This is a genomic window from Streptomyces sp. NBC_01233 (assembly GCF_035989305.1).
In the GTDB taxonomy this organism is placed as follows: domain Bacteria; phylum Actinomycetota; class Actinomycetes; order Streptomycetales; family Streptomycetaceae; genus Streptomyces.
The window spans coordinates 7,079,816-7,137,486 of the sequence record NZ_CP108514.1 but is presented as its reverse complement, the minus strand read 5'-3'; the positions used below and the strand labels follow the sequence as shown (position 1 = coordinate 7,137,486).

37 protein-coding genes (2 of these 37 running past the window's edge) are annotated in these 57,671 nt (G+C 72.8%); 15 read left to right on the top strand and 22 right to left on the bottom strand.

All coding sequences use genetic code 11. From position 1 onward, the window contains the following. The 10 genes from OG332_RS33505 to OG332_RS33460 form a co-directional block, all read right to left on the bottom strand. Window positions 1-1,931: the 5' portion of a bifunctional salicylyl-CoA 5-hydroxylase/oxidoreductase gene (locus OG332_RS33505; protein ID WP_327419464.1), read on the bottom strand. Its footprint begins 307 nt before the window's first position; only the first 1,931 of its 2,238 coding nucleotides appear in the window; it begins with the start codon at window positions 1,929-1,931; its stop codon lies beyond the left edge, outside the window. 19 nt (window positions 1,932-1,950) lie between these two features. Beyond that, the gene (locus OG332_RS33500; RefSeq protein WP_327416945.1) at window positions 1,951-2,778 is read right to left on the bottom strand and encodes an enoyl-CoA hydratase family protein; all 828 of its coding nucleotides are present in this window, start codon (window positions 2,776-2,778) and stop codon (window positions 1,951-1,953) included. A gap of 33 nt (window positions 2,779-2,811) precedes the next feature. Then, window positions 2,812-3,075, bottom strand: a complete 264-nt coding sequence (locus OG332_RS33495) for a hypothetical protein (RefSeq protein ID WP_327416944.1) — start codon at window positions 3,073-3,075, stop codon at window positions 2,812-2,814. A gap of 556 nt (window positions 3,076-3,631) precedes the next feature. Further along, window positions 3,632-4,651, bottom strand: a complete 1,020-nt coding sequence (gene argF, locus OG332_RS33490) for an ornithine carbamoyltransferase (RefSeq protein WP_327416943.1) — start codon at window positions 4,649-4,651, stop codon at window positions 3,632-3,634. A 129-nt stretch (window positions 4,652-4,780) separates the two neighbouring features. Continuing rightward, entirely contained in the window at window positions 4,781-6,007 is a 1,227-nt protein-coding gene (locus OG332_RS33485) for an arginine deiminase (protein ID WP_327416942.1), read from the bottom strand. 46 nt (window positions 6,008-6,053) lie between these two features. Further along, on the bottom strand, window positions 6,054-6,560 hold the full coding sequence (locus OG332_RS33480) for a hypothetical protein (RefSeq protein ID WP_327416941.1): 507 nt from the start codon (window positions 6,558-6,560) through the stop codon (window positions 6,054-6,056). A gap of 177 nt (window positions 6,561-6,737) precedes the next feature. Then, a complete protein-coding gene (locus OG332_RS33475; protein ID WP_327416940.1) occupies window positions 6,738-9,308 on the bottom strand; it encodes a polynucleotide kinase-phosphatase in 2,571 nt (856 codons plus the stop codon). After that, window positions 9,305-10,819 (bottom strand): 3' terminal RNA ribose 2'-O-methyltransferase Hen1, encoded by a 1,515-nt coding sequence (locus OG332_RS33470; RefSeq protein WP_327416939.1) that lies wholly within the window; start codon window positions 10,817-10,819, stop codon window positions 9,305-9,307. Before OG332_RS33470 ends, OG332_RS33475 begins: the two co-directional genes overlap by 4 nt. Before the next feature lie 53 nt (window positions 10,820-10,872). After that, a complete protein-coding gene (gene mmuM / locus OG332_RS33465; protein WP_327416938.1) occupies window positions 10,873-11,814 on the bottom strand; it encodes a homocysteine S-methyltransferase in 942 nt (313 codons plus the stop codon). A gap of 13 nt (window positions 11,815-11,827) precedes the next feature. Further along, the gene (locus OG332_RS33460) at window positions 11,828-12,751 is read right to left on the bottom strand and encodes an LLM class F420-dependent oxidoreductase (protein WP_327416937.1); all 924 of its coding nucleotides are present in this window, start codon (window positions 12,749-12,751) and stop codon (window positions 11,828-11,830) included. A gap of 202 nt (window positions 12,752-12,953) precedes the next feature. On the opposite strand from OG332_RS33460, the gene OG332_RS33455 reads away from it, so the two are divergent. After that, on the top strand, window positions 12,954-13,199 hold the full coding sequence (locus OG332_RS33455) for a hypothetical protein (RefSeq protein WP_327416936.1): 246 nt from the start codon (window positions 12,954-12,956) through the stop codon (window positions 13,197-13,199). Window positions 13,200-13,248: 49 nt separating this feature from the next. Here OG332_RS33455 and OG332_RS33450 read toward each other — a convergent pair whose 3' ends face one another. From OG332_RS33450 to OG332_RS33435, 4 genes are all read right to left on the bottom strand, one after another. Beyond that, the gene (locus tag OG332_RS33450) at window positions 13,249-13,734 is read right to left on the bottom strand and encodes a DUF6099 family protein (RefSeq protein ID WP_327416935.1); all 486 of its coding nucleotides are present in this window, start codon (window positions 13,732-13,734) and stop codon (window positions 13,249-13,251) included. Between the two features lie 123 nt (window positions 13,735-13,857). Next, window positions 13,858-14,199: a nucleotide pyrophosphohydrolase gene (locus OG332_RS33445; protein ID WP_327419463.1), complete on the bottom strand. Its 342-nt coding sequence runs from the start codon at window positions 14,197-14,199 to the stop codon at window positions 13,858-13,860. Window positions 14,200-14,279: 80 nt separating this feature from the next. After that, the gene (locus OG332_RS33440) at window positions 14,280-15,743 is read right to left on the bottom strand and encodes an ATP-binding protein (protein WP_327416934.1); all 1,464 of its coding nucleotides are present in this window, start codon (window positions 15,741-15,743) and stop codon (window positions 14,280-14,282) included. Between the two features lie 67 nt (window positions 15,744-15,810). Continuing rightward, window positions 15,811-16,206: a cell division protein SepF gene (locus tag OG332_RS33435; RefSeq protein ID WP_030721444.1), complete on the bottom strand. Its 396-nt coding sequence runs from the start codon at window positions 16,204-16,206 to the stop codon at window positions 15,811-15,813. Window positions 16,207-16,363: 157 nt separating this feature from the next. Here OG332_RS33435 and OG332_RS33430 point away from each other — a divergent pair, with 157 nt between their 5' ends. Further along, window positions 16,364-17,071 carry a DUF2470 domain-containing protein gene (locus OG332_RS33430; protein WP_327416933.1) on the top strand — a complete coding sequence of 236 codons (708 nt, stop codon included), beginning with the start codon at window positions 16,364-16,366 and terminating at the stop codon, window positions 17,069-17,071. A 115-nt stretch (window positions 17,072-17,186) separates the two neighbouring features. Here OG332_RS33430 and OG332_RS33425 read toward each other — a convergent pair whose 3' ends face one another. Next, window positions 17,187-17,309 carry a hypothetical protein gene (locus OG332_RS33425; RefSeq protein WP_327416932.1) on the bottom strand — a complete coding sequence of 41 codons (123 nt, stop codon included), beginning with the start codon at window positions 17,307-17,309 and terminating at the stop codon, window positions 17,187-17,189. Between the two features lie 200 nt (window positions 17,310-17,509). Here OG332_RS33425 and OG332_RS33420 point away from each other — a divergent pair, with 200 nt between their 5' ends. Then, window positions 17,510-18,631 carry a DNA polymerase III subunit beta family protein gene (locus OG332_RS33420; RefSeq protein ID WP_327416931.1) on the top strand — a complete coding sequence of 374 codons (1,122 nt, stop codon included), beginning with the start codon at window positions 17,510-17,512 and terminating at the stop codon, window positions 18,629-18,631. Between the two features lie 14 nt (window positions 18,632-18,645). On the opposite strand, the gene OG332_RS33415 is transcribed toward OG332_RS33420, so the two are convergent. Then, window positions 18,646-18,837 carry a hypothetical protein gene (locus OG332_RS33415; protein ID WP_327416930.1) on the bottom strand — a complete coding sequence of 64 codons (192 nt, stop codon included), beginning with the start codon at window positions 18,835-18,837 and terminating at the stop codon, window positions 18,646-18,648. After that, window positions 18,834-19,142, bottom strand: coding sequence for a hypothetical protein (locus tag OG332_RS33410; protein WP_327416929.1), 309 nt, complete (start codon window positions 19,140-19,142; stop codon window positions 18,834-18,836). The genes OG332_RS33415 and OG332_RS33410 overlap by 4 nt, the downstream gene beginning before the upstream one ends. Before the next feature lie 217 nt (window positions 19,143-19,359). Between OG332_RS33410 and OG332_RS33405 the strand changes: the two genes are divergently transcribed. The 4 genes from OG332_RS33405 (at window position 19,360) to meaB (ending at window position 25,338) form a co-directional block, all read left to right on the top strand. Then, window positions 19,360-19,965: a hypothetical protein gene (locus OG332_RS33405; RefSeq protein WP_327416928.1), complete on the top strand. Its 606-nt coding sequence runs from the start codon at window positions 19,360-19,362 to the stop codon at window positions 19,963-19,965. A 333-nt stretch (window positions 19,966-20,298) separates the two neighbouring features. Next, the gene (locus OG332_RS33400) at window positions 20,299-22,164 is read left to right on the top strand and encodes a methylmalonyl-CoA mutase family protein (RefSeq protein WP_327416927.1); all 1,866 of its coding nucleotides are present in this window, start codon (window positions 20,299-20,301) and stop codon (window positions 22,162-22,164) included. Continuing rightward, on the top strand, window positions 22,161-24,344 hold the full coding sequence (gene scpA, locus OG332_RS33395) for a methylmalonyl-CoA mutase (RefSeq protein ID WP_327416926.1): 2,184 nt from the start codon (window positions 22,161-22,163) through the stop codon (window positions 24,342-24,344). The genes OG332_RS33400 and scpA overlap by 4 nt, the downstream gene beginning before the upstream one ends. Before the next feature lie 10 nt (window positions 24,345-24,354). After that, a complete protein-coding gene (meaB, locus tag OG332_RS33390; RefSeq protein ID WP_327416925.1) occupies window positions 24,355-25,338 on the top strand; it encodes a methylmalonyl Co-A mutase-associated GTPase MeaB in 984 nt (327 codons plus the stop codon). Between the two features lie 168 nt (window positions 25,339-25,506). Here meaB and OG332_RS33385 read toward each other — a convergent pair whose 3' ends face one another. Beyond that, a complete protein-coding gene (locus tag OG332_RS33385) occupies window positions 25,507-26,508 on the bottom strand; it encodes an asparaginase (protein WP_327416924.1) in 1,002 nt (333 codons plus the stop codon). Between the two features lie 139 nt (window positions 26,509-26,647). Between OG332_RS33385 and OG332_RS33380 the strand changes: the two genes are divergently transcribed. From OG332_RS33380 to OG332_RS33365, 4 genes are all read left to right on the top strand, one after another. Further along, on the top strand, window positions 26,648-27,106 hold the full coding sequence (locus OG332_RS33380) for an Lrp/AsnC family transcriptional regulator (protein WP_327416923.1): 459 nt from the start codon (window positions 26,648-26,650) through the stop codon (window positions 27,104-27,106). Between the two features lie 5 nt (window positions 27,107-27,111). Then, a complete protein-coding gene (locus OG332_RS33375) occupies window positions 27,112-29,238 on the top strand; it encodes a serine/threonine-protein kinase (protein ID WP_327416922.1) in 2,127 nt (708 codons plus the stop codon). 88 nt (window positions 29,239-29,326) lie between these two features. Further along, the gene (locus OG332_RS33370; protein WP_327416921.1) at window positions 29,327-30,262 is read left to right on the top strand and encodes a serine/threonine protein kinase; all 936 of its coding nucleotides are present in this window, start codon (window positions 29,327-29,329) and stop codon (window positions 30,260-30,262) included. 4 nt (window positions 30,263-30,266) lie between these two features. Beyond that, a complete protein-coding gene (locus OG332_RS33365; RefSeq protein ID WP_327416920.1) occupies window positions 30,267-32,525 on the top strand; it encodes a protein kinase domain-containing protein in 2,259 nt (752 codons plus the stop codon). Between the two features lie 90 nt (window positions 32,526-32,615). Here OG332_RS33365 and OG332_RS33360 read toward each other — a convergent pair whose 3' ends face one another. Together OG332_RS33360 and argB are read right to left on the bottom strand one after the other, a co-directional pair. Further along, window positions 32,616-34,865, bottom strand: coding sequence for an MMPL family transporter (locus OG332_RS33360; RefSeq protein WP_327416919.1), 2,250 nt, complete (start codon window positions 34,863-34,865; stop codon window positions 32,616-32,618). A 484-nt stretch (window positions 34,866-35,349) separates the two neighbouring features. Beyond that, window positions 35,350-36,258 carry an acetylglutamate kinase gene (gene argB / locus OG332_RS33355; RefSeq protein ID WP_327416918.1) on the bottom strand — a complete coding sequence of 303 codons (909 nt, stop codon included), beginning with the start codon at window positions 36,256-36,258 and terminating at the stop codon, window positions 35,350-35,352. A 416-nt stretch (window positions 36,259-36,674) separates the two neighbouring features. Between argB and OG332_RS33350 the strand changes: the two genes are divergently transcribed. Further along, window positions 36,675-36,911: an MbtH family protein gene (locus OG332_RS33350; RefSeq protein WP_327416917.1), complete on the top strand. Its 237-nt coding sequence runs from the start codon at window positions 36,675-36,677 to the stop codon at window positions 36,909-36,911. Window positions 36,912-37,019: 108 nt separating this feature from the next. Here the strand turns inward: OG332_RS33350 and OG332_RS33345 are convergent, their stop codons facing one another. After that, window positions 37,020-38,378, bottom strand: a complete 1,359-nt coding sequence (locus tag OG332_RS33345; RefSeq protein WP_327416916.1) for a lysine N(6)-hydroxylase/L-ornithine N(5)-oxygenase family protein — start codon at window positions 38,376-38,378, stop codon at window positions 37,020-37,022. 193 nt (window positions 38,379-38,571) lie between these two features. Between OG332_RS33345 and OG332_RS33340 the strand changes: the two genes are divergently transcribed. Next, a complete protein-coding gene (locus OG332_RS33340; RefSeq protein ID WP_327416915.1) occupies window positions 38,572-39,261 on the top strand; it encodes an FMN-binding negative transcriptional regulator in 690 nt (229 codons plus the stop codon). A gap of 78 nt (window positions 39,262-39,339) precedes the next feature. Here the strand turns inward: OG332_RS33340 and OG332_RS33335 are convergent, their stop codons facing one another. Next, window positions 39,340-40,161 carry an LmbU family transcriptional regulator gene (locus OG332_RS33335; RefSeq protein WP_327416914.1) on the bottom strand — a complete coding sequence of 274 codons (822 nt, stop codon included), beginning with the start codon at window positions 40,159-40,161 and terminating at the stop codon, window positions 39,340-39,342. A 468-nt stretch (window positions 40,162-40,629) separates the two neighbouring features. Here OG332_RS33335 and OG332_RS33330 point away from each other — a divergent pair, with 468 nt between their 5' ends. Next, entirely contained in the window at window positions 40,630-41,820 is a 1,191-nt protein-coding gene (locus OG332_RS33330; RefSeq protein ID WP_327416913.1) for a cytochrome P450, read from the top strand. A gap of 110 nt (window positions 41,821-41,930) precedes the next feature. After that, window positions 41,931-57,671: the 5' portion of an SDR family NAD(P)-dependent oxidoreductase gene (locus OG332_RS33325; protein WP_327416912.1), read on the top strand. Its footprint extends 2,715 nt past the window's final position; only the first 15,741 of its 18,456 coding nucleotides appear in the window; it begins with the start codon at window positions 41,931-41,933; the stop codon falls past the right edge of the window.

Here is a 57,671-nt window from a genome sequence, read left to right as displayed (position 1 = left end):
GAGACGTCGATGGCGTCGGCGCCGTGCGCGGCGAAGGCGGCGGCGATCCGCACCGCCTCCTCGGGCGTGGTGCCGCCGGGCGCCCACTCGGTGGCCGAGAGGCGGACGGTCATCGGGCGGTCCTCCGGCCAGACCGCGCGGACCGCGTCGAAGACCTCCAGCGGGAAGCGCAGCCGGTTCTCCAGGGAGCCCCCGTAGCCGTCCGTGCGGTGGTTGGTCAGGGGGGACAGGAAGCCTGAGAGCAGGTAGCCGTGGGCGCAGTGCAGTTCCAGCAGGTCGAAGCCGCAGTCGGCGGCGCGTACGGCGGCGGCCGCGAACTCGGAGCGCAGCGCCACCAGGTCCGCCTGTCCGAGGGCGCGCGGGAGCGCCGAGACGCCCGGCCTGTAGGGCAGCTCCGAGGCGGCCACCAGCGGCCAGTTGCCCTCCGGGAGGGGGTCGTCCATGCCCTCCCACATCACCCGCGTCGAGCCCTTGCGGCCCGCGTGCCCGAGCTGGACGCCGAGCGCGGTCCCGGGTGCGGAGGTGTGGACGAAATCGGCGATCCGCCGCCAGGCCGCCGCCTGCTCCTGGGTGTAGAGGCCGGCGCAGCCGGGGGTGATCCGCCCCTCGGCGCAGATGCAGACCATCTCCGTCATCACCAGGGCGGCCCCGCCGAGGGCCCGGGCGCCCAGGTGCACGAGGTGGAAGTCCCCCGGGACTCCGTCCACGGCCGAGTACATGTCCATCGGGGAGACGACGACCCGGTTGCGCAGGGTCAGGCCGCGCAGGGTGAGGGGGGTGAACATCGGCGGGGTGTGCTCGTCCGGGCAGCCGAAGTCCCGTTCCACCGCGCGCGCGAACCGCTCGTCGCGCAGCCGCAGGTTGTCGTGCGTGACCCGGCGGCTGCGGGTGAGGAGGTTGAAGGCGAACTGCCGGGCGGGCTGGTCGACGTATCCGGCGATCTCCTCGAACCAGGCCCGGCTCGCGGCCGCGGCCCGCTGGGTGCTGGCGACCGCCGGGCGGCGCGCCGCCTCGTACGCGGCGAGGGCGGCCGGTACGTCGCCCTCCGCGCCGGCCACCGCTTCGGCGAGCGCGAGCGCGTCCTCGACGGCCAGCTTGGTGCCGGACCCGATGGAGAAGTGGGCGGTGTGCGCCGCGTCGCCGAGCAGGGCCACGTTGCCGTGTGACCAACGCTCGTTCACGAGGGTGTCGAACCGCGTCCAGGCCGAGCGGTTGCCGCGCAGCGGCCGTCCGCGCAGGGCCTCGCTGAAGATCTTGGCGCAGCGCGCCGCGGACTCGTCCTCGTCGCACAGGTCGAGGCCGGCCGCCCGCCAGACCTCCTCCCGCATCTCGACGATCACCGTGGAGGCGTCCGCCGAGTAGGGGTACGCGTGCAGTTGCATGACCCCGTGCTCGGTCTCGGCGATCTCGAAGCGGAAGGCCTCGAAGGCGAAGTCGGCGGCGAGCCAGATGTAGCGGCAGCGCCCGGGCGTCAGCGTCGGCCCGTAGTGCGCGGCCCCGGCCTCCCGGATCGCGCTGTGCACCCCGTCCGCCGCGACCACCAGGTCGTACGCGGCGGCGAGGTCCCGCGCGTCCGGGGCCGCGGTGCGGAAGCGGAGCCGGACGCCGAGCCCGGCGCAGCGCTCGTGCAGGATCTGCAGCAGCCGGCGCCGTCCGATGGCGGCGAAGCCGTGGCCGCCGGAGGTCAGCATCCGGCCGCGGTGCACGATGTCCACGTCGTCCCAGCGCACGAACTCGGCGCTCAGGGCCGCGTAGACGACGGTGTCGGCCCGCTCGATGCCGCCGAGGGTCTCGTCCGAGAGGACCACGCCGAAGCCGAAGGTGTCGTCCGGGGCGCCCCGCTCCCAGACCTCCACGGCATGGCCCTGGCGGGCCAGCAGCGCGGCGGCGTACAGCCCGCCCGGTCCCCCGCCGACGACGGCGACCCGCATGGCGCCCGGAGACACGCGGCTACCTGCCCTTCCAGGCGGGCGGCCGCTTCCCGGTGAAGGCCGCGTGGAACTCCGCGTAGTCCTGGCCGTTCATCAGCAGGGCCTGGGTGGCGGCGTCCAGCTCCACCGACGCGGCCAGCGGCATGTCGAGTTCGGCGGTGAGCAGCGCCTTGGTCTGCGCGTAGGCGAGGGCGGGCCCCGAGGCCAGGTGCGCGGCGAGTTCGGCGGCCCGTACGTGGGCCTTGCCCTCCTCGGTGAGCTCGCTGAGCAGGCCGATCCGCTCGGCTTCGGGGGCGCGTACGGGCTCTCCGAGCATCAGCAGCCGGGTGGCGTGGCCGAGGCCGACGACCCGGGGCAGCAGGTAGGCGGCGCCCATGTCGCCGCCGGAGAGGCCGACGCGGGTGAAGAGGAAGGCGAAGCGGGCGGTGGGGTCGGCGATGCGGAAGTCGGCGGCGAGGGCGAGGACGGCGCCGGCCCCGGCGGCCACCCCGTGCATGGCGGCGATCACCGGAAAGGGGCATTCGCGGATGGCGCGCACCACCTGGCCGGTCATCCGGTTGAAGTCGAGGAGCTGGGCGGTGTCCATGGCGAGGGTGGCGCCGATGATCTCGTCCACGTCCCCGCCGGAGCAGAAGCCGCGGCCCTCGCCGCCCAGGACGAGGGCCCGCACGGAACGCTCGCGGGACAGTTCGGCGAGCAGATCGCGCAGGTCGGCGTAGGCGCCGAAGGTGAGCGCGTTCAGCTTCTCGGGGCGGTCGAAGGTGACGGTGGCTACGCCGTCCTGCCGGGTGACCCGGAGGTGGTGCCACCGTTCGGTCGCTGCTGTGGAACCGGTGAAGGGGCTCACACGATCGACGGTATCACCAGATCGTGACTGCCGTCAGAGAAGCGCGACATCGCGTCGGTGTTCGCGGCGGCCTTCGTGGTGCCCGTGGGCACCCCGGCTCCGCGTGGAGCCCTCCACCGGGCCGGTGGAGGGCTCCACGTGCGCGGACGGGGCCTCGTTCATGACCTGGACCTTGCTGTCGTCCGAGAGGGCGCGGACGCGAGAGCTGACGAGTGCCCTCGACTCTGCGGCCCTGTATGCCTCGCGAAGAATCTCGCGTGGCGGAGGTCCGCCTCGCTGGGCAGGAATCTCGGTCACCAGTTGCCTCCACGCACGTGCCGACTCGGGGGGGGACCGCCTTGCGGGTGGTCCTGCCCATGCGGAAATCGGCGGCAAAGTCGCCCGAGGCATCCATGGGAGAGGCAGGCGGCCCCGGGGCACGCGGGAGGGAAGTGACATGACGGGGCGGAAGAAGGCCGGCGGGAACCGGGGGCGCCCGTCGGGGCGGAGACTGCGGGGCGGCGGAGCTCGCGGCGTTCCTGCGGGCGCGGGTCGCCGCCGGCGGCAAGACGCCGGATGCGCTGCAGCGCGGGATGCACATGACCGGGCACATGACCGGACACATGACCGGGCGCACGGCCGGCGACCGCCTGAACGGCAGTCCCCCGCTCAGGACTTCGTCACCGTCCGATCCGCGCGACGGCTGCCGAACCACGGCTGGGTGAGCGGTTCCTGGCGCAGGCGGAGCGGCTCCTGCGGGCGGGCGACGGTTCCCAGCCCTGCCGCAGGTGCAGTCAAGCTTGCCGAGGCCGGGGCCCAGCAGGTGGAAACAGTGGAACGGCGGATCAGCGAGCCAGTGCCACGCGGCGTATGACTATGCGTCACTCCGGCCGGGCCGGCCGAGCGTGGCCACGAGGACGGCCTTGATGGTGTGCAGCCGGTTCTCGGCCTCGTCGAAGACGACGGAGTGCGCCGACTCGAACACCTCGTCGGTCACCTCCAGGGATTCCAGCCCGTGCCGCTCGTGGATCTCCCGGGCCACCTTGGTACCCAGGTCGTGGAAGGCCGGCAGGCAGTGCATGAACTTCACGTCCGGGTTCCCGGTGGCCCGCAGCACGTCCATGGTCACGGCGTACGGGGACAGGGCCGCGATCCGCTCGTCCCAGACCTCCTTGGGCTCACCCATGGACACCCAGATGTCGGTGACCACGAAGTCCGCCTGCGCGACCCCCTCGGCGACCTCCTCGGTCAGGGTGATCCGGGCGCCGCTCCCCTCCGCGAGCTCCCGCGCCGCGGCCACCACGGACTCGGCCGGCCAGTAGGCCCTGGGCGCCACGATCCGTACGTCCATGCCCAGCAGCGCACCGGTCACCAGGTACGAGTTGCCCATGTTGAAGCGGGCGTCGCCGAGGTAGGCGAAGGCGATCCGGTCCAGCGGCTTGGCGGTGTGCTCGGTCATGGTGAGGACGTCGGCCAGCATCTGGGTGGGGTGCCAGTCGTCGGTGAGACCGTTGAAGACGGGCACGCCGGAGTGGACGGCGAGCTCCTCGACGGCCTCCTGGCTGTCGCCGCGGTACTCGATCCCGTCGAACATCCGGCCGAGCACCCGCGCGGTGTCGCGGATGGACTCCTTGTGGCCCATCTGGGAGCCCGCGGGGTCGAGGTAGGTGGTGTGGGCGCCCTGGTCCGCGGCGGCGACCTCGAAGGCGCAGCGGGTCCGCGTCGAGGTCTTCTCGAAGATCAGCGCGATGTTCCTGCCCTGGAGCAGGCGCTGCTCGACCCCGGCCTTCTTGGCCGCCTTCAGTTCGGCGGCGAGCTCGACCAGGCCGCGGAACTCGGCGGCCGTGAAGTCGAGCTCCTTGAGAAAACTGCGGCCTGCGAGGTCGGTGGCCATGGGGTCGCTCCAGCGTCACGGTGACAGGGGATGCTGGAAGTCTATACGATCCTCCGTATTGATATACAGTACCCTCTTCCCGCCCTCCCCTGCCCCCTCCACTGGACCGGCGGCCGCCCGGGGGTGGCCTCAGACCGCGTCCCGCTCGACCGGACAGCTCATGCAGCGCGGGCCGCCCCGGCCCCGGCCCAGCTCGCTGCCCGGGATCTCGATCACCTCGATGCCCTGCTTGCGCAGGTGTGTGTTGGTCGTCACGTTCCGCTCGTACGCGACCACCACCCCCGGCTCCACGGCCAGCACGTTGCACCCGTCGTCCCACTGCTCGCGTTCCGCCGAGTGCACGTCCTGCGTCGCGGTCAGCACCCGGATCGAGTCCAGACCGAGCGCCGCCGCGATGGCCCGGTGCATGTGCTCCGCCGGGTGGTCGGTCACCTTCAGCTCCTGCGGCCCGGCGCCCGGCTCGATCGTGTAGGAGCGGAGCATGCCGAGCCCCGCGTACTGAGTGAACGTATCTGCATCGACCATCGTCATCACCGTGTCCAGGTGCATGAAGGCCCGGCTCTTCGGCATGTCCAGCGCCACGATGGTGGTGGCCGAGCCGGCGGCGAACAGGCCCCGCGCCAGCATCTCCACCGCCTGCGGCGTGGTGCGCTCGCTCATCCCGATCAGCACCGCGCCGTTGCCGATGACCAGCACGTCCCCGCCCTCGATGGTCGAGGGGTAGTCCGCCTGTCCCTGCGACCAGTAGTGGAAGGCGCCGGAGGTGGTGAAGAGCGGGTGGTGCTTGTAGATCGCCTCGAAGTGGACGGTCTCGCGCTGCCGGGCCGGCCAGCGCATCGCGTTGATGGACACCCCGTCGTAGATCCAGGCGGAGGTGTCGCGGGTGAAGAGGTGGTTCGGCAGCGGACCCAGCAGGAAGCCGTCGGTGTCCAGGGCGTGGAAGCGCACGGACACCGGCTCGGCGTGCCGCTCCAGGAACTCCCGCTTGGTCATCCCGCCGACCAGCGCCTCCGCCAGCTCGGCCGAGGACAGCCCGTCGAAGACCGACCGCAGGTGATCAGTGGCGAGCGGCCCGTACTCCTTCTCGTCGAACACCCGGTCCAGTACGAGGTGTCTCGCCTCCGGGATCTCGAGGGCCTCGCACAGCAGGTCCCCGAAGAGGTGGACCTCCACGCCCCTGTCCCGCAGCACGTCCGCGAAGCCGTCGTGCTCCTGGCGGGCCCGGCGCACCCACAGCACGTCGTCGAAGAGGAGCGCGTCCTTGTTGCTCGGTGTGAGCCGCTTCAGCTCCAGGTCGGGCCGGTGGAGGATGACGCGGCGAAGCCGCCCGGTCTCGGAGTCGACATGGAATCCCATGCCGTACACATTCCCAGACCGGGCGGCCTTTTGACGTGGCGTCCGCTCAGCGGGGGGTGCCGAGGCCGAGAAGCGCCGAAGGGGCGCCGGTGAGTTCCGGGGCGGTCAGGCCCAGTTCGGGCGCGGTCAGGTTCGGGATCCCGGAGTTGGAGGCGTCCGGCATCTTCAGCAGACCGCCGGCGACCAGCCCGGGGGTCCGGGCGAGCAGATCGGTGGCCGGGGCCTCCACGGAGCCCTCGCCGTCCGTCTCCGGCTCGCCCAGCAGGTTCGGCACCGGGGAGGTGACGAGGGTGCTGCCGAGCCCGGTGCCGATCGGGACCACCGGGAGCAGTGGGCTCGGGAGCATGTCCCCCTTGTGGAAGCGGGGCGCCTCGGGCGCTCCCACGACCGGCACCGGCACGCCGGTGCCCACGCGCGGGGTGTCCACGCCCAGCGTGGTCTTCCCGGCGTCCAGCGGTACACCGACCGGCACCGAGTTCGCCACGGCCGGGGTGGCCGCGCCGGCCGCGGCCATACAGGTCATGAGCGCCGCAATGCTTCCGCGCGCGGTCATCTTCATAAGTGACGTTCCGTCCTTCCAGGATCGCGGACATTCCGCTGCCCTGGTTGAACGATCCCGCCGGTGGATTTCCCGGAGTTCACCGCGAAAGTTCCCCCATACGACCTAATTGGCGGCCGTACGGGGGCCACCCCTTTACGGGTCGTGCTGACGCGGCCCGGCCCGGTCCCCTCAGAGCCGGGGGTCTACCGGCTCCGACTCCAGGGCGAGCACCGCGAAGACGGCCTCGTGGACCCGCCACAGCGGCTCCCCGTCCGCCAGCCTGTCCAGCGCCTCCAGGCCGAGCGCGTACTCGCGCAGGGCGAGCGAGCGCTTGTGCCCGAGGAACCGCTCGCGCAGCCGCTCCAGGTGGTCCGGACGGGTGTACTCCGGACCGTAGATGATCCGCAGGTACTCGCGTCCGCGCACCTTCACCCCGGGCTGGACCAGGCGGCCCTTCCCGTCCCGGGCGTAGGCCTGGAGCGGCTTGACGACCATGCCCTCGCCGCCGGCGGCCGTCAGCTCCAGCCACCAGTCGGTGCCCGCCCGTACGGAGTCCTCGTCCGCGGTGTCCACCAGGATCCGTCCGGTGCGTCGCAGCAGCCCGGTGCCGGCCGCCTCGTCCGCGGCGACGAGCCGGTCCAGCCAGAACAGCTGCTCGTCGTGGGGTACGGCGGCCAGCGACCGCCCGGCCGCCGCCAGCAGCTGGAAGGGCGCGAAGCGTACGCCGTCCAGTCCGTCGGTGGTCCAGCAGTAGCGCCGGTACGCGTCGGTGAAGGCGGCCGCGTCGGTGGCCCGGCCGCGCTGCCGCTCCAGCAGTTCACCGGTGTCGACGCCCCGGGCGGCCGCCGCCTCCAGGGCGGCGATGGCGCCCGGGAAGACGGCGCCCGAGGCCGCGCCCACCGCCGCGTACTGGTTGCGCAGCAGGCCGCCGGACTTCAGGGACCAGGGCAGCAGTTCCCCGTCGAGCAGCAGCCAGTCCGTGCCGAGCTCATCCCAGAGCCCGGCGTCGGTGACCGCCGAGCGGAGCCGCGTGAGGACCTCCTCGGTGACCTCCGGATCCTTGAAGAAGGGCCGCCCGGTGCGGGTGTAGACGGAGCCGGTCGGCCCGTCGACGCCGAAGCGCTCGCGGGCCGCGTCGGCGTCCTTGCAGACCAGGACGGTGGCCCGGGAGCCCATGTGCTTCTCCTCGCACACGACCTGGGCGATGCCGTCCTTGCGGTACTGGGCGAAGGCCTCGGCGGGGTGCTCCAAGTAGCCCTCCTCCCGCGAGGTCGCCGTCGGCGCCATGGTCGGCGGCAGGTACGGAACCAGCCGCGGGTCGACCGCGAAGCGGCTCATGACCTCCAGGGCCGCCGCCGCGTTCTCCTCGCGCACGTTGACGTTGCCCAGGTGCCGGGTCTCCACGACCCGGCGGCCGTGGACGTCGGCGAGGTCGAGCGGACGGACGCCCCGCGACGAATCCGATGCAGCGCCGCCCGGCGCCTCGGCGGCGAGCGGGCGCGTCGGCTCGTACCAGACCTTCTCGGCCGGTACGTCGACCAGTTCGCGCTCGGGCCAGCGCAGTGCGGTCATCTTCCCGCCGAAGACGGCGCCGGTGTCGAGGCAGATGGTGTTGTTGATCCAGGCCGTGTTGGGGACCGGTGTGTGGCCGTAGACCACGACGGCCTTGCCGCGGTAGTCCTCGGCCCACGGGTAGCGCACGGGCAGGCCGAACTCGTCCGTCTCGCCGGTGGTGTCCCCGTACAGGGCGTGCGAGCGGACCCGGCCGGAGGTGCGGCCGTGGTACTTCTCGGGCAGGCCCGCGTGGCAGACCACCAGCTTGCCGCCGTCGAGGACGTAGTGGCTGACGAGACCGCGGATGAACGCGCGCACCTCCTCGACGAACTCCTCCGGCTCCTTCTCCAGCTGCTCGATGGTCTCGGCGAGGCCGTGGGTCCGCTGGACCTTGGAGCCCTTCAGGTAACGGCCGAGCTTGTTCTCGTGGTTGCCGGGCACGCACAGGGCGTTGCCGGACTTCACCATGCCCATGACGCGGCGCAGCACGCCCGGGCTGTCCGGGCCCCGGTCGACGAGGTCGCCGACGAAGACGGCCGTGCGGCCCTCGGGGTGGACCCCGTCCTCGTAGCCGAGCTTGGCGAGGAGGGTCTCCAGCTCGGAGGCGCAGCCGTGGATGTCTCCGACGATGTCGAAGGGGCCGGTGAGGTGGGTGAGGTCGTTGAACCGCTTCTCCAGGACCACCTCGGCGGTCTCGGCCTCCTCGACGGTGCGCAGGACGTGGACCTTGCGGAAGCCCTCGCGCTCCAGGCCGCGCAGCGAGCGCCGCAGGTCGCGGCGGTGCCGCTGGATGACGGCGCGGGGCAGTCCGGCCCGGTCGGGGCGGGCCGCGTTGCGGTCGGCGCATACCTGTTCGGGCATGTCCAGGACGATGGCGATGGGCAGGACGTCGTGCTCGCGGGCGAGCTGGACCAGCTGACGGCGGGCGTCGGCCTGGACGCTGGTGGCGTCGACGACGGTGAGGCGGCCGGCGGCGAGGCGCTTGCCCGCGATGTAGTGCAGGACGTCGAAGGCGTCGCGGCTCGCGCTCTGGTCGTTCTCGTCGTCGCAGACCAGGCCCCGGCAGTAGTCGGAGGAGACGACCTCGGTCGGCTTGAAGTGCTTGCGGGCGAAGGTGGACTTGCCCGATCCGGTGGCCCCGATCAGGACGACGAGGGACAGGTCGGTGACGGGAAGTACGCGGGTGCGGTGGGTCTCGGTGGTCATGCTGCCTCGCCCTCCTTCGGGGTGTCGGTGGTGGTGGTCGTGCCGGTGCTCGTGGTCGTGTCGGCGGTGGTGTCGGCCTGTGTGAAGACGGCCATCTGCGTCGGCGGCCCGACCTCGGGGTCGTCGTCGCCGACGGGGACGTACGCGACCTCGTACCCGTGGCGCGCCGCCACGGCGTCGGCCCAGGCGCGGAACTCCTCGCGGGTCCACTCGAAGCGGTGGTCGCCGTGCCGGACGTGCCCGGCGGGCAGGGTCTCCCAGCGGACGTTGTACTCGACGTTCGGGGTGGTCACGAGGACCGTGCGGGGGCGGGCCGAGCCGAACACCACGTACTCCAGCGCGGGCAGCCGCTCCAGGTCCAGGTGCTCGATGACCTCGCTGAGCACGGCCGCGTCGTAGCCGGCCAGTCGCTTGTCGGTGTAGGCGAGCGAGCCCTGCAGGAGCGTGACGCGCGAGCTCTGCCGCTCGCCCAGCCGATCCAGGCGCAGCCGCCGGGCCGCCGTGTTCAGGGCCCGTACGGACACGTCCATGCCGATGATCTCGGTGTACGCCGGGTCCTTGAGCAGGGCCTGCACCAGCTGGCCCTGACCGCAGCCGAGGTCCAGCACCCGCTGGGCACCCGCGGCCCGCAGCGCGGCGAGGATCGCCTCGCGCCGCTGGACCGCGAGCGGCACGGGCCGCTCCTCGGTGTCGCGCGTCTCGTCCACGGCGTTGTCGAGCTCCTCGACCTCGCTGCCGTCGGCCTCGGCGAGGCGGACCAGTTCCAGGCGCTCGACGGCGTCCTGGGTCAGCCGCTTGTGGCGGGCCAGGTAGCGGGAGCTGATCAGCCCGTTCTGGGGGTGGGCGGCGAGCCAGCCGTCTCCGGCGCGCAGCAGCTTGTCGACCTCGTCGGGGGCGATCCAGTAGTGCTTGGCGTCGTCGAGCACCGGCAGCAGCACGTAGAGCTGGCGCAGGGCGTCCGCCAGACGCAGCTCTCCCTCCAGGACGAGCCGTACGTAGCGCGAGTCCCCCCACTCGGGGAACTGCTCGTCGAGCGGTACGGCCTCGGCCTGTACGAGGTCCCAGCCGAGCGGGTCGAACAGCCGGTGCACGAGCCCCGCCCCGCCGCGTGCGGGCAGCACCGGGATCTCGATGCGCAGCGGCAGCGCCTGCTCCGGGAGTTCCGGGCGGAGGGCGCACTGGCCCTTGAGCGCGGTGCGGAACACCCCGCTGAGCGCGACGGCGAGCAGCGAGGAGGCGGCGTACGGGCGGTCGTTGACGTACTGGGCGAGCGCGGCGTCGGGCGTCCCGCCACGGCCCTTGCCCTGACCGCGCCGCACGAGCGCGACGGGATCCACCTCCAGCAACAGGGCCGCCGTGCACCGCTCGGCCGTGGCCTCGGGGTAGAACACGTGGGCGGTGCCGTGGGAGGTGGAGAACGCCTGCGTCTTCCCGGGATGCTTGTGCAGCAGGTAGCCCAGGTCGGTGGCGGGACGTTCAGGGGAGCCGGTGGTGGAGATCGTCAGGAACACACGACCGATTGTTGCTGGTCACCGCACCTGAGCGCCTCTCGTTTTCCGGGGGGTCAGGCCGACTCCCCGCCGGGGGCGCCCCGGCCTTCTGGGGTGTGTACGGCGGCGGCCAGGGCGGCGATCCGGTCGGGGCCGATGCGGCAGCAGCCGCCGATGAGGCGGGCGCCGGCGCGGTGCCAGGCCCGGGTGGGCCACGGGGCGAGGGTCTGGGGGGTGTGCCAGGTGCGGGTGGCGGCGTCCCAGACGGAGCCGTCGTTGGGGTAGGCCAGGAGCGGCTTGCGGGTGGTGGTGGCGGCCGCTTCGAGGGCGGGGAGGACCTCGGCCGGATCGCAGCAGTTGACGCCGAGCGCGATGATCTCCGGGGCCTGCGCGGCGAGGGCGAAGGCCTCGGGGAGGGCCGCGCCGGAGCGGGTGCGGCCGTCGGCCACGGTGTAACTCAGCCAGGCGGGGGCTCCCGTTTCCACGAGGACGGTGAGCACGGCCTCGGCCTCGTCCGGGTCGGGCAGGGTCTCCACGGCGAGGACGTCGGGGCCGGCGTCGAGCAGGGCCTCGATGCGGGGGCGGTGGAAGGCGGCGAGCTCGCGCACGCTCAGGCCGTACCGGCCGCGGTACTCGGAGCCGTCCGCGAGCACCGCCCCGTACGGGCCCACCGAGGCTGCCACCCACACCTCGTGGTCTGCGGCCCCGGCCGCACGGGCGGCGAGGGCGACGCTGCGGTGCAACAGGGCGGTGGTCGCGGCGCGGTCGTGGCCGTGGGCGGCGAAGGCCTCGTAGCCGACCTGGTAGCTGGCGGTGATCAGCACCTCGGCGCCGGCCCGCGCGTACGCCGCGTGGGCGGCCTCCACCTGGTCCGGCCGCTCGGCGAGGACCCGGCCCGACCAGAGGTCGCCGGAGAGGTCGCAGCCCTGGGCGGCGAGCTGGTTGCTCAGTCCGCCGTCCAGGAGCACGGTCCTGCGGCCGAGGGCCTCGGCGAGCGGGCCGGACGCGCGTGGCACGGGGCGGTTCCTCCTATCCGAGCTGGGAGAGCACCTGGGCGGAGATCAGCTCCAGGTGGTCCAGGTCGTCGAGGTCGAGCAGCTGGAGGTAGACGCGCGAGGAGCCGGTGGCCTCGTAGGCGCCGATCTTCTCCACGACCTCGGACGGGGAGCCGGCCAGGCCGTTGGCCTTGAGCTCGTCCACGTCCCGGCCGATGGCGGCGGCCCGGCGGGCCACTTCGGCATCGTCCTTGCCCACGCACACGACGAGGGCATTGGAGTAGATCAGGTCGTCGGGCTTGCGGCCGGCCTCCTCGGCCGCCTCCCGGACGCGGCCGAACTGCCGCTCGCTGTCGGCGATCGACGCGAACGGCACGTTGAACTCGGACGCGTAGCGCGCGGCGAGCCGCGGGGTGCGCTTGGCTCCGTGGCCGCCGATGAGGACGGGGACCTTGGCCTGGGCGGGCTTGGGCAGCGCGGGCGAGTTCTCCACCTGGTAGTGGCGGCCCGCGAAGTCGAAGGTGGCGCCCGCCTCGGTGGCCCACATGCCGGTGACGATGGCCAGCTGTTCCTCCAGCCGGGACATCCGGTCCGCCGGGAAGGGGATCCCGTACGCCTTGTGCTCCTGCGCGAACCAGCCCGCGCCCAGGCCCAGTTCGATGCGGCCACCGGACATCTGGTCCACCTGCGCCACCTGGATGGCGAGGACGCCGGGCAGCCGGAAGGTGCCGGCCGTCATCAGCGTGCCCAGCCGGATCCGCTTGGTCTCGCGGGCCAGGCCGGCGAGGGTGATCCAGGCGTCCGTGGGACCCGGCAGGCCGTCGGCGGATCCCATCTTCAGGTAGTGGTCGGAGCGGAAGAAGGCGTCAAAACCCAGTTCCTCGGTGGCCTTGGCGACGCTCAGGAGGGTGTCGTAGCTCGCACCCTGCTGGGGCTCGGTGAAAATGCGCAGATCCATGAACCCATCCTGCCCGTCCCGCCCCGGCCGGGTGAATCTGCGTCAACCGGATGGTCCACCGGGGAGGCCGCCAGTGACCAGCCCGGATGGGGATCGTTTCCTCGGACGGAGCCGGACCGCCCGGCCCGCGCGCCGGCGGACTCCCGCCAGTGCGTCCACCGCCCCCTTCCGCCTTGGAAGGGCCAGGGCCGAGGAGGCCGCCATGTCCCACGAGGCCGTGCCGGAGACCCCGCGACAGACCGGACCGACCGGACAGGCAGCACACGAGCACGCACACCAGGAGTCCGCGGCACCCGCCCAGGGCGGCGGCGCGCCGAAGGGCCTGCTGCAGCAGATGGAAGAGCTGATGGCGGCGCTGAACGCCGACCTCTCGCAGCTCGACGCCGATCTCCAGTCCTCCACGGACCGCACCCTCCAGGGCGAGCACCCGTCCTACCGGTCGTCCTGACCGTGCGGGTCCCGCCGCGCACGGCGGGACCCCACTCGATTCACCCGCATCAGGCCACGCCCGAGGCGGATCCCCGCTCGCGGACCACCATGCGGCGCAGGATCCCCCGTACCCGGTCGCTCGACTCGTCAGCCGCGTCGATCGACTCTATGCACTGCCAGTACAGGGTCTCGTCGTCCGTGCCGCAGGCCACCCCGACCAGGGCTATCCCCACTTCGCCCAGCAGCGCCTGCAGCCCGAGCAGCGCCTGGCGGACATCCGAGACCTCGCTCAGCTGTGCCGCCCGCGGCGGATACTCGGGCGCGCTGCCCTCGCCGCGCAGGGCGGCTCTGTCGAGCACCCCGCACCCTCTGCCTCCCGCTTCCCCCAGTCCCCGTGCCTCCGATCTCAGCTCCGGCGGCCCGGTGACCGCCAGATAGCTCCCGATCCCCTGCGCGAGCGCCTGGGCCTGCCAGGCCTCGCCCACGATGTCCCACGCAGCCCTGCTCTGTGCCAGCGCGTGCCGGCCGGCCGCGATGAGCCGTACCGCATCCATATGCCGTCCCCCGTCCGCACGACATCCCGCCATCCTCACCACTACCCAGAGTGATGGCAACGGGCCGGTAAAGCCAGGGGTATTCGGAAAATGTGGACACAAATGTGATTGTAGATGAGCTCATCACTCCGAAGAGTGACGATGAGGTGTCGGTGTACCGGTCACAGGGAAGCGGAGTTCGTTCCTCTCGATCTTCGCGGCGAGCGCATCCAGCACATCCACCCCGAGAACCTCACAGAACTGCAGCAGATACGCGAGCACATCGGCCACCTCATCGGCCACGCGGTGGGCGGTTTCCGGCTTCTCCATGACCTCCGCCGACTGTTCCGGTGTCAGCCACTGGAAGATCTCGACCAGTTCGGACGCCTCCACGCTCAGCGCCGCCGCCAGGTTCTTGGGCGTGTGGTACGGCTCCCAGCCCCGCGCGGCCGCGAACTCCGCGAGCCGGCGCTGCAGTCGGTCCAGCCGTTCAAAGGGCCGTTCGCCGGGCCCGGCGTCCGGCCGTTCGTCCGGCCGCCGCTCGGGCGGCGGCTCCTGCGTCTCGTTCATGCCCTCAGGTCTACCATCGCGACGCCCGGGAGGCGGCGGGCGGTCGCCGCGGTCTCCTCCCCCACCGTCGCCACCAGCCGGATGTGGCCGCGGCTGCCGGACAGCAGGGCCAGGCGCAGCAGCTCGGCGCTCTGGCTCCGGTCCAGGCCGCGGTCGAAGCCGTCGGCCAGCACGGTCAGGGCCTGCTGTGCGGAGAGGAGTTCGGCGGCCGGGTCCATGTCCAGCACGCCGGGGCCGGTCAGCAGGACCAGCGCCAGCGCGAGGAAGCGCAGTTCGCCCGCGCCGAGGCGGGCCAGTTCAGTGGCGGGCCGGGCGGGGCCCCGGTCCAGCACCGCCGTGACGGGGCCGCCGCCCGCGCAGGCCCGCACGTCGAGTCCGGCGACGGGCCCGGCGCAACCGGTACGGGCCGCTCCGGCCAGCAGTGCGTGGCGGGTGCCGCATTCGTGGCGGGTCCGCCGCAGTACGTCGGCCAGGTTGGCGCAGTCGCCCAGCAGCCGGCCCTCGCCCGGCGGGACGGCGGCGCGCATCCGGTCGGGGCGGGGGTCGCAGGGGAACACCGAGCGCAGGGCCACCACGACCTGCTCGGCGGCGGCCAGGACCTGCCGCTGGCCCGCCGTGGAGCCGGCGACGCGCAGCGGGAGCAGCGCCGTGCCGAGCCGGTCGTCGGGCAGCGGGGCCCTGGTGACGCCGATGGCGCCGCCGGTCAGCCAGGCGGCCTGCACGGAGCGCCGGCCGGGGTCGCGCAGGGCGGTGGCGAGCAGGATCTGCCCGTCCTGCGTGAGCCGTTCACCGACGATCCGCAGCGTGGGCTCGGCCTGGACCGCGAGGTCGAGCCGGACCGGGCCGGCGGGGCCGTCGACCGTGCAGCCGAGGCGGAATCCGCGCCTTCGCTGGGCGTCGGGGACGGCCAGGTCGGGGATGCGGGCGCGCGGGTCCGGGAAGGCCTCCTCGAGCGTGGCTCCGGACCCCAGCCCGGCCAGGGACTCGTAGGCGGCCAGGGCCTGGGACTTGCCGCTGCCGCTCGGCCCGGCGAAGAGGGTGACGGGCCCGAGCGGGAAGGCGGCCGACCGGTGCGGTCCGAAGGCGGAGAGCCTCAACTCGGTGACCACGGGCCGCCGGTGCGGCTGCTGCCGCGCGGGCTCGGCAGGCCGCGCGCAGCCGCCGGGGCCCGCCTGCGGCGGCCCGGCCGGCGCGGAGGAGGCGGGGCCCTCGCCCACGGAGGCGACCGGTACCGCGGAAGCGCCGGCCGGTACCGCGGAAGCGGCGGGCCGGACCGGGGGCCCGGTCGCACCGGCCCGCACACGGGCGGCGCGGCCGGCGGGGGCCGGCCCGGCCTGAGCGGGAACGGTGGGGGTGTCGGCCGACTCTCCGTCGGCTAACGCGGAGTCGGGGTCGGAGTCGGGGGCGAGGGCGAGGGCGGCGGGGGCGGGGTCCACCGCCGCGTCCAAGGTGGCGTCCATGCGCGGGACGGTACGGGCCGCCGGACCCCCCGCGGCCCCGGCGAACCGTTCCCTCGTGCGGACCTTCCTACGATCGGGGGACGGCCGCGGCCGCGATCCCCTCGACCTCGGTCCCCACGGGGGCCAGCAGGAAGACGTTCCGGTCCACCCGGTGCATGCCGCTGCCGAGCCCGAAGACCACGCCGCTGCTGAAGTCCAGGATGCGCTTGGCCACTTCGCTGTCCGCGCCGGTGAGGTCGAGCAGCACCGGAATCTGCGCGATCAGGTACTCCGCCACCTCCCGCGCGTCCGCGAAAATCTGAACTCTGATCACCACGAAGCGCCGCTGCTCCGCCACCGACGCTCCGGGCGCCTTGGGGATCGTGCGGTGGTCCACCCGGGAGGGCCACTCGTTGCGACTGCGCAGGGGGACCACCTGCGCGAGCCCCTCCCACTGTTCGTCGGTGACGTCGTACCTGCTCACCGGGCCGCCTCAGCCGCGCGCTTCATGTGCATCCCCCCATCCTCTCGCGTTTCACCCGTTCAGCCCAACAGCGACACGAACCACGCCGGGTACTCCCGGAGCGCCGGATGAGTTAGGTTAGGCATGCCTAACTTACTCTGGCGATGGAGAGATCCGCATGCGCATGTCCGGTGCCCCTGCCACCCCGGCCGCCCGGCCCACCGACGCCGAGCGAATCCGGTCGATCCTGGCCGCCGCCCACTCCATGACCCTCATCACCGGCGAACGGCGCACCGAGGTCCGCCACCTCGACGGCGGCGACCCGATGGGCCGGCTGCACCTGCACCCCGCCGAGCCGGGCGGCGACGCCGAGTACCGGCCCACGATCCGGCTGGAATTCACCGACGTCGCCCCCACCCCGGTGCGCGACCGGGTGCGCGCCCGCGTCACCGTGCTGGGCCGCCTGCTCACCCCCTACTCGGACGAGGCCGCCGACTCCACCTGCGTGGAGTTCGGCCAGGCCGTCCTGGAGACCGGGCAGGGCCTCGCGTACGTCGGCCTCGAAGAGCTGGAGGCGGCACACCCCGACCCGCTCGCCCCGTACGAGGCAGGCATGCTCACGCACCTCCTGGACGACCACCACGACCTCGTCACCCTGCTGCTGCGCCTGGTCCGGCCGCTGCCCACCGCCGCGGTCGTGCGCGCGCTGCCGGTCGCCCTGGACCGGTACGGGATCACCCTGCGGCTGGAGGAGCGGCGCGGCCACCGGGACGTGACGCTGCCCTTCCCCTCCCCCCTCGACGACGTCGAGCAGTCCGGTACGCAGATCCAGGCGCTCTTCGCCGCGGCCCGCCGGAGCTCGCACCGCAACACCCTGCCCGCGTGAGGGAATAGGGCCCCGCGGGGCGGGATCCCCCCGGGCCCCCGCTCGAACACGTCCGTCGGGCACACCTCGATGCACTTGTCGCGGGTGATGCACCGGTCACGCGAGACCAGTTCGATCACGCCGCAGCCCCCGTACCCGACAGGGCCGCGGGCCGGGTCCACACCCGGTCCAGGCCGCCCACCAGGATCCGGTGGTGCAGCTTCGGGTCCTGCTGCGGATGGTCCAGGCGCCTGGCCATCCCCTTGATCTGGGCTTTCCTTCGGGTCCGCACATCATCCACAGCGCCGTCGGCGGCCGAAAATCCATGGCTGGATTTCACGAGTCCGCAACGCCACCGCCACGCACGCCGCCCCCACGGCGGCGGTGGCGGTGGCGGTGGCGGTGGCGGTTGACCCTCGACCTGGTGGAGGGCTCAGAGTTACGGGTGTGGAGAGCGAGATGCGCAGCATTGGCGAGATGGCCCGGAACAGCGGACTGAGTGTGAGCACCCTGCGGTTCTACGACGGCGCGGGCGTGCTGGTCCCGGCCCGGGTGGATCCGGTGAGCGGCTACCGGTGGTACGGCCCCGAGCAGCTCGAGGAGTCCCGGTTGCTGGCCAGGCTGCGGCGGGCGGGCATGCCCTTGGCGGACATCCGGCTGGTGCTGGCCGGCTGGTCCAGCGCGGACACCGACCTGGTGCGCAAGCTGCTGCAGGCGCATCTGCGCCGTCTTGAACGGGGGCTGTCCGATGCGCGCAGTGAGTTCTCCACCGTCCGAGCGCTACTCGAATGCAGGGAGAACCCGATGACCGTGCTCCGCACCGCCGGCACCACCCGCACCACCGCCACCACCGCCACCGCCACCGTCCGGCTGGCCGTGTCCGCACCCGAGCTGGCCGCCGCGCTGGACGCGGTCCGCTTCGCGGCCGGCACCGATCCGGACCTCCCGGTGCTCGGCGGAGTCCTGTTCGACATCGAGGGCGACGCGCTCCGCGTCGTGGCCACCGACCGCTACCGGATGGCCGTCGCACGGGCCGGTACCAGCGGCCACGACGGGCCCCGCGTGCAGGTCGTCGTACCGTCCCCGCTCGCCGACGCGATGCGGGCGCTGCTGAGCGACGACGCCCCGGTCCGGCTCGCCGTGGACGGTGGCCGCGTGACCCTGGAGGCGGGGGACCGCCAGACGGCGGGCCAGTGCGTCGATCACGACTTCCCCGACTACCGTCGCCTCGTCCGCCTCCCGGCAGGGCGCCGCGCCCTCGTCGATGTCGCGGCCTTCCGGGAGGCGTTGGAGACCGGCCCCGTCCGTGCGGGTGAGGCGCGCGAGCACGACGGCGTCTCCTGCGACCTCAGCGTGCTCAAGGTGACGGACGACGGTGTGGTGACCGTCTGCGAGGACGGCGACGACGACCGGCACCGCGTAGCCCTCAACCGCGAGTTCCTCCTGCACGCCCTCGCCGCCGCCGGCGCCCGCGACCGGCTGGTCCTGGAGTTCGGCACCCCCACGGCGCCCCTGGCGATCCGCCGGACCGACACCGAGGACACCTTTTCGCTGCTGATGCCCGTCCGCCTGGAGGACTGAACGGCGGGACGCGCTCAGGCCCCCGCCCAGGTGCGGAGGAGGGACTCCCGTACGGGTGGCTTGGGCGTGCCCTGCGGGGCGTGCTCGCGGCCCCAGGCCCCCAGGGTCCGCGGGTCCGCGGTTCCCGCGACGAATCGGGCGAGCAGGTCCTGGGAGAGGGCCGTCTCCTCGGCGCCGTAGCCGGCGACCGCCGCGTAGGCCGTCACTCTTCCGGCCCGTTCTCCGTCTCCAGCCGCAGGGTCGTCTCGGGTGGCCCCTCGCCGAGGAAGACGCCCGCCGCGGCCGAGACCACCGACCCGAGCAGCTTCGCCGCGCGGCCCGACGGGCCCTCGGCGGGTACGCCCTCGACGACCGCGGAACGGAGTTCTTCCCAGGTCCACGTCCGGGAGCCGTCGGGGTCCACCGCTTCCAGCCCGTCGCCGGTCAGCCGTACGGAGCCGCCGGCGGCGCTCGGCGGCGACCCGACGTACACCGTGTCCGGAGTGACCCGGAACAGTCCGACCATCGCCACGACCGACTCCCACCACTCGCACCGCTCGCGCCACCGGCCCCGCCCACCACCCGTACCGCCCGGGGCGAACGGACCACCGCAGACACGCCGGGGTCCGGGCCCGTCCGGATGCATGCGCGCCCTCAGGGACGGACGCTGGGAGGGTGGACCGGGCATCCGCAGGTGAGCGTCATCGTCCGCCCCCGGCGCCGCCCCCACGTCATGGGAAGTGATCCGCATGGCCGACCGTTCTCGGACGCAGCGCCTTCTGATGCTCTCCGCCTCGGCGGCCCTGGTTGCCGGGGGCGTGCTGCCCTCGGCCCCCGCGTTCTCCGCCCCGCCGACGGCGTACGTCGCAGCCGTGACCACGGCGCCCGCCGTGGAGTGGGTGAAGACCACCGATCCCCCCAGTGGCATCACGGCCGAGCTTCCCGGAAAGGCACAGGTCAGGAAGGCCTCCATCCCCACCGCCGGCGGCGAGACCGTCGAGGGCCGCTCGTACGGGCTGGAGATCCCCGAGGGAGCCATCGGCTTCACCGTCCACGACATACCGGGCGATCAGCTGTCCCTCGACGAGGCCATCCAGGGCCTCACCGGCACGTACAAGGAATTCGGCGGCGAGCCCCTCACCAGCAGCGACGTCAAGAGGAAGACGGTTGACGGCCGCCAGGTCATCGACGCGCGCCTCTCCACCGTTGAACACGACCAGCGCCTGGTCGGATGGGTGCGCGTGATCGCCGACGACGACCACCTCGTGCAGGCCCTGACCCTGGGTCCCGAGGCGGGCGAGAAGACCCTGAAGGAGACGCACGAGCGATTCGTCGACAGCATCCGCATTCCCTGACCCGGGCGCGGGGATCGGTCCCGGGACCGGCCCCGGGACCGGCGCTTCTGTCGGAAGTCTTCAATCCGCCGGTCACGGCCGTGACCGCGCCGGCGGACGTCCCGCACGGGAGAAGTCCGCAGGGGGCCGGGGCCGCCAGGACGGACCTCTCGCCCGACCGTGGAGATCCCCGACGGATCGTGGTAACGCGCGCGGGTCCGTACGTACTCCCCAGTACCGCGGCAACGGTGCTGCTCAGCCCGGTAGTCAAGATCCTTTCAGGATCTCGTGAGAGGGCGAGATCACACCGGACGGTATGGTGCGCCTCAAGCGCCCGCCCCTAGCATTCGAGCCATGACGGTCCTGCCTGACGACGGGCTCTCCCTGGCCGCCGAGTTCCCTGACGCGACGCATGAGCAGTGGCAGCGCCTTGTAGAAGGCGTACTGCGCAAGTCGGGCAAGGAAGCCTCCGGCGAGGCCGCAGAAGATGCGTTGTCCACCCCACTCGAGGACGGGCTCACCACCCGCCCCCTCTACACCGCGCCGCCCGACGGGGCGGCTCCCGACACCGGCCTCCCCGGCTTCGCCCCCTTCGTACGCGGAGGCAGGCCGGAGGGCACCACCGCGAACGGCTGGGACGTGCGCCAGCGCCTCGCGGGCACCGATCCGGTGCGCGTGAACGAAGCGGCCCTCGCCGACCTGGAGAACGGGGTCACCTCCCTCTGGTTCACCGTGGGCCGCGGCGGCCTCCCGGTCGACGGCCTCGCGCGGGCGCTGGAGGGGGTCTACCTGGACCTCGCCCCGGTCTCCCTGGACGCCGGAGCCCAATACGCCGAAGCCGCCCGCGAGTTGCTGCGCCTGCTCACCGAGAGCGCGGTGTCCCCCGAGGCCGCCCGGGCCTCGCTGGGCGCCGACCCGCTGGGCCACGAGGCCCGGACCGGCGAGGCGCTGGACCCGGCCGCCGCCGTGGAGCTGGCCCGGGAGGCCGCCGCCGGCTGGCCCGGGGTGCGCGCCCTGACCGTGGACGCCCTGCCCTACCACGAGGCCGGCGGCAGCGCCGCCGAGGAGCTGGGCCTGTCCCTGGCCACCGGTGTCGCCTACCTCCGCGCCCTCACCGAGGCCGGGCTGAGCACCGAAGCGGCCCTCGGCCAGCTGGAGTTCCGCTACGCCGCGACCGCAGACCAGTTCCTCACCATCGCCAAGCTGCGCGCCGCGCGCCGGCTGTGGTCCCGTATCGCCGAGGCCTCGGGGGCCCCGGAGGCGGGCGCCCAGCGGCAGCACGCGGTGACCTCGCCGGTGATGATGACCCGCCGCGACCCCTGGGTGAACATGCTGCGCACCACCGTGGCCTGCATGGCCGCGGGCGTGGGCGGCGCGGACTCGGTCACCGTGCTCCCCTTCGACCACGAGCTGGGCCTGCCGGACGCCTTCGCGCGCCGGATCGCCCGCAACACCTCCACCATCCTGCTGGAGGAGTCGCACCTGGCCCGGGTGATCGACCCGGCCGGCGGCTCGTACTACGTGGAGCGGCTCACCGACGAACTCGCCCACGCGGCCTGGGAGTTCTTCCGGACCGTGGAGAAGGCCGGCGGCCAGGCCGCCGCCCTGCGCTCCGGGCTGGTCGCCGAGCGGCTCGCCGCCACCTGGGCCGAGCGCTCCAAGAAGCTGGCCAAGCGCCGCGAGCCGATCACCGGCGTCAGCGAGTTCCCGCTGCTCTCCGAGAAGCCGGTCGTGCGCGAGCCCGCGCCCGCCGGACCCACCGGCGGACTGCCGCGCGTCCGGCGCGACGAGGCGTACGAGGCCCTGCGCGCCCGCAGCGACGCGCACCTGGCGGCGACCGGGGCCCGGCCGAGGATCTTCCTCGCCGCACTGGGCCCGGCGGCCGCGCACACCGCGCGCGCCACCTTCGCCTCGAACCTGTTCCAGGCGGGTGGCATCGAGCCCGTGCACGATCCGGTGTCGGTGGACCCGGCGACGGCCGCCGAGGCCTATGCCGCGAGCGGCGCCGACGGCATGGCCGTGCTCTGCTCCGGCGACGCGCTGTACGAGGAGCAGGCCGCGGCGGCGGCCGGCGCCCTGCGCGCGGCGGGCGCCACGACCGTCTTCCTCGCCGGCCGGCCGGGCACCGCAGAGGCTTCCGTGGACGAGTACGTCTTCGCCGGCTGTGACGCCGTCGCCGTACTGTCCTCCGTACTCGACCGGATGGGAGTGCCGTCTTGAGCATCCCCGATTTCTCCGAGCTGGCGCTCGGCTCCTCCGCCGCCGGCGTCTCCGAGGAGCAGTGGCGCGCCTTGGTGAAGGAGTCCACCGGCACCGCGGCCGCCGACCTGCTGTGGGAGACCCCCGAGGGCATCGGGGTCAAACCGCTCTACACCGGGCGGGACCTGGAGGGCCTGGACTTCCTGCAGACGTACCCGGGCGTGGCCCCGTACCTGCGCGGCCCGTACCCGACGATGTACGTGAACCAGCCCTGGACGATCCGGCAGTACGCCGGCTTCTCCACGGCCGAGGAGTCGAACGCCTTCTACCGGCGCAATCTGGCGTCCGGCCAGAAGGGCCTGTCGGTGGCCTTCGACCTGCCGACGCACCGCGGCTACGACAGCGACCACCCGCGCGTGACCGGCGACGTCGGCATGGCGGGCGTGGCGATCGACTCGATCTACGACATGCGGCAGCTGTTCGACGGGATCCCGCTGGACAAGATGTCGGTGTCGATGACGATGAACGGCGCGGTGCTGCCCGTCCTCGCGCTCTACATCGTGGCCGCGGAGGAGCAGGGCGTCTCCCCCGACAAGCTGGCCGGGACCATCCAGAACGACATCCTCAAGGAGTTCATGGTCCGCAACACCTACATCTACCCGCCCAAGCCCTCGATGCGGATCATCTCCGACATCTTCTCCTTCACCTCGCAGAAGATGCCGCGGTACAACTCGATCTCCATCTCCGGCTACCACATCCAGGAGGCCGGGGCCACGGCCGACCTGGAGCTGGCGTACACCCTCGCCGACGGCGTGGAGTACCTGCGGGCGGGTCAGGCGGTCGGGCTGGACGTGGACGCGTTCGCGCCGCGCCTGTCGTTCTTCTGGGCGATCGGCATGAACTTCTTCATGGAGGTCGCGAAGCTGCGCGCGGCCCGCCTGCTGTGGGCGCGCCTGGTCAAGCAGTTCGACCCGAAGAACGCCAAGTCGCTGTCGCTGCGCACGCATTCGCAGACCTCGGGCTGGTCGCTGACCGCGCAGGACGTCTTCAACAACGTGACGCGCACGTGCATCGAGGCGATGGCGGCGACCCAGGGCCACACCCAGTCGCTGCACACCAACGCCCTCGACGAGGCGCTGGCGCTGCCGACGGACTTCTCGGCGCGCATCGCCCGCAACACCCAGCTGCTGCTGCAGCAGGAGTCGGGGACCTGCCGGTCGATCGACCCGTGGGGCGGCAGCGCGTACGTGGAGAAGCTGACGTACGACCTGGCGCGCCGCGCGTGGCAGCACATCGAGGAGGTCGAGGCGGCCGGCGGCATGGCGCAGGCCATCGACGCGGGCATCCCGAAGCTGCGCGTGGAGGAGGCCGCGGCGCGCACGCAGGCGCGCATCGACTCCGGTCGCCAGCCGGTGATCGGCGTGAACAAGTACCGCGTGGAGAACGACGAGGCGATCGACGTCCTGAAGGTCGACAACTCCTCGGTGCGCTCCCAGCAGATCGCCAAGCTGCGGCGGCTGCGCGAGGAGCGCGACGAGGCGGTCACGCAGGACACCCTGCGGGCGCTGACCAACGCGGCCGAGCGCGGGGACGGGAACCTGCTGGCCCTCGCGGTGGACGCGGCGCGCGCCAAGGCCACGGTGGGCGAGATCTCGGACGCACTGGAGAAGGTGTACGGGCGGCACGCGAGCCAGATCCGTACGATCTCGGGTGTGTACCGCACCGAAGCCGGCGAGTCCCCGTTTCTGGAGCGCACCCGTGCGCTCATCGACCGGTTCGAGGAGGCGGAGGGCCGCCGTCCGCGCATCCTGGTCTGCAAGATGGGCCAGGACGGGCACGACCGCGGCCAGAAGGTGATCGCGTCCGCCTTCGCCGACCTGGGCTTCGACGTGGACGTCGGCCCGCTGTTCCAGACCCCGGCGGAGGTGGCCCGCCAGGCCGTCGAGGCGGACGTCCACGTGGTGGGCGTCTCGTCGCTGGCGGCCGGCCACCTGACCCTCGTACCGGCGCTGCGCGAGCAGTTGGCGGAGGAGGGCCGCGAGGACATCATGATCGTCGTGGGCGGGGTGATCCCGCCGGCTGATGTCCCGACGCTGCTGGAGATGGGCGCGACGGCGGTGTTCCCGCCCGGCACGGTGATCCCGGACGCGGCCCACGACCTGGTGACGCGGCTGGCCGCGGACCTGGGCCACGAGCTGTAGGCGGCCGCCGGTGCCGAAGATCGACATCGAGGCCTACGCGAAGGGGGTGCTCGACGGGAAGCGCGCGCTCATCGCGCGCGCGATCACCCTCGTCGAGTCCACCCTGCCCGCTCACCGGGTGCTGGCGCAGGGGCTGTTGACGGAGCTGCTGCCGCACGCGGGCCGGGCCCGCCGGATCGGCATCAGCGGTGTCCCGGGGGTGGGCAAGTCCACCTTCATCGACGCGTTCGGCACCATGCTGACGGGTCTGGGCCACCGGGTCGCGGTGCTCGCGGTGGACCCGTCGTCCACGCGCACCGGCGGCTCCATCCTGGGTGACAAGACCCGGATGGAGCGGCTGTCCGTGGACCCGGCGGCCTTCGTGCGGCCGTCCCCCTCGGCGGGCACGCTGGGCGGCGTCGCCAAGGCCACCCGCGAGTCGATGATCGTGATGGAGGCGGCGGGCTACGACGTGGTCCTCGTCGAGACGGTCGGCGTGGGCCAGTCGGAAACCACGGTGGCGGGGATGGTCGACTCCTTCCTGCTGCTCTCCCTGGCCCGTACGGGCGACCAGTTGCAGGGCATCAAGAAGGGCGTCCTGGAACTGGCCGACGTACTGGCCGTGAACAAGGCGGACGGCCCGCACGAGCGCGACGCGAAGGCGGCGGCGCGGGAACTGTCGGGCGCGCTGCGGCTGATGCACCCCGTGGACGCGGCCTGGACGCCGCCGGTCCTGACGTGCAGTGCGCGGGAGTCGGCCGGGCTGGACGAGGTGTGGAACCGCCTCGAACAGCACCGGACCCTGCTGGACGCGGGGGGCCGGCTGGCGGCGAAGCGGGCGGCGCAGCAGGTGGAGTGGACCTGGTCGATGGTCCGCGAGGAGTTGCTGGAGCGGTTGCGGGCGGATCCCGCGGTGCGGGAGCTTGCACCGGAGCTGGAGGCCGCGGTACGGGCGGGCTCCGTCACCCCGACTTCTGCGGCGGACCGCATCCTGTCGGCCTTCGGCGGCGCCTGACCCCTCGCATGCGCGACGCCGTTGCCGGGGGGCCGGCCCCCCGGACCCCCGCTCCTCAAACGCCGGGGGGCTGGAAGATCCAGCCTCGCCGGCGTTTGAGGCGCTGGGTCTGGGGCGGAGCCCCGGGAAGCCGGATCCGCAGGCGGGCGCCGGCAGACGCGCCGCGGGTCAGACCTCGGCCAGGATCGGGCTTGCCGCGTTCAGGGCGAGGCGGAGGATGCGGGTCTGCTCCACCGGGTTCTCGGTGGCGAGGAGTGCGGAGAGGACCGCGATGCGGGCCTGGCCTGCGCGCAGGGTGCCCGTCGGGACGGCGCCGGCGGCGACCAGGTCGACCGCGCCGCCGTGCGTGTAGATCTCGGTGACCGGCCCGGCCATGACCCGCGTGCTCAGAGCGACCAGCACGCCGCGCCCGACGGCGGCCGCGACCGCGTCGACGATCTCCGGGGTCGCGTTGCCCGCGCCGGTGCCGACGAGGACGATGCCGCGCGCGCCCGCCTCGACGGCGGCGTTCAGCAGGAGCGGGTCGCCGTCGGCGTGGTGCACCACCACGTCCACGCGCGGCGGGAGTTCCGGCATCGCGGGAAGCGGGAGGGGTACGGGGCGCTGCGGGGTGCGCAGGATGGTGACCTTGCCGAAGCCGATCTTCCCGAGCAGTTCCTTGGAGGGGTCCGCGAACGCGTCCAGCTCCACGGCCTGCGTCTTCACGGTGCCGCGGGCGGCGTGCACCCGCCCGGCGAAGGCGATCAGCACGCCCAGCCCACGCGTGTTCGCGGCGGTGAGCAGCGCGTCGTAGAGGTTGCCCGGTCCGTCCCCGTCCGCGGTGCCCATGGGCCGCTGCGAACCGGTGAACACGACGGAGCGCGGGTCGTGGTGGTGGAGGTCGACGAAGAACGCCGACTCCTCCAGGGTGTCGGTGCCGTGGGTGACGACGATGCCGTCCACGCCGGGGTCGGCGAGCACCTCGTGCACGGTGCGCAGCAGGGTGAGCTGGTGGGCGGTGGTGAGCCGGGGGCTGTTCACGCTGAACAGGTCCACCACCTCGACCGAGACGCCCTCGGGCAGCGGCGCGGTCGCGATGACCTCGCTCCCGTCGGCGTCCGCGGCGAAGCCGGAGCCCTGCCAGCGGCTGGCTATCGTTCCGCCGGTGCTGATGACGACGATCCGTCCCATTGGCCGTGGCCGCCCTTCTCGTACTCACTCATGGTCACTCGCACATATGTGCTCAAAGCAGCAATGATAGAGCGATCTACGCGCAATGTGATTGCGTCTTCCACCCGACCTGTTACACAGCGTGGGTGATAATTGCGCCATGGACGCCATTGACAGGGATATCTTGCGCGAGCTGCAGGCGGATGGGCGCCTCAGCAACCAGGAGCTCGCCCAGCGCGTGGGCCTGACCCCCTCCCCCTGCATGCGCCGGGTGCGCCAGCTGGAACAGGACGGGGTGATCCAGGGCTACCGCGCCGTGATCTCCCCCGAGGCCGTCGGCCGCGGCTTCGAGGTGCTCGTCTCGGTCGAGGTGCGCCGCGACCGGGAGGCGGTCGAGGCCTTCGAGGCGGCCCTCCAGGACATCCCGGACGTCATCGAGGCCTATCGCCTCTTCGGCAGCCCCGGCTGCCTGCTGCGGATCGCCGTCGCCGACCTGCGGGCCTACGAGCGGCTGTGGATCGAGAAGCTGACGGCCCTCACCGGCATCACCGAGGTCAACTCGCAGATCATCATGAAGCGCATCAAGGAACCGACCGGCCTGCCCGTCGACTTCCGCTGACACCCGTGAACGACAGGAAGCAGTACGCCATGAAACCCCTCGGCGCCGGTGATCCGATCCGGCTCGGCCCGTACCGCGTACTCGGCGTCCTCGGCGAGGGCGGCATGGGCAAGGTGTACTTCGGCCGGGACGACAGTGGCCGGACCGCGGCCGTCAAAGTGCTGCTGCCGGAGCTCGCGCACGACCCGCACCTCGTCCAGCGCTTCCTGCGCGAGGCGCACACCGCCCAGGCGGTCACCAGCGGCGGCGTCGCCCGGGTCCTGGACGCGCGGACCGAGGACACCGACAACCGGCCCTGGATCGCCACCGAGTTCCTGTCCGGACCCACCCTCGACGAGGCCGTGCGCCAGTACGGGCCCTTCGGTGCCGACGGCGTACGCGCGCTCGCCGCCTCCCTCGCCGCCACCCTGCTGGACATCCACGCGGCCGGGCTGGTGCACCGCGACCTGAAGCCCGCCAACATCGTGCTCACTTCGGCAGGGCCGCGCGTCATCGACTTCGGCATCGCGCGCCCCGAACACGGACTGACGCTCACCACCACCGGCCAGGTGCCGGTCACCCCCGGGTACGGCGCTCCGGAGCAGGTCCTCGGTCAGCGCGTCGGACCGGCTGCGGACATCTTCTCGCTGGGCGCGGTGCTGGCCTACGCGGCCACCGGGCAGCGCGCCTTCGACGGGACGCACGTGGCCGCCGTGCAGTACGAGGTGGTGCACGGGGAGCCGCGGCTGGACTCTGTACCCCCCGACTTGCGGCAGCTGATCGCGCCGTGCCTCGCCAAGGACCCCGCGCACTGCCCGGCCCCCGAGCAGATCGCGGGCGCCTTCGCCCCACCGCCGGGCGCCGACCGGGTCTGGCGCACGGGGCCGCTGGCCAAGGACATCGAGCGCCGGGGAGCCGAGGCCGACCGGCAGGCCACGGTCGTCGGGCAGGGGTCCGGGAGCGGGCCCTCCCGCAGGCGGCTGCTGCGCACCGCGCTGGCGGCGGGGGGCGTACTGGCCGCCTCCGGCGGGGCCACGGGCGCCTGGTGGCTGCTGCGCGAGGAGCCGCGCGAGATCCCCGCGGCCGGACCGGCCAGGGACGCCGAGCCGCTGTCGATAGTCGTGGGGAAGCACGGGACGCCTCCGGGCGAGCTGTGGGGTCCGCTGCCCGTCGCGGCGGGACCGGTCGACGGCGTGGTCACCACCCCGCTGCCGATGCTCGACGTGGTCGTCTTCGCGGCGGCTGGCGGCGGCCTTGCGGCGCGTCTGACGACCGACGGCAAGGAGAAGTGGCGGCTGCGCGACGTCCGGCCGGCGGCCGGACTCGTCGGACTGCCCGGCAACCGGTTCGCGACCGCGGGATCCGGTGGGGCGCTGCTCGGCTTCGAGGCCTCCACCAGCAAGCAGGAGTGGTCGGTGGGGGACGCCGACACCGGTCGCATCCTGACCGCGGACGAGTCGGCGGTCTACCTGGTGACGCGCGGTGGGAAGCTGCGCGCCGTGGACACCGCCGGGCGCAAGGTCCGCTGGACGGTGCCGCTTCCCGAGGCAGCCGTGAAGGCACCCGGGCCGCGGGCCGCGGTCGGAAGCGGCCGGCTCGTCGTCTTCGGCGCCGACGGCGATGCCATCGCCATCGACACCGCTTCCGGAGCGACGGTCTGGCGGGTCGGCAACCAGGCGAAGTCCGCCCTGCAGCCGCTCGTCATGGAGGACGTCGTCTACCTCGGCGGTCGGAGCCTGACGGCCCTGGACATCAGGACGGGCGTCGCGGTGTGGAAGGAGAAGGAGACCAAGGCCACCGAAGCCCCGCAGACGGGAGCCGGCGGCTGGGGTCCGGCGGCCTCGTGGGGCGACAGGGTGTTCGCGATGGACGGTACGGCGCTGTGCCAGGTGTACACCGAGCTCGGCGGGGCGCTTCCGATGGACCGCAGCGCGAAGGGCCCGCCGCCGCACACTCCCCCGGTCGTGCAGGCCGGTACGGTCTGGGTCGTCCAGGGAGACGGGCAGGGCGTCTCGGCCCACTCCATCGTGAGCGGCCGACGGTACTGGACCTGGTCTCCCGAATCGCGGGGGCCCTGGGGCATGTCCGGCGCCGGGAACCGCATCTTCCTCGTCAACGACGGGAAGCTCACGGCCATGCCGACCATCGGCTGAGCCCGCCGCCACCGTCGGGGCCGGCGCCGCTCGGGGAAGACACCCCCTAAGCTCGGGTGCCGAACCACCGACGGGGGAGAACGCACGCGTGGAACGCCTTCGTCACGACGACCCGTCGCACGTCGGGCCGTACGTGATCCTCGCCCGGCTCGACACCGAGTCCGCCGAGCGCACCGTTCCCGAACGCCGCTACCTCGGGCGCACCGCCGACGGGGAGCACACGGTTCTCGTCTGCGTGCCCCGGGTCGGGGCCGATCCGTCCCGGTGGGCGATCGAGGCCGAGGGCGCCCGGCGGCTGTCCGTGCCGCGGTTCCTCCGCATCGCGGAGGTGGGCGGCACGGCCGGGTTTCCCTGGTACGCGGCTCCGTACACGCCCGCACTGCCGCTGCCGGCCGCGCTCGCCGCGTACGGCGGACCGCTGCCCGAGGACACCGTCCGCCGGCTCGGAGCCGCGCTCGCGGAGGCGCTGACCGCCGCGCACGCCCAGGGGGTGACGCACGCGGGGTTGTCACCGGCCGCCGTACAGGTCACCCCGGGCGGACCGGTACTGACCTGCTTCGGTGCCGTGCGGGCCGCGGCTCCCGACGGAGTGCGACGGTCGGGGCTGCCCGGGCTCGACCCCGGGTGCCTGGCCCTGGAGCAGGCGTCGGGGGGCCGCCCGCGGCCGCTCGGGGACGTCTTCGCGCTCGGCGCCGTACTGGCCTACGCGTCGACCGGGCACACCGTGCCCGAGCAGAGCGAACTGCCGCCGGGTCTCAGGACGCTGGTCGGATCCTGCCTGTCGTCCGACCCGGCGGTCCGGCCGCAGTCCGCGCAAGAGGTGCTGGGCGAACTCGTGTCCCGCGGGGCGGGCCCCGCCCCGTCCGAGGGCCCGTACGCGCAGGCCGGAACGGTCCTCGACCACGGAGCCGTACCGCTGCCGGGCCGGGTCGTCGCGGCGCTCGCCACCCAGTCCGCCGCGCTGCTCTCCGCGGAACTCCCGTCCGCTCAACAGCCGTTCGTCACGGCCCAGAAGGTGCACTGACCCGATGTCCGACCCGGCACCACGCGCCGCCCGCGCACCGCTCGCACCGCTCACGCACGACGATCCGCAGCACCTCGGCGATTTCCGGCTGCTCGCCCGGCTCGGCAGCGGCGGCATGGGCACGGTCTATCTGGCCCGTTCGGCGGCCGGGCGGACGGTCGCGCTCAAGACCGTGCACGCCCGGATCGCCGCCGACACCACCTTCCGTACCCGGTTCCGGCTGGAGGCGGACGCGGCCCGGGTCATCGGCGACCGCTACGGGGCCCGGGTCTTCGCCGCGGACGCGCTGGCCGCGACGCCGTGGCTGGCCACCGAATACGTCATCGGGCCGCAGCTCGACGAGGCGGTACGGCTGGCCGGTCCGCTGCCCGAGACGTGCGTCCGCTCGCTGGGCGCGGATCTGGCCCTGGCGCTGGGGCAGTTGCACCGCTCGGACGTGGTGCACCGCGACCTCAGGCCCTCCAACGTCATGGTCACGGCCGGCGGGCCCAAGGTCATCGACTTCGGTATCGCACGGGCCCTCGGCGACGAACGGCTGACCCGCACCGGGGCCGCGGCCGGCACGCCCGCCTTCATGTCGCCCGAGCAGGCCGGCGGCCTCGAACACGCCCCGGCCGGCGATGTGTTCGCGCTGGCCGGCGTCCTGGTCTTCGCGGCGTCCGGACACGGTCCCTTCGGCGGCGGCCAGGCCGCGGACCTGCTCTACCGGGTGCGGTACGCGGAACCCGACCTGAGCGGCGTACCGGCGGCACTGGCGCCGCTGCTCGCCCGCTGCCTGTCCAAGGACCCGGCGCAGCGCCCCACGACGTCCGAGCTGGCCGGGCTGCTCGCTCCCGACGGCGCCCCGTTCGCGGACGTGCTGCCGCAGCCGGTGCTGGCGGACATCGCCCGGCGCAGCGCGGCGGTGTGGCAGGAGCCGCCGCAGCGGCTGCCGGCGCCCGCCGTGGAGCCGGACACCGTGGTCGGCGCGGGCGGCGGCATGTCGCGGCGCAGGCTGTTCGCGGTCAGCGGCGCGGCGGTCGGCGGGGTGGCGCTGGCGGCGGGAGGCGGGCTGTGGGCCTGGCTCGGCGACCGCGACGGGGACGGGGCGGCGGATGCCAAGCAGCCCGCCCTGCAGCCGCCGCCGGACCTGCTGTGGCAGGACCAAGGGGCTCGCCCGCTGGTGGGCGGCACGCCTCTGCCGGTGAACGGCATGCTCGTGATGGCCCGCGGGATCACGACCGTCGGGATCTCCCCGAAGGACGGCACGTACCTGATGGACTTCCACGGGTTCTCGGACGCCTGGCGCGTCGCCACCGACGGCAAGGTCCTGTACGGCATCAGGAAGCCGGACGCCGCGGACAAGGCACTCGCGGTGGTGCCCCTGTCCCAGGAGAACGGCAAGGAGCAGGCGCCGCTCGTCCAACTGCCCGCCTACGACGGTACGAACGCGCTCAACCAGATCCTGGGCGTGGACGGCGACACCGTGTTCCTCTGCGCGAAGGCGGCCGGGAGCGGCCAGTGGTCCGTGGTGGCGGCGAGCCTGAAGAGCGGCAAGGAACAGTGGCGGCAGCCGACGGCGGCCCCCACCGCGAACCAGGTGGAGTTGGGGCGCCCGTCCCTCGTCCGCGCCAAGGCCGTACGCGGCGGGGTGCTGCTGTGGCAGCGGGCCGAGACGGGCGACGCGCTGCGGGTGTCCCTGCACGACGCCGGGAGCGGCGCGGAGCGCTGGGCCGTGTCGCTGGAGGCGCTGGGCGCCACACCGGACCAGCCGGCCACGGACGACGAGCACGTGTACGTCGGTGCGCAGACCTTGCAGGCGCTGCGGCTCACCGACGGCAAGCAGGCCTGGTCCTTCGGCGAGGGCCGCGACGTGGGCAAGGTGATCGCCCAGCGCCGGTACGGCATGCCGACCGTCCGGGACGGGGTGGTCTACGCCGTGGAGGGCACGCGCGGCATCGTCGCACTCGACGCGCGCAGCGGCGCGGAGCGTTGGGCGGAGATCCCGGCGGACGGCACGGCGAAGGGCGCGGGGGACGGCACGGCGGGCAGCACGTCGGGAAGCGCGGTGCAGGACACGGCACCGAATCGCGAGATCGCCCCGGTGGTGACCGCGAGCCACGTCTACAGCATGGACGCGGCGGGCCTGCGGGCCGTCGACGTCCGTACCCACCGCGCGGTCTGGCGCTACGAGACGAGCGCCTACCTCCTGTCGCCGGACCCGAACGGGAAGCAGCTCTACCTCCGAGAGAAGAGCAAGCTGATCACCCTCCCGCTAGGGTAGCCGGCGGAGCGGGGCCGGAGGTAGCGCGAACGCCCGTACGCCGGCGGCTCTGGGGGCCGTCGGCGTACGGGCGTTCCGTTCGGCGGAGCGTCAGCCGGAGATGTGGACCTCCTGCTCCCGGCGCTGCTGGGCCGGGATCGGGGCGCCGAGCACGTGGTTCAGCTTCTCCCCCTCGACGTCCATGTTCGGCAGCAGCCGGTCGAGCCAGCGGGGCAGCCACCAGGCCGAGCGGCCGAGCAGGGCGAACAGGGCGGGCACGAGCGCCATGCGGACGACGAAGGCGTCGAAGAGGACGGCGATGGCGAGGCTGAAGCCGACCATCTTGACGAAGACGTTGTCCTCCATGATGAAGCCGGAGAAGACGCTGACCATGATGATCGCGGCGGCGCCGACCACCCGTCCGCCGTAGCGGAATCCGGTGACCACGGCTTCGGAGGGCTGCGCCCCGTGGACGTAGGCCTCCCGCATGCGGGTCACGAGGAAGACCTCGTAGTCCATCGCGAGACCGAACACCACACCGATCATGAAGATCGGCAGCGTGCTCATGATCGGGCCGGGCTGCTCGACTCCGAAGAAGTCGCCCAGCCAGCCCCACTGGAAGACGGCCACGACCGCGCCGAGGGCCGCGCTGACGGAGAGCAGGAAGCCGAGCGCCGCCTTGAGCGGGACGAGCAGCGACCGGAAGACGAGCACCAGCAGCAGGAAGGCGAGGCCGACGACCAGGCCCAGGTAGGGCAGCATCGCGTCGTCGAGGGTCTGGGAGAAGTCGATGAACAGGGCGGTCTGACCGGTCACCAGGATCTCGGCGCCGCCGTTGGCCGCCCCGAGGGTGCCGGCGATGCCCCGGATGTGCCCGACCAGGTCCTCGGTCTCGGTCTCGGTGGGACCGGTCTTCGGGATGACGGTGAGGACCGCGGTGTCGCCCGTGTCGTTGGGCGTCGCGGGGGTCACCGTGGCGACGCCCTCGACCTTGCCGAGCTCCTTGCCCACCCCTGCGGCGGCGGTCGCCGCGTCCTTGGCCTGGACGGTGACCATCAGCGGCCCGTTGAAGCCGGCCCCGAAGGACTCGGACAGCATGTCGTACGCCTTGCGCTGGGTGGTGTCCGGCGCCATGGTGCCCTCGCCGGGCAGTCCGAGCTGCAGGCTGGCGGCGGGCACCGCGATGGCACCGAGGCCCACGACTCCGAAGAGGAGGACGACCAGGGGACGGCGTACGACGAACCGCGCCCAGCGGGTGCCCAGGTTCGGCTTCTGGCGGGAGGTCCGCTTGTCGGCCTTGCGCTGCTGGCGCTCGGAGAGCGGCTTGCCGTAGTACTTCTTGCGCTCCCTGCGGGGCATGACCTTGATCGGCGCGAAGCCGAGGAGCGCCGGGACGAAGGTGGTGGCGATCAGTACGGCGACGGCGACCGTGCCGGCGGCGGCGAGGCCCATCTTGGTGAGCATCGGGATGTTCACCACGCTGAGGCCGGCGAGGGCGACGATGACGGTGAGGCCGGCGAAGACGACGGCCGAGCCGGCCGTGCCGACGGCCCGGCCCGCGGCGTCCTGGCGCTCACGGCCCTCGGCCATCTCGGAGCGGTAGCGGGAGACGATGAACAGGGCGTAGTCGATGCCGACGGCGAGGCCGATCATCAGCGCCAGGGTGGACGTGGTGCTGGAGAGACCGAAGGTGGTGCCGAGGGCGGTGATGGCCGCGCCGCCGATGGCGACGCCGAAGATGGCCGTGAGCAGGGGCATGCCCGCTGCGATCATCGAGCCGAAGGTGAGGACCAGGACGATGGCCGAGACCAGGATGCCGATGCCTTCCGCACCGCCGCCCGGAGCCCCGCCCACCTTCACGGCGTCGCCGCCCGCCTCGACGGTCAGGCCGCCGGCCCGGGAGTCTTCAAGCGCCTTGTCGAGGCCGTCGTGCGCCTCACCGGTCACCTTGAGGGCCGAGACCTTGTAAGTGGCCACGGCGTAGGCCGTGGTGCCGTCCTGGCTGACGGCGTTGGTCTTGAAGGGGTCGGAGGCCGCGACGACGTCGGGCGCCTTGGCGAGCGCGCCGACCAGGCTCTCGACCTTGGCCTTCTGGGCCGGATCGGTGAGCTTCTCGCCGGCGGGGGCACGGACCACCACGCGGGCGGTCGCGCCGTCCACGCTCATGGCCGGGAACTTCTCCTTCAGCAGGTCGAAGGCCTTCTGCGACTCCGTACCCGGCATCGAGAACGTATCGGTGGGCGGCGGCGGAGCGACGGAGGCCGCGAAGCCGGCCCCGACGACGACGGCGAGCCACAGCAGTGTCACCAGGCCTCGTCGCCTGAAGGCGAATCGGCCCACTTTGTAAAGGAAGGTGGCCATAGCGAAAAGAACTCCTGTTTGAATCGGTACCGCGAGCGGCGGCGGGTGTTTCCGGTGGGGACGGGCGGCCGGCCAGTTCGGACGGCCGCAGGCCTGGTCCGCGGCCCGGAGCGGGCCGGTCGAGGCGAAGAAGGCAAAGAAGGCGAAGGAGGCGCCGCTGGACGCTTCCTACGACGTCGGGTCGATGACGCCAGCATGGCACACATATGGCGCCACCGTCGCGCCACATCTGAGCCAGAGCGGCAGTCTGGCCGAAAGGCGCTGCCCGCCCGGTCGGGGCACAGCCCCTTCCAGGAGAGCGGGCGCACTGCGCCGACCTGCGCCGCGACGCCCCGGAACACCCCCGGAACCGGGCGCGGACAAGGCCGCGCGAGCCGTCACGTTCCGGCCGGCATCCATCAGACCCTCCCGCCGCGCCCGGCGGCGCCGGTCCGGCCAATGTGACGCCACGGTGACACCATCCCGGCTCGTCCGGCCGGTGGGCTCACGCCGGCACCTCCGCCTCTTCCAGGTCCGGCACGATCACCGTGCCGACCCCTTCGTCCGCGAACATCTCCAGCAGGATCGCGTGCGGGACCCGCCCGTCGATCACCCGCGCCATGTCGACGCCGCCCCGCACCGCGTGCAGGCAGCCGGTCATCTTGGGGACCATGCCGTCGGCGAGCTCCGGCAGCAGCTTCTCCAGTTCGCGGGCGGTGAGTCTGCCGATGACCTCGTCGCTGAGCGGCCAGCCCGCGTACAGGCCCTCGACGTCGGTGAGCATGATCAGCTCCTGGGCGCGCAGAGCGGTGGCGAGCGCCGCGGCCGCGGTGTCGGCGTTGACGTTGTAGACGTGACCGTCCTCGGCGCTGCGGGCGACCGGGGAGACCACCGGAATGCGGCCGTCCGCCAGCAGCGCCTCGATGGCTCCGGTGTCCACCCGGGATATGTCGCCGACCCTGCCGATGTCCACCGGTTCGCCGTCGATCCACGGCACGTGCCGGGTGGCGGTGAGGGTGTCCGCGTCCTCGCCGGTGATGCCGACGGCGAGCGGGCCGTACGCGTTGATCAACCCGACCAGTTCGCGCTGCACCTGTCCCGCGAGCACCATGCGGACCACGTTCATGGCGGGGGTCGAGGTGACCCTGAGCCCCGCCCTGAACTCGCTGGCCAGACCGCGTCGTTCGAGCTCGGCGCCGATCTGCGGACCGCCTCCGTGGACGATCACGGGCTTCAGTCCGGCGTAGCGCAGGAAGACCACGTCGCGGGCGAAGGCGGCGGTCAGCGCCTCGTCGACCATGGCGTGTCCGCCCAGCTTGATGACGACGGTCCGGTCCTGGTGGCGGGTCAGCCAGGGCAGCGCCTCGCCCACGGACCGCGCCTTGGCCAGGGCAGGATGCTGGCGGGTCGTCATGAGAACCTCGCGCGCAGGGTGAAGAGAACGCCGGCCGCGCTGGTGACGCTCATCGGCACAACTCCTTCTGTGGAGGACTCAGGGCTCCCGGAAAACGTGAATTCCCGCGGCACGGGCCGCGGTCACCGGTCCAGCATCGCGCGGGGGAAGGGCCCACCGGAAGCCCATTCCCGGGAACTCGGTGCAGAACAGCGAAGATTCGGGGCAGTCTGTTACCGCTGTCCCGTCAACAGGACAGCGGGGAAAGCGCATCGACGACCGGTGGAGCGCTTCACGGGCCCACCGGTCTCCACGGGGCGCCCGAAAGATGCCATGATCGGGCATGGCGGTCTCGCCAACTCCATCCCCACTAACGGATGACGGTCCGTTTCCCGGCCGGGAAGCGGACCGTGAACGGCTTGAATTGGAGTGCATTCATGAGCAGCAACCCGTTCGACGACGCTGACGGCCGGTTCTACGTCTTGGCGAACGACGAGGAGCAGCACTCGCTGTGGCCTTCGTTCGCCGAGATTCCGGCCGGCTGGCGCATCGTATTCGGCGAGGAAAGCCGCCAGCAGTGCCTGGAGCACGTCGAGGCGAACTGGACCGACCTCCGTCCGAAGAGCCTGCGCGACGCGATGGCCGCCGACTCGGTTTCCGCCGGCGCCGCGTGAGGTGAATGCGGCATTCCACGGAATGGCCGAAGACGGACGAAGGGTGGGCCCCGGTGCTGGAGGAACAGCACCGGGGCCCACCCTTCGGCGTGGGGGAAGAACGCGGGGTCAGGCCCGGCCGGCCGCGCCCGCGACCTCGACGGCACGCGCCCCGGCCTGCTCCTGTTCGGCCCGCCGCAGCACGATGGAGTCGGCGATCTCGCCGCTGCGCACGGCGATGTTCGACAGCAGGGACGAGGACAGCCCGTGGGTGTGCTCGGTGCCGCCCTGGAGGTAGATCCCGCAGGACGGTCCGGTCGCGGTGACGAGCCGGTAGTCGCGCTCCACCCGGTGCCGGCCGCTCACGTCCCGCAGGAAGTGGCGGTCGAAGTCTCCGAGCAGGCGGGCCGGGTCCATGCCCTCGTAGCCGGTGGCGAAGACGAGCGCGTCGACGTGCAGCTCCTGCGGCTCGCTGTCGAGCAGCGAGTTCAGGGTGAGCCGCGTGTCGCTGCCGTTCCGGGTGACCTCGGCGACCCGGGTGAGGTTGAGGAAGTACAGCCGCTTGCTGCCGCGCACCTCCTCCTCGTACGAGCGCTGGTGCAGGTCGCGGATCACCTCGTCGTCGACGACCGAGTAGTTCGTGTTCCGGTGGTAGTGCCAGAAGGCCTCCCGCGCCTGGTCGGTGCCGAAGTAGTACTCGTCGACCGCTGCCGGGTCGAACACCTGGTTGGCGAAGGGCGTGTCGTCCGCGACGGAGTACCCGTAGGACGGGATGACCGCCGAGACGCGCGCGTGCGGAAGCTTGTCGTACAGGAACCTGGTGATCTCGGCCGCGCTCTGGCCGGCTCCGACCACCGCGACGCTCTTGAGCCCGCTTGGGTCGAGGCTGTGGAACTTCTCCAGGAACTCGGAGCTGTGCCACACCCGCTCGTCGCGCGCGACCCCCGCCGGCATGCGCGGCACCAGGCCCGTCGAGATGGTCACGTTGCGCGCGCGGACCTGGCGGACGCCGCCCGCCGCGTCGCGGACCTCGAGCCGGAGGTGCTCGGGGGTCCCGGATCCGCTGTCCTGCTCGGGCCGGATCGCCGTGACCTCCGATCCGTAGGAGACGCGGTCGGCGAGGCCCGACGCCGCCCATTCCAAGTACTGGTGGAATTCCTGCCGGGTCGGGAAGAAGTCCTGGTTGTTCACGAACTGAACCAGTCGGCCCGCGGCGTGCAGATACGAAACGAAGCTGAAGCGGGACACCGGATTGCGGAAGGTGGCCAGGTCCTTCAGGAACGAGATCTGCATGGTCGTCGACGGCAGCAGCATGTTGCGGTGCCAGCCGAAGGCGGGCTGCCGCTCGAAGAATGCGGCCTTGACCGGATGCTCCGGAACATTGGCCCGGTGCTCTTCCAGAGCGATCGCGAGCGACAGGTTGGACGGGCCGAAGCCGATGCCGACCACGTCGTATATCTCGTGGTTATGCGTACCCGTTGTACCCATAGACAATTCTCCCGCTAGCGTCTTGGAATCTCGACCGGTGATCCGGGAGACCTCTATTCAGTATTGCGCCGGAGAACGTCCCGGCGCCAACCTGAACACGTCAAGAAGACGATCCTGGCGACCCTGACGCGGACCGAATACCGAAGACCCCTGTCCGGCCGACAGGACAGCGGTACGGTCGGTCCGGATTTCCATGTCCTCGCGCATTTGCGCCGACCGAAAGGGTGAATTCCGGATGTTCGTCCCCAGCAACTATCGCGAACCGGACGGTTCGTGGATGACCGATCTGATACGAGACAATCCACTGGCAATGGCGGTGACCAACGGGACCGCCGAAAACGGGCCCTTCGCCACACACCTGCCGGTCATCGCGGACCCGCAGGCGAACGAAGAATGGTCGGACGACCTGTCCGGCGGCATTCTGCTCGGACACATGAACAGGGCCAATCCGCACTGGGCGGCGCTGGAAACGGGAAGCCTCGTCCTGCTGACCTTCACCGGACCGCATTCCTATGTCTCGCCGACGGTGTACGAGAAGTCGCCGGCCGCCCCTACGTGGAATTTCACCTCGGTGCACGTGCGAGGCGTGGTGGAGAAGATCGACTCGATCGAGGCGACGATGGGAGTCGTGCAGTCGACCGTGCGCGCCTTCGAGGAGTCGAAGTTCGGCACCGGCTGGGACATGTCCGATTCCCTCGGCTACTTCCGGCAGATCGTGCCCGCCGTGGGCGCCTTCCGGGTCACGGTCACGGGGGCCGAGGGCATGTTCAAGCTCAGCCAGGAGCAGCCCTCCGAGGTCCGCGGACGCGTGCTGGACTCGTTCACCCACAGCCCGTGCACCCGGCAGCGCGACACGGCCGACCTGATGCGCCAGCTGCCCTGATCCACGAGGCCGGCCCCAGCCTTCAGGGCCCACACTCCCGAGGGAGTGCGGGCCCTGTGACCCGTACCGCCGGGGCGGTCAGGCGGTGATGGCCAGCCGCTGCCCGGAGCCGGCCGACGGCGCCGGTCCGTCGAGTTCCGCGGATCGATCGGGCTCCGCGGATCGATCGGGCTCCGCCGGTCCGCCGGAATCCGCCGCCCCTTTGAGCTCCGCGGGCCCATGGTCGTCCTCCAGCCTTTCGAGCTCCTCCAGGGCTTCCTTCGCCGCGCTGTCCAGGGTCACCAGCACCCAGCGCTCGAAGTCGACGCCCGCCTGCTCCGCGGCCTTGTGCCACCACTGGAGCCGGCTGCCGGGCACCTCCAGCCGCCGCGTCGGCTCGGCGGGCAGCCTGACCTGCGCCTCGTCCTCGCGGGCGGCACGGATGGCGCTGCGCAGCTGCTTGGTGGTCCACTTCCGCTGCTCGGCCCGGTCGAGCCAGGTTTCCTGCTCGTCGTGCGGCAGGGAGGCCAGCTCAGCGTGGTGCTGGAAGCTCAGGGCGCCCCGCCGACGGCTGAAGTCGAACCGCCGGGAGACCCAGGCGTAGTTGCGCAGGGTCTGGTACTGCAGCCCGGCGGCGCGGATGCCGCGCTGGTAGCGGTCGGTGTAGTGGTCCTTGCCGTACACGAGCCAGTCGCCGAGCCACCACGAAGAGGAGTCAACGATTCCGGACAGCTGGCGTCCGGCCTTCTCCCAGTCGTCGAAGGACATCCCCGCCGGCATCTGCAGGCCCACCTTCGTGGTCAGCACCTGGCCACGACGCGGATCCTCGCCCACGGCCCGCCGCTGCCTCGGCGCCAGCTCGGGACTCGTACGGATCTGCCCGATTCTCGATCCCTCGATGTCGCTGGCCTGAATCGCCATCATGCCTCCATGTGAAGGGTCCACAGATCAGGCGTGGAGGCTCCCAGCCCGTGCTAAAGGCAGGCCAAAGCGGCCGGACGCCGACTCGTCCCGCGGGCGCGGGCCCTGCGGGCCGTCCCGTCGACGGGACAGCGTCACGGAGCTCATCGAACAATTGAACAGCCGTCGGACGTTGTCGGCTCCATTCTGTTCTCCGCTTCCCGGGCGGAGGGTATGTTCATTCTCGGCCAGAGTTTCTCCGCTGCGGCCCACGAGAATTCACGGCGCCGCCGACCCGGCTTGTTCAAGAGGCATCAGAGGTAAAAGCGTGGCGGTCTTTGTCCATATATTCACGCGCCCGCACCGCGCCTCCCCAATTCAGCTCGTCCAGTCAATTCAGCAGAAGCAGGAGGGTCGGAAATGACGCAGTGCGGGGCCGGGCACCGGCTTCTGATCACCTGACCGCCGAACACAACGGGGAGGAATCACATGAAGCACCGCAGCGCCGGCCCGCTGGGCCCGCTTCCGGAGTTCCTTGGGCAGTACGTGGCCGGGGAGGGGAACGTCCCGGACTGCATCGACGTCGTCCCCTTCTTCACGCCCGCCGGGGACAAGATGTGGCTGGTGTGCGACTACGCGCTGGCCCGCAAGGTCCTGACGGACAAGCGGTTCAGCCGCGCCGAGGCCGTCACGCCGCACGCCCCGAAGCTCAACGACGCCCAGCCCGTGCCCCATTCCATGATGAGCATGGACGGAGCCGATCACTCCAGGCTGCGGCGCGTCGTGACCAGGGCGTTCACCACCGGCCGGACCAACGCGATGGCCCCGGCCGTGGAGGAGCTCGCCGACCGGTACCTCGACGCCATGGCCGCGTCGGGGCCGGGCACCGACCTGATCGAGGCGCTCGCGGCGCCGCTGCCGCTCGCCGTGCTGTGCTCGCTGCTGGGCGTTCCGCCCGAGGACGGCACACGGTTCCGCGACTGGGTCGAGGTGCTGTTCGACATCTCCGCCAGCACCCCCCAGGAGAAGGCCCGCCGCAGGCTCGAACTCATCGACTACATGGCCGACTTGATCGACCGCAAGCGCCGCCGGCCCGAGGACGACCTGCTCACCTCCATGGTCGGGGCGCACGAGCAGGGCGACCTGTCCATGGGCGAGCTGCTCACCATGGGACTCACCCTCCTGATGGCCGGCTACGAGACCGTCGTCGGGCAGATCGGCACGTCGGCGCACGCCCTGCTCCGCGACCCCGCCGCGTACGAGGAGCTGTGCGAGCAGCCCGACCGGCTGGCCCCCACGGTCGAGGAGCTGCTGCGCCTGACCCCCTCCACCCCCATCAGCTTCCCGCGCGTCGCGGTGGAACCGGTGCCGCTCGGCAGCGTCACGGTCCAGGCCGGGGAAGGCGTCATCGTCTCCCTGCTGCACGGCAACCGTGACGGCAAGACGTTCGCGGACCCCGAACTGCTCGACCCGCAGGGGCACGACGCCGCCCATCTGACGTTCGGCCACGGGGTGCACCGCTGTCTCGGCGCGCCGCTGGCCAGGCTCCAGCTACAGATCGTCCTGGAGCGCCTGCTGCGGCGGTTCCCGACGCTCCGCCTGGCTCCCGGCCCCGACGCCGTGGTCTGGAAGGACGGCCTCGGCACGCGCGGGCTGTCCCGGCTGCTGGTGGAGTGGTAGCCGCTCCGCGCAGGCCGGTCGTACAGGCGGGTCGCCTCCCGGGTGTTCCGGGCGTCCGCCATTCAAGTGCTGCTCCCTGGAACACCTTTGGACTTGGAGTGAGGATCCGCATGTCTGTCGAGACCACCCGCCGCGATGCCGAGCTTGTCGGGGACGCCGGGAATGCCGGGAATGCCGGGGAGCCTGTTGCCGTCATCGGGCTGTCCTGCCGCTACCCGGGCGCGCGCGCCGACGGGGCGGCCGGCTCCGAGAGCTTCGAGGGCTTCGAGGGCTTCGACTCGGGCCTCTTCGGCCTCGCGCCGGACGCGGCCGCGTCGATGGACGCGGGGCAACGGCTCCTGCTCGAACTGGGCTGGGAGGCTCTGGAGGAGGCCGCCATCGTGCCGGCCGCGCTGCGCGGCTCCCGCACGGGGGTCTTCCTCGGCGCGCCCGGCCTCGACCGGGCCGCGGATGCGGATGCGGATGCGGATGCCGGCACGGACACCGCCCTGGAGGCGGACCCCGCCGAGGGCGTCCGCGCCGTACTCGGCCTGAGCGGAGCGGCCCGGACCGTGACCGGCGGCGACCCCTCCGCCCTGACCGCGGTGCACCTGGCGTGCGCGAGCCTGCGCTCCGGCGAGAGCGGGACAGCGCTCGCGGGCGGTCTCGACGCCGGACCCGCGGGCGGGGCCGTTCTCGTACTCAAGCCCCTGGCACGGGCCCTGGCCGACGGCGACCGCGTGCGCGGCGTGCTGCTCCGCACCGGGCCTGCCGCCGAGCAGGCCGAGGGCGGGCACGTCGGTACCGCCGGGCTGGTCGAGGCCCTGCGCTCCCCCGCCTCCCCCGGGCGGCCGGTCATCGTCTCCCGCGTCGACGCCGACGGCACGGCCTGGTCCGTGGAGGTCGCCGAGGCGCCCCGTGCCGAGCGGGAACCTTCCGCCGGCCCGGCCGCCTTCCGGGGCGGCACCCTGCCCTGGCTGCTCTCCGGAGCGAGCGCGGCCGCCGAGCGCGCGCAGGCCGGGCGGCTCCTGGCCCGGCTCACGGAGAGCGCCGCGGACGCCGAGGACACCGCGGGTACTACAGGCGCCACCACCACCGGCACCGAGAGCGCCCAGGCCGCCCCACGCCCCGGCATCGCCGCCATCGGCCACTCCCTCGCCGTGTCGCGCACCGCGTTCGCGCACCGCTCGGTCCTGCTGGCCGGCACCGAGGCCGAGTTCGCCGAGGAGCTGGCCGCGCTCGCCGAGGGCCGCCGCGGCTCCGGGCGCGTGAGCGGCACGGCCACGGCACGCGACCGGGCCGTCTTCGTCTTCCCCGGCCACGGCGCGCAGTGGCCCGGCATGACCGCCGACCTGCTCGACACCTCGGACGTCTACCTCGCCAGCATCCGGGCCACGGCCGAGGCGCTCGCCCCGTACGTCGACTGGTCCCTGGAAGACGTCCTGCGCGAGGCGCCCGGCGCACCCGCGCTGGACCGCATCGACGTCATCCAGCCCGCCCTGTTCGCGACGGCGCTCGGCCTCGCCGCCCTCTGGCGCTCCTTCGGCATCGAGCCCGCCGCGGTCGTCGGTCACAGCATCGGCGAGCTCGCCGCGGCCGTGGTCGCGGGCGGGCTGACCCTGGAGGACGGCGCCCGCGCCAGCGCGCTGTGGGGCAAGGCGCAGGCCCGGCTCGCGGGCCGGGGTTCCATGCTCTCGGTCCTGTTGCCCCTCGACGAGGTGCGGACGCGCCTGGCGCCGTGGGGCGAGAAGCTGGCCGTCGCGGGCGTCAACGGGCCGCGGTCGATCGCCGTCGCGGGCGACATCGACGCGATCGAGCGGCTCCAGGAGGAGTTCACCGCCGAAGGGGTGCGGGCCCGCCGGGTCGCCATCGACTACGCGCCGCACTGCGCGCACGTGGACGAGATCCATGAGGAGCTGCTCACCGTCCTGGCCCCACTGCGGCCACGGAAGGGGACCATCCCCTTCTATTCCGCTCTGACCGGCGCCCTGCTGGACACCCGCTCGCTGGACGCCTCGTACTGGTTCCGCAGCCTGCGCGAGCCCGTGCTGTTCGAGAGCTCGATCCGGTGCCTCACCGACCACGACCTCTTCGTCGAGATCAGCCCGCACCCGGTGATGACCCTGCCCGTCGAGCAGATCCTGGAGACCACCGACTCCACGGCTCTCGCGGTCGGTTCGCTGCGCCGCGGCGCGCACGGGCCGCACCGCTTCCTGTCCTCCGTGGCGCAGGCGTACGCGCACGGCGCCCCGGTGGACTGGAGTCCCGTCTTCCCCGCGGACGCCCCGGTCGTCGCCCTGCCCACGTACGCCTTCCAGCGCAGCGCCCCCGGTGCGGCCGCCGACCCCTTCGGGACCGGCGGGGATCCGGAGCGCACGGCCAGGTTCCTCATGGACCTGGTGCGCTCCGAGGTGGCCCTCGTCCTCGGCCGCGGAAAGGGCGGGGACATCGACCCCGCCCGCTCCTTCCAGGAGCTCGGATTCGACTCGGCGACCGCCGTGGAGCTGCGCAACCGGCTCTCCGCCGCCACCGGGCTGAAGCTGCCGACCACCCTCCTCTTCGACCGCCCCACCCCCGAGAAGCTGGTCGCCCGGCTCGCCGAGCTCTCGGGCGTCGTCTCCGCGCACGAGCCCGTCTCCCGCGCGGTCGCGCGCCGGGTCCCCGGCTCCGACGAGCCCATCGCGATCGTCTCCATGGCCTGCCGCTTCCCGGGCGGCGTGGCCTCCCCGGAGGACCTGTGGCGGCTGCTCGTGGAGGAGCGGGACGCCGTCACCGAGTTCCCCGGCAACCGCGGCTGGGCCCTGGAGACCCTCTTCGACGGCGACCCGGACCGCGCGGGCCGCTCGTACACCCGGCAGGGCGGGTTCCTGCACGACGTCGACCGGTTCGACGCCGAGTTCTTCGGGATCAGCCCGCGCGAGGCCACCTCCATGGACCCGCAGCAGCGCATGGTGCTGGAGACCGTGTGGGAGGCCGTGGAGCGGGCCGGGATCGATCCCGCCGCCCTGCGCGGCAGCGGCACCGGCGTGTACGTCGGCGCCATGGCGCAGGACTACGGCCCGCGCCTGCACGAGGCGGGCGAGGGCGTCGGCGGGTACCTGCTGACCGGCACCTACACGAGCGTGGTCTCCGGCCGCGCCTCCTACACCCTGGGCCTGGAGGGCCCCGCCGTCACGGTCGACACCGCGTGCTCGGCCTCTCTGGTGGCCCTGCACATGGCGGCGCAGGCACTGCGGGCCGGCGAGTGCGAACTGGCTCTCGCCGGTGGTGTGACGGTGATGGCGACCCCCGGCATGTTCGTGGAGTTCAGCCGCCAGCGCGGCCTGTCGGTCGACGGGCGCTGCAAGTCCTTCGCGGAGGCGGCGGACGGCACCGGCTGGGGCGAGGGCGTCGGCATGCTGCTCCTGGAGCGGCTCTCCGACGCCCGACGCAACGGCCACGAGGTCCTCGCGGTCATCCGGGGATCGGCCGTCAACCAGGACGGGGCGAGCAACGGGCTCAGTGCGCCCAACGGCCCCTCGCAGGAGCGGGTGATCCGCGAGGCCCTCGCCGCCTCCGGGCTGTCGGCCGCCGACGTCGACGCCGTCGAGGCGCACGGCACGGGCACCCGGCTCGGCGACCCCATCGAGGCGCAGGCCCTGCTCGCCACCTACGGTCAGGGCCGCGCGGCCGACCGGCCGCTGTTCCTGGGCTCGCTCAAGTCGAACATCGGGCACACCCAGGCCGCCGCCGGCGCGGGCGGCGTCATCAAGATGGTCATGGCGATCCGCAACGGCCTGCTGCCCCGCACCCTGCACGTGGACACCCCGACCACGCACGTGGACTGGGCCGGCGGCGCGGTCTCGCTGCTCACCGAGGCCACCCCGTGGCCGGAGGGCGACCGGCCCCGCCGGGCCGGCGTCTCCTCCTTCGGCGTCAGCGGCACCAACGCCCACCTCGTCCTGGAGCAGGCCGCCGAGCCCGTGCCCGCCGAACCCTCGCCCTCGCCCGCGCCCGCCGAGCCGACGCCTTCCGGAGCCGGGGCGACCGCGGCCGTCCCCTTCCTCCTCTCCGCCAAGAGCGACCAGGCGCTCCGCGCGCAGGCCGGCAAGCTGCTCGACCAGCTCCGGGACCGGCCGGGCGACCGCCTCGAGGACATCGGCTACTCCCTCGCCGTCGGCCGCGCCCACTTCGACCGGCGGGCCAGCGTGGTCGCCGAGGACCTCGCGGGCCTGGAACAGGGCCTGCGGGCGCTGGTCGACGGCGCCACGGACCGCGGTCTGGTCACCGGGCAGAGCCGGCCCGCGGCCCGTCCCGTGTTCGTCTTCCCCGGTCAGGGCGCGCAGTGGGTGGGCATGGCGGCCGGCCTGCTGGAGTCCTCCCCGGTGTTCGCCCGCCGGATGGCCGAGTGCGCGGCGGCCCTGGAGCCGCTGGTGGACTGGTCGCTCCTCGACGTCGTACGCGGTGTCGAGGGGGCTCCGGGCTTCGAGCGGGTGGACGTCGTACAGCCCGTGCTGTGGTCGGTGATGGTGTCCCTGGCCGCGGTCTGGCGCTCGCTGGGCGTCGAACCGGCGGCGGTCGTCGGCCACTCGCAGGGCGAGATCGCCGCGGCCTGCGTGGCGGGCGTGCTCAGCGTCGAGGACGCGGCCCGGGTGGTGGCGCTGCGCAGCCGCGCGCTGACCGTGCTGTCGGGCCGGGGCGGCATGATGTCCGTGGCCCAGCCCGTCGCGTGGGTACGGGAGCGGATCGGCGCCTGGGAGGGCCGGATCTCGGTCGCCGCGGTCAACGGTCCGTCCCAGACCGTGGTGTCCGGCGACCCGGAGGCCCTCGACGAGTTCCTCGCCCAGGCGAAGGAGCAGGGGGCGCGGGCCCGCCTCGTGGACGTGGACTACGCCTCCCACTCGGCCCATGTGGAGGAACTCGAGGACGAGTTGGCGCGGATCCTCGACGGCATCGAGGCGCGCCCGGGCAAGGTCCCGGTCTACTCCTCGCTGACCGGCGCGCTGCTGACCGACACCGGCCTGATGGGCGCCGGGTACTGGTACCAGAACCTGCGCGAGACGGTGCAGTTCGAGCAGGCGGTCGGCGAGCTGCTCGCCGCCGGCCACCACACCTTCATCGAGGTCAGCCCGCACCCGGTGCTCACCATCGGCGTGCAGGCGGCCCTCGACGAGGCCGGCGCGCGGGGCGCCGCCCTGGGCACCCTGCGCCGCGACGAGAACGAGGCCGGACGCCTGCTGCTCTCGCTCGGCGAGGCCCACTGCCACGGCGTGCGCGTCGACTGGTCGGCCGCGTTCGACGGTACGGGTGCCCGGCGGGTCCAGGTGCCGACGTACGCCTTCCAGCGGAGCCGGTTCTGGCTCGACACCCCGGTCACGGCGGAGGACCCGTCGGGCCTCGGCCTCGCCTCCGCGGAGCACCCCCTGCTCGGCGCGATGACCAGCCTCGCCGACCGCGAGGGCGTGCTGTTCACGGGCCGCGTCTCACGGCGCACCCACCCGTGGGTCGTCGACCACGCGGTCGTCGGTACGGTCCTGCTGCCCGGCACCGCCCTGGTCGACATGGCCGTCTCCGCGGGCGACCGCTTCGGCTACGACCACCTCCGGGAACTCGTCCTGGAGGCACCGCTGATCGTCCCCGAGGAAGGCGGCATCCACCTCCAGGTCGCCCTCGGTCCCGCCGAGGAGTCGGGCACCCGCTCCGTCACCGTCCACTCCCGCCCCGAGGGCGCGGCGGAGGAGGAATGGACCCGGCACGCCTCCGGCCTGCTGGCCACCGGCGAACACCCGGTCCCCGCCGCCACGCGGACCTGGCCGCCGGAGGGCGCGCGGTCCGTCACCCGTGAGGACACCTACGACCGGCTCGCCGACCGCGGTTACGAGTACGGGCCGGTCTTCCAGGGCCTCGGCCGGGTCTGGCAGTCGGGCGAGGAGCGGTTCGCGGAGGTCTCCCTCCCCGAGGAGCAGCACGCCGACGCCACGGCCTTCGCCATCCACCCGGCGCTCCTCGACGCGGCCCTGCACGCCGTGCTGCTCGGTGACGGCGCCGAGCTGACCATCCCGTTCTCGTTCAACGGGGTCACCCTGCACGCCACGGGCGCGACCGCGCTGCGGGTGCACGTGGTTCCCTCCGGCCCCGACAGCGCCTCGCTGACGGCCACCGACCCCGACGGACAGCCCGTCGTCACGGTCGACTCCGTCACCCTGCGGCCGGCCGGTGACCTCCGCGCGGCCACGGGTGCGGGCAAGCACTCCGGCCTGCACCGGCTGGGCTGGAAGCCCCTGCCGCAGACGGTCTCGGAGACCACGGCCGGGCTGTGGGCGGTACTGGGTTCGGACCCGCACGATCTGGCCGCGGCCGTCTCCGGGGACACGTACGCCGACGTCGCCGAACTGCGGACCGCTCTCGGTGACGGCGCCCAACTTCCTTCCTTCATAGCCCTGTCAGAGGGGACCGCCGAGGTGCACGCGGCGGTTCAGGACACCCTCGCCACCCTGCAGGAACTGCTCTCCGACACCACCCTGGACTCCACCCGGATCGTCCTGCTCACCCAGGGCGCCGCCGCCCTCACCGCCGACGAGGACCTCCACAACCTCCCCGCAGCAGCCCTCACCGGCCTCATCCGCACCGCCCAAAACGAATACCCCGACCGCCTCACCCACCTCGACATCGACACCACCCAGGACCTGGCCGCCGCCGCACACACCGCAGCCACCACCCCCGACACCCAACTCACCCTCCGCAACGGCCAACTCCACACCCCCCGCCTCGAAAACACCCCCACCAACGCCGAAAACACCCCGACCAAACCCCTCGACCCCGAAGGCACCATCCTCATCACCGGCGGCACCGGCGGACTCGGCCACATCCTCGCCCGCCACCTCGTCACCCACCACGGCGCCAAACACCTCCTCCTCACCAGCCGCACCGGACCCAACGCACCCGGCGCAACCCAACTCCACGACGAACTCACCACAGCCGGCGCCCACATCACCATCACCGCCTGCGACACCGCCGACCGCAGCCAACTCATCCGCCTGCTGGACTCCATCCCCACCCAGCACCCCCTCACCGCCGTCATCCACGCCGCCGGCACCCTCAACGACGCCACCCTCGACAACCTCACCCCCCACCACATCACCCAAGTCCTCCACCCCAAAACCGACGCAGCCTGGAACCTCCACCAACTCACCTCCCACCTCCCCCTCACCCACTTCATCCTCTTCTCCTCCATCGCCGGACTCATCGGAAACCCCGGCCAAGCCAACTACGCCGCCGCCAACACCTACCTCGACGCCCTCGCCCACCACCGCCACCACCACAACCTCCCCGCCACCAGCCTCGCCTGGGGACTCTGGGACACGGCCAGTGCAATGACCAGCGGGCTCAGCGAGCTCGACGTCAAGCGGTGGGCACGCAAGGGCGTGCTGCCGATCTCCGCCGAGCGCGGGATGGAGATCTTCGACGCGGCCCTCGTCTCGCCGGAGCCGCTGCTCGCCGCGGCCGACCTGGACCTGCCGACCCTGCGCTCCCCGGACCGGTCCGCGCCCGCCCTGCTGCGCACCCTGGTCCGTACCCCGCGCCGGCGCGCCGTGGCCGCCGCCGCGTCCGGCACGGGCGGTTCTTCCTGGGCCGAGCGCACCGCCGCTCTCCCCGCCGCCGACCGCCGGCGTACCGTCGGCGAGCTCGTACGCACCACCGTCGCCGCCGTACTCGGCCTCGCCGGTCCCGACGCCGTTGGCGAGGACACCGCGTTCAAGACCCTGGGCATGGACTCGCTGACCGGCCTGGAGCTGCGCCGCCGGGTCGTGGCGGTCACCGGCGTCACGCTGCCGGCGACGGCCGTCTTCGACCACCCCACCCCGGCCGCACTCGCCGAGTTCCTGACGGGCGAGCTGTCCAAGCTGGCCGGCGAGACCGAGGTGGTCCGTCCTGGCCGGCCGATCCCGGTGCGCAGCGCCTCCGACCACGAGGACCCGATCGTGATCGTCGGCATGGCCTGCCGCTACCCCGGCGAGACCCGCTCCCCCGAGGACCTGTGGCAGCTCGTCGCCGACGGCACCGACGCCATCGGCCCCTTCCCCACCAACCGCGGCTGGGCACTGGACCGGCTCTTCGACGGCGACCCGGACCGTGCGGGCCACTCGTACGCCCGCAACGGCGGGTTCCTCTACGACGCGGACCGGTTCGACGCCGAGTTCTTCGGGATCAGCCCGCGCGAGGCCGCGGCCATGGACCCGCAGCAGCGCCTGCTGCTGGAGGCCAGCTGGGAGGCGGTGGAGAACGCGGGCATCGCCCCGGCCACCCTGCGCGGCACCCGTACCGGTGTCTTCAGCGGCGCCATGTACAGCGAGTACGCCTCCCACCTGCGCAATGCGCCGGAGGCCGTGGAGGCCTACCGTACGACCGGCAACACGCTCAGCGTGGCCTCCGGCCGGGTCTCGTACACGCTGGGCCTCCAGGGCCCGGCCATGACCGTCGACACGGCCTGCTCCTCCTCCCTCGTCGCCCTGCACCTGGCCTCGCAGGCCCTGCGCCAGGGCGAGTGCACCCTCGCGCTCGCGGGCGGCGTGACCGTGATGGCGGTGCCCGATCTGTTCGTGGAGTTCAGCCGCCAGCGCGGGCTGGCGCCCGACGGCCGCTGCAAGTCCTTCGCGGACGCGGCGGACGGTACGACATGGAGCGAGGGTGTCGGCGTCCTGCTCCTGGAGCGGCTCTCCGACGCCCGCCGCAACGGCCACGAGATCCTCGCCGTCGTCCGCGGATCCGCCGTCAACCAGGACGGCGCCAGCAACGGACTCACCGCCCCCAACGGCCCCTCCCAGGAACGGGTGATCCGCGAAGCCCTCGCCGCCGCCGGACTCTCACCCGCCGACGTCGACGCCGTCGAGGCGCACGGCACCGGCACCACCCTCGGCGACCCCATCGAAGCCCAGGCCATCCTCGCCACCTACGGCCAGGACCGCGACGCCGACCACCCCCTCCACCTCGGCTCCCTCAAGTCCAACATCGGCCACTCCCAGGCCGCCGCCGGCGTCGGCGGCGTCATCAAGATGGTCATGGCCATGCACCACGGCACGCTCCCCCGCACCCTGCACGTCGACCGGCCCACCTCGCACGTGGACTGGTCGAGCGGCGCGGTGTCCCTCCTCACCGAGGCGACCCCGTGGCCCGAGACCGACCGGCCGCGCCGTTCCGCCGTCTCCTCCTTCGGGATCAGCGGCACCAACGCCCACGTCGTCCTCGAACAGGCCCCCGCCGCCGAGCCGAAGCCCGTCAGCGAGGCCACGGCCCCCCTGCCGATGGCGCCGTGGCTGCTGTCGGGCCACACCGAGGCCGCTCTGCGGGCCCAGGCGGACCGGCTGCTGGCCTTCGTCTCCGCACGCGTTGAGCAGCCGGATCCGGCCGATCGGCCGCAGGTCTCACTGCCCGACATCGGCCGGTCGCTGGCCGATGTGCCCGCGCTGCTGGCGCACTCCGCGGCCGTCGTCGCGGAGGACCGGGACGGCATTCTGCGGGCGCTCGCCGCGCTGGCCGCCGGTGCGGAAGCGCCGGAGCTGATCGCGGGTCCGCCGGCGGGTCGTGGCGGCGGCAAGACCGCGTTCCTGTTCACGGGTCAGGGCAGTCAGCGTCCCGGTATGGGCCGCGAGCTCTACGAAGCCCACCCCGTCTACGCCCGCGCCCTCGACGAGGTCTGCGCGCACCTCGACGAGCACCTCCGGCAGAGCGTTCCCCTCAAGTCCCTGCTCTTCTCCGACGAGGACCCCACCACCTCACCGCTCCACCAGACCATGTGGACGCAGGCAGCGCTCTTCGCCACGGAAGTCGCCCTCTACCGCACCCTCGAACACCACGGCCTCACCCCCGACTACCTCCTCGGCCATTCGGTGGGTGAACTCACCGCCGCGCACGTCGCGGGGGTCCTCTCCCTGGACGACGCCTGCACCCTGGTGGCCGTGCGAGGCCGTCTGATGCAGTCCGCCCCCACCGGCGGCGCCATGATCGCCATCGAAGCCACCGAAACCGAAATCCTCAACACCCTCCCCACCCACCACGGCCACCTCGACATCGCCGCCATCAACGGCCCCCACTCCACCGTCATCACCGGCGACCACAACGCAGCCCACCAACTCGCCACCACCTGGCGCAACAACGGCCGACGCACCTCACAACTCAACGTCAGCCACGCCTTCCACTCACCCCACATGGACGGCATCCTCAACGACTTCCGCACCACAGCCGCCACCCTCACCTACCACACCCCCACCATCCCCATCATCTCCAACCTCACCGGACAACCCGCCACCACCGAACAACTCACCAACCCCGACTACTGGGTCCAACACCTCCGCCACACCGTCCGCTTCAACGACGGCATCCAGTACCTCCACCACCAGAACATCACCACCTACATCGAGCTCGGCCCCGACCCCGTCCTCACCGCCATGGCCCGAGGCTGCCTGGGCGAGGAGGCCGCCCAGGGCGCGGTGTCGACCGTCGGCGTCCTGCGCAAGGGCCGCCCCGAGGCGCAGACCCTCGCGGTCGCCCTCGGCCATGCGGCCGTGCGGGGTGCGGCGCTGGACGTCGAGAGCCTCTTCCCCGGTGCGCGGCGGGTACTGCTGCCGACGTACGCCTTCCAGGGGGCCCGGTTCTGGCTGAACAGCCCTGCCACGCCCGAGGACGTGGCGAGTCTGGGTCTGACGCCGGCGGAGCACCCGCTGCTCGGTGCGGTGACCAGCCTCGCCGGCGGGGAGGGACTGCTGTTCACGGGCCGCGTCGCGCGGAGCACCCACCCGTGGATCGCCGACCACGCGGTCTCCGGAACGGTTCTGCTGCCCGGCACCGCCCTGGTCGAGATGGCCGTGGCGGCGGGCGAGCGCTTCGGCTACGACCGGCTCCGGGAGCTCGTCCTGGAGGCGCCGCTGGTCCTCCCCGAGGACGGCCGCATCCACCTCCAGGTGGCGCTCGGCGCCGAGGAGTCCGGTACGCGCTCCGTGTCCGTCCACTCCCGCGCCGAGGGCCGGGCGGACGAGGAGTGGACGCGGCACGCCTCCGGTGTGCTCGCCGAGGCGGGCCCGGGCCCGGTTCCCGCGGCCGGCTCGGCCGTCTGGCCGCCGGAGGGAGCCACCGGGATACCCGTCGGCGACCTCTACACCCGCCTCGCCGAGCGCGGATACACGTACGGCCCCACCTTCCAGGGCCTGCGGAGCGCGTGGAGACGGGGCACGGATCTGTACGCGGAGATCGCGCTCCCGGAGAGCATCGACGGGGACGGGTTCGCCCTCCACCCCGCCGCTCTGGACGCCGCGCTGCACGCACTGCTGATCGAGGATTCCGACGAGCTGACCATCCCGTTCTCGTTCAACGGGGTCACCCTGCACGCCGCCGGTGCGACCGCGCTGCGGGTGCACCTGGTTCCGAGCGGTACGAGCGCCGCCTCGCTCACGGCCACGGACGCCGACGGCCGGCCCGTCATCACCGTCGACGAGATCGCCCTGCGCCCGGCCGGAGACCTGCGGGACCGCAGCGGTCGCCTCGACGGGCTCTACCACCTGGTGTGGAAGCCCGTCCCGCAGGCCACCGAGCCGGCCGCCGGGCCGTGGGCGGTACTGGGTTCGGACCCGCACGGTCTGGCCGCGGCCGTGTCCGGCGAGGCGTACCCCGACGCGGCAGCGCTGCGGGCCGCGCTCGCCTCAGGCGGGCCGGTCCCCGGTGCCATCGCGCTCACCGAGCCGAGCTCGGAGGTGCACGCGGCGGTTCAGGACACCCTCGCCACCCTGCAGGAACTGCTCTCCGACACCACCCTGGACTCCACCCGGATCGTCCTGCTCACCCAGGGCGCCACCGCCCTCACCGCCGACGAGGACCTCCACAACCTCCCCGTAGCAGCCCTCACCGGCCTCATCCGCACCGCCCAAAACGAATACCCCGACCGCCTCACCCACCTCGACATCGACACCACCCAGGACCTGGCCGCCGCCGCACACACCGCAGCCACCACCCCCGACACCCAACTCACCCTCCGCAACGGCCAACTCCACACCCCCCGCCTCGAAAACACCCCCACCAACGCCGAAAACACCCCGACCAAACCCCTCGACCCCGAAGGCACCATCCTCATCACCGGCGGCACCGGCGGACTCGGCCACATCCTCGCCCGCCACCTCGTCACCCACCACGGCGCCAAACACCTCCTCCTCACCAGCCGCACCGGACCCAACGCACCCGGCGCAACCCAACTCCACGACGAACTCACCACAGCCGGCGCCCACATCACCATCACCGCCTGCGACACCGCCAACCGAGACGCACTCGCCCAACTCCTCGAAACCATCCCCACCCAGCACCCCCTCACCGCCGTCATCCACGCCGCCGGCACCCTCAACGACGCCACCCTCGACAACCTCACCCCCCACCACGTCACCCAAGTCCTCCACCCCAAAACCGACGCAGCCTGGAACCTCCACCAACTCACCTCCCACCTCCCCCTCACCCACTTCATCCTCTTCTCCTCCATCGCCGGACTCATCGGAAACCCCGGCCAAGCCAACTACGCCGCCGCCAACACCTACCTCGACGCCCTCGCCCACCACCGCCACCACCACAACCTCCCCGCCACCAGCCTCGCCTGGGGACTCTGGGACACGAGCACCGGCAGCATGGCCGCCCAGTTCTCGGAGGCCGACATCAAGCGGTGGGCCGCCAAGGGCATCCTTCCGCTGACCCCGGAACGCGGCATGGAGCTCTTCGACGCCGCGCTCACCGCCGGCCGGCCGGAGCTGGTGCCGATCGAGCTGGACCTCAAGGCGCTGCGCTCCCCGGAGCAGTCCGCGCCCGCCCTGCTGCGCACCCTGGTCCGCGCACCGCGCCGGCGGGCCGCCGCGGCCACCGGTTCCTCCTGGGCCGAGCGCACCGCCGAACTGCCCCCGGCCGACCGCCGACGTGCCGCAGGCGAGCTCGTACGCACCACCGTCGCCGCCGTACTCGGCCTGGCGGGCCCCGCCGCCGTCAACGACAGCGGGCCCTTCATCCAGCTGGGCATGGACTCCCTCACCGGTATGGAGCTGCGCCGCAGGCTGGCCTCGGACAGCGGCATCGCGGTTCCCGCGACCGCCGTCTTCGACCACCCCACGCCCGGTGCGCTCACCGACTTCGTCGTCGCCGAGCTCGCCGAGATCGCCGGTGAGGCCGCCGCCCGGCCGGTCCGGCGGGCCGCGGCCGGCGCGGGCGTCGGCCAGGACGACCCGATCGTGATCGTCGGCATGGCCTGCCGCTACCCGGGCGAGACCCGCTCCCCCGAGGACCTGTGGCAGCTCGTCGCCGACGGCACCGACGCCATCGGCCCCTTCCCCACCAACCGCGACTGGGACGTCGACGACCTCTACGACCCGGACCCCACCCGGGCGGGCAAGAGCTACACCCGGCACGGCGGGTTCCTCTACGACTCCGACCGGTTCGACGCCGAGTTCTTCGGCGTCTCTCCCCGGGAGGCGTTCGCGATCGACCCGCAGCAGCGCCTGCTGCTGGAGACCACCTGGGAGAGCTTCGAGCAGGCGGGCATCGACCCGACCACCCTGCGCGGCAGCCGCACCGGCGTGTTCGTCGGCACCATGTACGACGACTACGCCTCCCGCCTGTCCGCCGTTCCGGTCGAGTACGAGGGCTACCTGAGCACCGGCAGTGCCGGCAGCGTCGCCTCCGGGCGGCTGTCCTACACCTTCGGGCTGGAGGGCCCGGCCATCACCGTCGACACGGCCTGCTCCTCCTCCCTCGTCGCCCTGCACCTGGCCTCCCAAGCCCTGCGCCAGGGCGAATGCACCCTCGCGCTCGCGGGCGGCGCCACCGTCATGGCCACTCCGCGGCCCTTCGTGGAGTTCAGCCGCCAGCGCGGGCTGGCACCCGACGGGCGGGTCAAGTCGTTCGCGGCTTCGGCGGACGGCACCGCCTGGAGCGAGGGTGTCGGCGTCCTGCTCCTGGAGCGGCTCTCCGACGCCCGCCGCAACGGCCACGAGATCCTCGCCGTCGTCCGCGGATCCGCCGTCAACCAGGACGGCGCCAGCAACGGACTCACCGCCCCCAACGGCCCCTCCCAGGAACGGGTGATCCGCGAAGCCCTCGCCGCCGCCGGACTCTCACCCGCCGACGTCGACGCCGTCGAGGCGCACGGCACCGGCACCACCCTCGGCGACCCCATCGAAGCCCAGGCCATCCTCGCCACCTACGGCCAGGACCGCGACGCCGACCACCCCCTCCACCTCGGCTCCCTCAAGTCCAACATCGGCCACTCCCAGGCCGCCGCCGGCGTCGGCGGCGTCATCAAGATGGTCATGGCCATGCACCACGGCACGCTCCCCCGCACCCTGCACGTCGACCGGCCCACCTCGCACGTGGACTGGTCGAGCGGCGCGGTGTCCCTCCTCACCGAGGCGACCCCGTGGCCCGAGACCGACCGGCCGCGCCGTTCCGCCGTCTCCTCCTTCGGGATCAGCGGCACCAACGCCCACGTCGTCCTCGAACAGGCCCCCGCCGCCGAGACCACGGAGTCCCGCGACCCGGCGACCCCCGCCCAGCTGCCCTGGGTGGTCTCCGGCCGCGGTACGGAGGGCCTGCGGGCCCGGGCGGCCCAGCTGCGGCGGCTCGCCGCCGAGACCGGCACGGAAGGCGGCTTCGGCCTCGCACACCTGGACCTCGGTCACGCGCTGGCCACCACACGGGCGGCGCTCCCGGACCGTGCGGTCGTCCTCGCCGACGACCCGGCGGGTCTGCTCGCCGGCCTGGACGCGCTGGCCCGGGGCGAGTCCGTACCGCAGCTGGTGACCGGGGACTCCGGCAGGACGAACGGGGCCGCCGGACTCGCGTTCCTGTTCACGGGCCAGGGCAGTCAGCGTCCCGGCATGGGCCGCGAACTGTACGAGACCCACCCGGCGTTCGCCGAGGCGCTCGACGCCGTCTGCACGCGGATGGACGCCCATCTGGGTCTGTCGCTCAAGGAGCTGATCCTCGCCGGCGAGGGGAGCGAGCAGGCTGCTCTCCTCAACCGGACGCAGTACACGCAGCCCGCGCTGTTCGCCGTCGAGGTCGCCCTGTTCCGGCTGGTGGAGCACTACGGGCTGACCCCCGACTACCTCCTCGGCCATTCGGTGGGCGAGTTGGCCGCCGCGCACGTCGCGGGGGTCCTCTCCCTGGACGACGCCTGCACCCTGGTGGCCGTGCGAGGCCGTCTGATGCAGTCCGCCCCCACCGGCGGCGCCATGATCGCCATCGAAGCCACCGAAACCGAAATCCTCAACACCCTCCCCACCCACCACGGCCACCTCGACATCGCCGCCATCAACGGCCCCCACTCCACCGTCATCACCGGCGACCACAACGCAGCCCACCAACTCGCCACCACCTGGCGCAACAACGGCCGACGCACCTCACAACTCAACGTCAGCCACGCCTTCCACTCACCCCACATGGACGGCATCCTCAACGACTTCCGCACCACAGCCGCCACCCTCACCTACCACACCCCCACCATCCCCATCATCTCCAACCTCACCGGACAACCCGCCACCACCGAACAACTCACCAACCCCGACTACTGGGTCCAACACCTCCGCCACACCGTCCGCTTCAACGACGGCATCCGCTTCCTTCAGGACCAGAACATCACCACCTACCTGGAGTTGGGTCCGGACGGCGTGCTCACCGCCATGGCCCGTACGATCCTGGCCTCCGGGGAACCGGAGACCCGGGAGGCGGTCACCGCGGCCCCGCTGCTGCGCAAGGGCCGCCCCGAGGGCCTGACCCTCGCGGCCGCGCTCGCCCAGGCCTACGTACGCGGCGCGGACGTCGAGTGGGGCGGGTTCCTGCCCGGCGGCCGGGCCGTCGCCCTGCCCACGTACCCC

What these genes read in the sequence shown, in the direction of transcription:
- OG332_RS33405 (WP_327416928.1), top strand. Translation starts at nt 19,360, where the DNA reads ATGGCCGACCGTTCTCGGACGCAGCGCCTTCTGATGCTCTCCGCCTCG.
- OG332_RS33365 (WP_327416920.1), top strand. Translation starts at nt 30,267, where the DNA reads ATGTCCGACCCGGCACCACGCGCCGCCCGCGCACCGCTCGCACCGCTC.
- OG332_RS33350 (WP_327416917.1), top strand. Translation starts at nt 36,675, where the DNA reads ATGAGCAGCAACCCGTTCGACGACGCTGACGGCCGGTTCTACGTCTTG.
- OG332_RS33380 (WP_327416923.1), top strand. Translation starts at nt 26,648, where the DNA reads ATGGACGCCATTGACAGGGATATCTTGCGCGAGCTGCAGGCGGATGGG.
- OG332_RS33455 (WP_327416936.1), top strand. Translation starts at nt 12,954, where the DNA reads ATGTCCCACGAGGCCGTGCCGGAGACCCCGCGACAGACCGGACCGACC.
- OG332_RS33340 (WP_327416915.1), top strand. Translation starts at nt 38,572, where the DNA reads ATGTCCTCGCGCATTTGCGCCGACCGAAAGGGTGAATTCCGGATGTTC.
- OG332_RS33425 (WP_327416932.1), bottom strand. Translation starts at nt 17,309, where the DNA reads ATGGCCAGGCGCCTGGACCATCCGCAGCAGGACCCGAAGCTGCACCAC.
- OG332_RS33335 (WP_327416914.1), bottom strand. Translation starts at nt 40,161, where the DNA reads ATGGCGATTCAGGCCAGCGACATCGAGGGATCGAGAATCGGGCAGATC.
- OG332_RS33430 (WP_327416933.1), top strand. Translation starts at nt 16,364, where the DNA reads ATGCGCATGTCCGGTGCCCCTGCCACCCCGGCCGCCCGGCCCACCGAC.
- OG332_RS33480 (WP_327416941.1), bottom strand. Translation starts at nt 6,560, where the DNA reads ATGACCGCGCGCGGAAGCATTGCGGCGCTCATGACCTGTATGGCCGCG.
- OG332_RS33460 (WP_327416937.1), bottom strand. Translation starts at nt 12,751, where the DNA reads ATGGATCTGCGCATTTTCACCGAGCCCCAGCAGGGTGCGAGCTACGAC.
- OG332_RS33440 (WP_327416934.1), bottom strand. Translation starts at nt 15,743, where the DNA reads ATGGACGCCACCTTGGACGCGGCGGTGGACCCCGCCCCCGCCGCCCTC.
- OG332_RS33450 (WP_327416935.1), bottom strand. Translation starts at nt 13,734, where the DNA reads ATGGATGCGGTACGGCTCATCGCGGCCGGCCGGCACGCGCTGGCACAG.
- OG332_RS33360 (WP_327416919.1), bottom strand. Translation starts at nt 34,865, where the DNA reads ATGGCCACCTTCCTTTACAAAGTGGGCCGATTCGCCTTCAGGCGACGA.
- OG332_RS33485 (WP_327416942.1), bottom strand. Translation starts at nt 6,007, where the DNA reads ATGGGATTCCATGTCGACTCCGAGACCGGGCGGCTTCGCCGCGTCATC.
- OG332_RS33420 (WP_327416931.1), top strand. Translation starts at nt 17,510, where the DNA reads ATGCGCAGCATTGGCGAGATGGCCCGGAACAGCGGACTGAGTGTGAGC.
- argB (WP_327416918.1), bottom strand. Translation starts at nt 36,258, where the DNA reads ATGACGACCCGCCAGCATCCTGCCCTGGCCAAGGCGCGGTCCGTGGGC.
- OG332_RS33475 (WP_327416940.1), bottom strand. Translation starts at nt 9,308, where the DNA reads ATGACCACCGAGACCCACCGCACCCGCGTACTTCCCGTCACCGACCTG.
- OG332_RS33345 (WP_327416916.1), bottom strand. Translation starts at nt 38,378, where the DNA reads ATGGGTACAACGGGTACGCATAACCACGAGATATACGACGTGGTCGGC.
- OG332_RS33330 (WP_327416913.1), top strand. Translation starts at nt 40,630, where the DNA reads ATGAAGCACCGCAGCGCCGGCCCGCTGGGCCCGCTTCCGGAGTTCCTT.
- OG332_RS33400 (WP_327416927.1), top strand. Translation starts at nt 20,299, where the DNA reads ATGACGGTCCTGCCTGACGACGGGCTCTCCCTGGCCGCCGAGTTCCCT.
- OG332_RS33385 (WP_327416924.1), bottom strand. Translation starts at nt 26,508, where the DNA reads ATGGGACGGATCGTCGTCATCAGCACCGGCGGAACGATAGCCAGCCGC.
- argF (WP_327416943.1), bottom strand. Translation starts at nt 4,651, where the DNA reads ATGGCCACCGACCTCGCAGGCCGCAGTTTTCTCAAGGAGCTCGACTTC.